The 55,418-nt window shown below is 73.1% G+C and carries 54 protein-coding genes and 1 pseudogene (1 of these 55 running past the window's edge); 30 read left to right on the forward strand and 25 right to left on the reverse strand.

Annotated elements, in window-relative coordinates:
* Positions 1-21: 21 nt before the first annotated feature.
* Positions 22-2,184 carry a HelD family protein gene (locus tag ACFQO7_RS26970; protein ID WP_376808990.1) on the reverse strand — a complete coding sequence of 721 codons (2,163 nt, stop codon included), beginning with the start codon at positions 2,182-2,184 and terminating at the stop codon, positions 22-24.
* Between the two features lie 117 nt (positions 2,185-2,301).
* Positions 2,302-3,006 (reverse strand): DedA family protein, encoded by a 705-nt coding sequence (locus tag ACFQO7_RS26975; protein ID WP_360540763.1) that lies wholly within the window; start codon positions 3,004-3,006, stop codon positions 2,302-2,304.
* A 314-nt stretch (positions 3,007-3,320) separates the two neighbouring features.
* Here ACFQO7_RS26975 and ACFQO7_RS26980 point away from each other — a divergent pair, with 314 nt between their 5' ends.
* Positions 3,321-3,956 (forward strand): carbonic anhydrase, encoded by a 636-nt coding sequence (locus tag ACFQO7_RS26980; RefSeq protein WP_376808991.1) that lies wholly within the window; start codon positions 3,321-3,323, stop codon positions 3,954-3,956.
* 132 nt (positions 3,957-4,088) lie between these two features.
* On the opposite strand, the gene ACFQO7_RS26985 is transcribed toward ACFQO7_RS26980, so the two are convergent.
* Positions 4,089-4,415 (reverse strand): hypothetical protein, encoded by a 327-nt coding sequence (locus ACFQO7_RS26985; protein ID WP_360537831.1) that lies wholly within the window; start codon positions 4,413-4,415, stop codon positions 4,089-4,091.
* A 235-nt stretch (positions 4,416-4,650) separates the two neighbouring features.
* Between ACFQO7_RS26985 and ACFQO7_RS26990 the strand changes: the two genes are divergently transcribed.
* Together ACFQO7_RS26990 and ACFQO7_RS26995 are read left to right on the forward strand one after the other, a co-directional pair.
* Entirely contained in the window at positions 4,651-5,145 is a 495-nt protein-coding gene (locus ACFQO7_RS26990; RefSeq protein ID WP_203687791.1) for a DUF3145 domain-containing protein, read from the forward strand.
* Between the two features lie 35 nt (positions 5,146-5,180).
* On the forward strand, positions 5,181-6,932 hold the full coding sequence (locus ACFQO7_RS26995) for a glycoside hydrolase family 3 protein (RefSeq protein WP_376808992.1): 1,752 nt from the start codon (positions 5,181-5,183) through the stop codon (positions 6,930-6,932).
* A 77-nt stretch (positions 6,933-7,009) separates the two neighbouring features.
* Here ACFQO7_RS26995 and ACFQO7_RS27000 read toward each other — a convergent pair whose 3' ends face one another.
* From ACFQO7_RS27000 to ACFQO7_RS27020, 5 genes are all read right to left on the reverse strand, one after another.
* Positions 7,010-8,284 (reverse strand): RNA polymerase sigma factor, encoded by a 1,275-nt coding sequence (locus ACFQO7_RS27000; RefSeq protein ID WP_376808993.1) that lies wholly within the window; start codon positions 8,282-8,284, stop codon positions 7,010-7,012.
* A complete protein-coding gene (locus ACFQO7_RS27005) occupies positions 8,281-8,619 on the reverse strand; it encodes a YciI family protein (protein WP_376808994.1) in 339 nt (112 codons plus the stop codon). Before ACFQO7_RS27005 ends, ACFQO7_RS27000 begins: the two co-directional genes overlap by 4 nt.
* A gap of 368 nt (positions 8,620-8,987) precedes the next feature.
* Positions 8,988-9,518, reverse strand: a complete 531-nt coding sequence (locus ACFQO7_RS27010) for an XdhC family protein (RefSeq protein WP_376808995.1) — start codon at positions 9,516-9,518, stop codon at positions 8,988-8,990.
* A gap of 184 nt (positions 9,519-9,702) precedes the next feature.
* Positions 9,703-12,108, reverse strand: coding sequence for an acyltransferase family protein (locus tag ACFQO7_RS27015; protein ID WP_376808996.1), 2,406 nt, complete (start codon positions 12,106-12,108; stop codon positions 9,703-9,705).
* Complete coding sequence (locus ACFQO7_RS27020) at positions 12,098-12,325, reverse strand: hypothetical protein (RefSeq protein WP_376808997.1); 228 nt, start codon at positions 12,323-12,325, stop codon at positions 12,098-12,100. Before ACFQO7_RS27020 ends, ACFQO7_RS27015 begins: the two co-directional genes overlap by 11 nt.
* Before the next feature lie 432 nt (positions 12,326-12,757).
* On the opposite strand from ACFQO7_RS27020, the gene ACFQO7_RS27025 reads away from it, so the two are divergent.
* The 6 genes from ACFQO7_RS27025 (at position 12,758) to ACFQO7_RS27050 (ending at position 20,765) form a co-directional block, all read left to right on the forward strand.
* Positions 12,758-14,866, forward strand: a complete 2,109-nt coding sequence (locus ACFQO7_RS27025) for an acyltransferase family protein (protein WP_376808998.1) — start codon at positions 12,758-12,760, stop codon at positions 14,864-14,866.
* Positions 14,867-15,237: 371 nt separating this feature from the next.
* Positions 15,238-15,963, forward strand: coding sequence for a hypothetical protein (locus ACFQO7_RS27030; RefSeq protein WP_376808999.1), 726 nt, complete (start codon positions 15,238-15,240; stop codon positions 15,961-15,963).
* A gap of 31 nt (positions 15,964-15,994) precedes the next feature.
* A complete protein-coding gene (locus tag ACFQO7_RS27035) occupies positions 15,995-16,948 on the forward strand; it encodes an ADP-ribosylglycohydrolase family protein (RefSeq protein WP_376809000.1) in 954 nt (317 codons plus the stop codon).
* 111 nt (positions 16,949-17,059) lie between these two features.
* On the forward strand, positions 17,060-17,935 hold the full coding sequence (locus ACFQO7_RS27040; RefSeq protein WP_376809001.1) for an aldo/keto reductase: 876 nt from the start codon (positions 17,060-17,062) through the stop codon (positions 17,933-17,935).
* 55 nt (positions 17,936-17,990) lie between these two features.
* Positions 17,991-19,259, forward strand: a complete 1,269-nt coding sequence (locus ACFQO7_RS27045; protein WP_376809002.1) for an MFS transporter — start codon at positions 17,991-17,993, stop codon at positions 19,257-19,259.
* A 198-nt stretch (positions 19,260-19,457) separates the two neighbouring features.
* On the forward strand, positions 19,458-20,765 hold the full coding sequence (locus ACFQO7_RS27050; protein ID WP_376809054.1) for a carbohydrate-binding protein: 1,308 nt from the start codon (positions 19,458-19,460) through the stop codon (positions 20,763-20,765).
* A 2-nt stretch (positions 20,766-20,767) separates the two neighbouring features.
* On the opposite strand, the gene ACFQO7_RS27055 is transcribed toward ACFQO7_RS27050, so the two are convergent.
* The 3 genes from ACFQO7_RS27055 to ACFQO7_RS27065 all read right to left on the reverse strand — a co-directional run bounded on the left by ACFQO7_RS27055 (position 20,768) and on the right by ACFQO7_RS27065 (position 23,175).
* Positions 20,768-21,235, reverse strand: coding sequence for a GNAT family N-acetyltransferase (locus ACFQO7_RS27055; RefSeq protein WP_376809003.1), 468 nt, complete (start codon positions 21,233-21,235; stop codon positions 20,768-20,770).
* Positions 21,236-21,337: 102 nt separating this feature from the next.
* Positions 21,338-21,994, reverse strand: a complete 657-nt coding sequence (locus tag ACFQO7_RS27060) for a response regulator (RefSeq protein WP_376809004.1) — start codon at positions 21,992-21,994, stop codon at positions 21,338-21,340.
* Entirely contained in the window at positions 21,991-23,175 is a 1,185-nt protein-coding gene (locus tag ACFQO7_RS27065; RefSeq protein ID WP_376809005.1) for a sensor histidine kinase, read from the reverse strand. Before ACFQO7_RS27065 ends, ACFQO7_RS27060 begins: the two co-directional genes overlap by 4 nt.
* A 131-nt stretch (positions 23,176-23,306) precedes the next feature.
* Here ACFQO7_RS27065 and ACFQO7_RS27070 point away from each other — a divergent pair.
* The 3 genes and pseudogenes from ACFQO7_RS27070 to ACFQO7_RS27080 form a co-directional block, all read left to right on the forward strand.
* Positions 23,307-23,871: pseudogene (locus ACFQO7_RS27070) on the forward strand (hypothetical protein); the annotation flags it as partial.
* A gap of 135 nt (positions 23,872-24,006) precedes the next feature.
* Positions 24,007-25,470 carry a serine/threonine-protein kinase gene (locus ACFQO7_RS27075; RefSeq protein ID WP_376809006.1) on the forward strand — a complete coding sequence of 488 codons (1,464 nt, stop codon included), beginning with the start codon at positions 24,007-24,009 and terminating at the stop codon, positions 25,468-25,470.
* Positions 25,471-25,488: 18 nt separating this feature from the next.
* The gene (locus ACFQO7_RS27080; protein WP_376809007.1) at positions 25,489-26,157 is read left to right on the forward strand and encodes a hypothetical protein; all 669 of its coding nucleotides are present in this window, start codon (positions 25,489-25,491) and stop codon (positions 26,155-26,157) included.
* 128 nt (positions 26,158-26,285) lie between these two features.
* Here ACFQO7_RS27080 and ACFQO7_RS27085 read toward each other — a convergent pair whose 3' ends face one another.
* Positions 26,286-26,837 (reverse strand): TetR/AcrR family transcriptional regulator, encoded by a 552-nt coding sequence (locus ACFQO7_RS27085; RefSeq protein WP_376809008.1) that lies wholly within the window; start codon positions 26,835-26,837, stop codon positions 26,286-26,288.
* 105 nt (positions 26,838-26,942) lie between these two features.
* On the opposite strand from ACFQO7_RS27085, the gene ACFQO7_RS27090 reads away from it, so the two are divergent.
* Positions 26,943-27,461, forward strand: coding sequence for a DoxX family protein (locus ACFQO7_RS27090; protein WP_376809009.1), 519 nt, complete (start codon positions 26,943-26,945; stop codon positions 27,459-27,461).
* Between the two features lie 30 nt (positions 27,462-27,491).
* On the opposite strand, the gene ACFQO7_RS27095 is transcribed toward ACFQO7_RS27090, so the two are convergent.
* A complete protein-coding gene (locus ACFQO7_RS27095; RefSeq protein ID WP_376809010.1) occupies positions 27,492-28,031 on the reverse strand; it encodes a hypothetical protein in 540 nt (179 codons plus the stop codon).
* 313 nt (positions 28,032-28,344) lie between these two features.
* On the opposite strand from ACFQO7_RS27095, the gene ACFQO7_RS27100 reads away from it, so the two are divergent.
* Entirely contained in the window at positions 28,345-28,932 is a 588-nt protein-coding gene (locus tag ACFQO7_RS27100) for a TMEM165/GDT1 family protein (RefSeq protein ID WP_376809011.1), read from the forward strand.
* 51 nt (positions 28,933-28,983) lie between these two features.
* Here the strand turns inward: ACFQO7_RS27100 and ACFQO7_RS27105 are convergent, their stop codons facing one another.
* Genes ACFQO7_RS27105 through ACFQO7_RS27115 form a run of 3 tightly spaced genes read right to left on the reverse strand, consistent with a single transcriptional unit; the run spans position 28,984 to position 30,251 of the window.
* Positions 28,984-29,346: a hypothetical protein gene (locus tag ACFQO7_RS27105; protein ID WP_376809012.1), complete on the reverse strand. Its 363-nt coding sequence runs from the start codon at positions 29,344-29,346 to the stop codon at positions 28,984-28,986.
* A gap of 31 nt (positions 29,347-29,377) precedes the next feature.
* Positions 29,378-29,857: an SRPBCC family protein gene (locus ACFQO7_RS27110; protein ID WP_376809013.1), complete on the reverse strand. Its 480-nt coding sequence runs from the start codon at positions 29,855-29,857 to the stop codon at positions 29,378-29,380.
* Positions 29,858-29,876: 19 nt separating this feature from the next.
* Positions 29,877-30,251 carry a winged helix-turn-helix transcriptional regulator gene (locus ACFQO7_RS27115; protein WP_376809014.1) on the reverse strand — a complete coding sequence of 125 codons (375 nt, stop codon included), beginning with the start codon at positions 30,249-30,251 and terminating at the stop codon, positions 29,877-29,879.
* Positions 30,252-30,380: 129 nt separating this feature from the next.
* Here ACFQO7_RS27115 and ACFQO7_RS27120 point away from each other — a divergent pair, with 129 nt between their 5' ends.
* Complete coding sequence (locus ACFQO7_RS27120) at positions 30,381-30,746, forward strand: DoxX family protein (RefSeq protein ID WP_376809015.1); 366 nt, start codon at positions 30,381-30,383, stop codon at positions 30,744-30,746.
* Between the two features lie 29 nt (positions 30,747-30,775).
* Here ACFQO7_RS27120 and ACFQO7_RS27125 read toward each other — a convergent pair whose 3' ends face one another.
* The 5 genes from ACFQO7_RS27125 to ACFQO7_RS27145 all read right to left on the reverse strand — a co-directional run bounded on the left by ACFQO7_RS27125 (position 30,776) and on the right by ACFQO7_RS27145 (position 36,270).
* On the reverse strand, positions 30,776-31,396 hold the full coding sequence (locus ACFQO7_RS27125; RefSeq protein ID WP_376809016.1) for a hypothetical protein: 621 nt from the start codon (positions 31,394-31,396) through the stop codon (positions 30,776-30,778).
* Between the two features lie 185 nt (positions 31,397-31,581).
* Positions 31,582-33,864: an exo-beta-d-1,3/1,6-glucosidase gene (locus ACFQO7_RS27130; protein WP_376809017.1), complete on the reverse strand. Its 2,283-nt coding sequence runs from the start codon at positions 33,862-33,864 to the stop codon at positions 31,582-31,584.
* A 66-nt stretch (positions 33,865-33,930) separates the two neighbouring features.
* Entirely contained in the window at positions 33,931-34,992 is a 1,062-nt protein-coding gene (locus tag ACFQO7_RS27135; RefSeq protein WP_376809018.1) for a LacI family DNA-binding transcriptional regulator, read from the reverse strand.
* A 147-nt stretch (positions 34,993-35,139) separates the two neighbouring features.
* Complete coding sequence (locus ACFQO7_RS27140; protein WP_376809019.1) at positions 35,140-35,664, reverse strand: hypothetical protein; 525 nt, start codon at positions 35,662-35,664, stop codon at positions 35,140-35,142.
* An 18-nt stretch (positions 35,665-35,682) separates the two neighbouring features.
* Complete coding sequence (locus ACFQO7_RS27145) at positions 35,683-36,270, reverse strand: DUF998 domain-containing protein (RefSeq protein ID WP_376809020.1); 588 nt, start codon at positions 36,268-36,270, stop codon at positions 35,683-35,685.
* A gap of 166 nt (positions 36,271-36,436) precedes the next feature.
* Between ACFQO7_RS27145 and ACFQO7_RS27150 the strand changes: the two genes are divergently transcribed.
* From ACFQO7_RS27150 to ACFQO7_RS27160, 3 genes are read left to right on the forward strand one after another with little or no spacing between them, the layout of a single operon-like run.
* The gene (locus tag ACFQO7_RS27150) at positions 36,437-37,270 is read left to right on the forward strand and encodes a GNAT family N-acetyltransferase (protein ID WP_376809021.1); all 834 of its coding nucleotides are present in this window, start codon (positions 36,437-36,439) and stop codon (positions 37,268-37,270) included.
* A 7-nt stretch (positions 37,271-37,277) separates the two neighbouring features.
* Positions 37,278-37,802 (forward strand): DinB family protein, encoded by a 525-nt coding sequence (locus ACFQO7_RS27155; RefSeq protein ID WP_376809022.1) that lies wholly within the window; start codon positions 37,278-37,280, stop codon positions 37,800-37,802.
* Positions 37,803-37,816: 14 nt separating this feature from the next.
* Positions 37,817-38,623, forward strand: coding sequence for a hypothetical protein (locus tag ACFQO7_RS27160; RefSeq protein ID WP_376809023.1), 807 nt, complete (start codon positions 37,817-37,819; stop codon positions 38,621-38,623).
* A 6-nt stretch (positions 38,624-38,629) separates the two neighbouring features.
* Here the strand turns inward: ACFQO7_RS27160 and ACFQO7_RS27165 are convergent, their stop codons facing one another.
* On the reverse strand, positions 38,630-39,301 hold the full coding sequence (locus ACFQO7_RS27165) for a hypothetical protein (protein ID WP_376809024.1): 672 nt from the start codon (positions 39,299-39,301) through the stop codon (positions 38,630-38,632).
* Positions 39,298-39,654, reverse strand: coding sequence for a MerR family transcriptional regulator (locus ACFQO7_RS27170; RefSeq protein ID WP_376809025.1), 357 nt, complete (start codon positions 39,652-39,654; stop codon positions 39,298-39,300). The genes ACFQO7_RS27165 and ACFQO7_RS27170 overlap by 4 nt, the downstream gene beginning before the upstream one ends.
* A gap of 60 nt (positions 39,655-39,714) precedes the next feature.
* On the opposite strand from ACFQO7_RS27170, the gene ACFQO7_RS27175 reads away from it, so the two are divergent.
* Together ACFQO7_RS27175 and ACFQO7_RS27180 are read left to right on the forward strand one after the other, a co-directional pair.
* Positions 39,715-40,821 carry an oxidoreductase gene (locus ACFQO7_RS27175; protein ID WP_376809026.1) on the forward strand — a complete coding sequence of 369 codons (1,107 nt, stop codon included), beginning with the start codon at positions 39,715-39,717 and terminating at the stop codon, positions 40,819-40,821.
* A 46-nt stretch (positions 40,822-40,867) separates the two neighbouring features.
* The gene (locus ACFQO7_RS27180) at positions 40,868-41,266 is read left to right on the forward strand and encodes a hypothetical protein (RefSeq protein ID WP_376809027.1); all 399 of its coding nucleotides are present in this window, start codon (positions 40,868-40,870) and stop codon (positions 41,264-41,266) included.
* Between the two features lie 100 nt (positions 41,267-41,366).
* Here ACFQO7_RS27180 and ACFQO7_RS27185 read toward each other — a convergent pair whose 3' ends face one another.
* A complete protein-coding gene (locus ACFQO7_RS27185; protein WP_376809028.1) occupies positions 41,367-41,996 on the reverse strand; it encodes a TetR/AcrR family transcriptional regulator in 630 nt (209 codons plus the stop codon).
* 136 nt (positions 41,997-42,132) lie between these two features.
* Between ACFQO7_RS27185 and ACFQO7_RS27190 the strand changes: the two genes are divergently transcribed.
* From ACFQO7_RS27190 to ACFQO7_RS27205, 4 genes are all read left to right on the forward strand, one after another.
* Positions 42,133-43,041 (forward strand): C40 family peptidase, encoded by a 909-nt coding sequence (locus ACFQO7_RS27190; RefSeq protein WP_376809029.1) that lies wholly within the window; start codon positions 42,133-42,135, stop codon positions 43,039-43,041.
* 664 nt (positions 43,042-43,705) lie between these two features.
* The gene (locus ACFQO7_RS27195; RefSeq protein WP_376809030.1) at positions 43,706-44,290 is read left to right on the forward strand and encodes a hypothetical protein; all 585 of its coding nucleotides are present in this window, start codon (positions 43,706-43,708) and stop codon (positions 44,288-44,290) included.
* Positions 44,291-44,323: 33 nt separating this feature from the next.
* Entirely contained in the window at positions 44,324-46,096 is a 1,773-nt protein-coding gene (locus ACFQO7_RS27200) for a M48 family metalloprotease (protein WP_376809031.1), read from the forward strand.
* Positions 46,093-47,712, forward strand: a complete 1,620-nt coding sequence (locus tag ACFQO7_RS27205; protein ID WP_376809032.1) for an NHL repeat-containing protein — start codon at positions 46,093-46,095, stop codon at positions 47,710-47,712. Before ACFQO7_RS27200 ends, ACFQO7_RS27205 begins: the two co-directional genes overlap by 4 nt.
* Before the next feature lie 38 nt (positions 47,713-47,750).
* Here the strand turns inward: ACFQO7_RS27205 and ACFQO7_RS27210 are convergent, their stop codons facing one another.
* Complete coding sequence (locus ACFQO7_RS27210) at positions 47,751-48,956, reverse strand: RNA-guided endonuclease InsQ/TnpB family protein (protein ID WP_376809033.1); 1,206 nt, start codon at positions 48,954-48,956, stop codon at positions 47,751-47,753.
* Positions 48,957-49,111: 155 nt separating this feature from the next.
* On the opposite strand from ACFQO7_RS27210, the gene ACFQO7_RS27215 reads away from it, so the two are divergent.
* From ACFQO7_RS27215 to ACFQO7_RS27240, 6 genes are all read left to right on the forward strand, one after another.
* The gene (locus tag ACFQO7_RS27215; protein WP_376809034.1) at positions 49,112-50,122 is read left to right on the forward strand and encodes an AAA family ATPase; all 1,011 of its coding nucleotides are present in this window, start codon (positions 49,112-49,114) and stop codon (positions 50,120-50,122) included.
* On the forward strand, positions 50,119-51,234 hold the full coding sequence (locus ACFQO7_RS27220; RefSeq protein WP_376809035.1) for a DUF58 domain-containing protein: 1,116 nt from the start codon (positions 50,119-50,121) through the stop codon (positions 51,232-51,234). Before ACFQO7_RS27215 ends, ACFQO7_RS27220 begins: the two co-directional genes overlap by 4 nt.
* Positions 51,235-51,311: 77 nt before the next feature.
* Positions 51,312-53,480 carry a transglutaminaseTgpA domain-containing protein gene (locus ACFQO7_RS27225; protein ID WP_376809036.1) on the forward strand — a complete coding sequence of 723 codons (2,169 nt, stop codon included), beginning with the start codon at positions 51,312-51,314 and terminating at the stop codon, positions 53,478-53,480.
* 72 nt (positions 53,481-53,552) lie between these two features.
* Entirely contained in the window at positions 53,553-54,296 is a 744-nt protein-coding gene (locus ACFQO7_RS27230) for a hypothetical protein (RefSeq protein WP_376809037.1), read from the forward strand.
* 182 nt (positions 54,297-54,478) lie between these two features.
* Complete coding sequence (locus ACFQO7_RS27235) at positions 54,479-55,324, forward strand: S1C family serine protease (RefSeq protein ID WP_376809038.1); 846 nt, start codon at positions 54,479-54,481, stop codon at positions 55,322-55,324.
* Between the two features lie 50 nt (positions 55,325-55,374).
* Positions 55,375-55,418, forward strand: the start of a protein-coding gene (locus tag ACFQO7_RS27240; protein ID WP_376809039.1) for an AAA family ATPase. Its footprint extends 991 nt past the window's final position; only the first 44 of its 1,035 coding nucleotides appear in the window; the start codon lies at positions 55,375-55,377; its stop codon lies beyond the right edge, outside the window.

Consider the following 55,418-nt stretch of genomic DNA (forward strand, 5'->3'; position numbering starts at 1 on the left):
GTTGTGAAGGTGCCCTTCCTTTCAGCGCCAGGGGCGGGTGGCGAGGGTGGTGAGGCGCTGGGTGGCGCGGGAGAGGGCCACGTAGAGGGTGCGGCGACCCGCGTCGGTACCGGCGTCGATGAGGCCGGGTTCGACCAGGACGACGGCGTCGTACTCCATGCCCTTGGCGGCCAGGGCGGTGACCACGCGCAGGCGCTCGGTGTCCCACTCGGACAGGCGGGCGATGACGCGGTCGCGGATGCGGGCGTCGGGGGTGATCACGCCGACGGTGCCCTCGACCTCGGTGAGCAGCGCTGCGACCGCGTCGCGGACCGCGTCGTCCAGGGCGGAACGCTCGACGATCCGGTGCACGGGGTCGATGCCGGTGGTGCGCACGGCCTTGGGCAGCGGCAGGTCCGGGGACACCCTGCGGATGACCTCGGCGGCGACCTCGAAGATCTCGGTCGAGTTGCGGTAGTTGGTGGTGAGCTGGTGCGGGTGGCGCTTGCGGCCGCCCAGCGCCTCGTCCCGCGCGCGGGCCACCTCGCCCGCGCTGCCGATCCACGCCGACTGCGCGGGGTCGCCGACCACGGTCCAGCTCGCCGCGTGGCCGCGCCGGCCGATCATGCGCCACTGCATGGGCGTGACGTCCTGCGCCTCGTCGACGACGACGTGCGCGTAGTCGCGGTAGTCGTTCTCCCGGGGGGCGGCGGCCGACGCGGCGCGCGAGCGCTCGTACGCCGTCGCCACCTCGCGGACCCCGCCCACCGTGTACGCCTCGCGGCGGCGTACCCGCGGCTTGGGCTTCTCGCCGATCAGCTCCCGCAGCTCGTCGAGCAGCGGCACGTCGTCGATGCTGGGGCCCTGCTCACGCAGCGGGGCCAGCGCCCGCACCAGGGTCCGCTGCTCCTCGTTCGACAGCGTGCTCTCGGCGTAGCGGCGCAGCCGCTGCGGGTCGGCCAGCCAGCCCAGCACCTGCTCCGGACGCACCAGCGGCCACCACGCCTTGAGGAAGTCGCGGAAGCCCTCGTGCTCGGTCAGCTCCTCGTCGAAGCGGGCCTGCTCCAGCCGCGGCTGCTTGGCCTTCATCTGCTCCCAGAGCAGGTCCAACACCGCGCCGAACGCCTTCGCGCGGATCTCGTTGCGCCGGTTGCCGCGCCCGATCCGCCGCCGGATGTCCTCGCCCTGCCGCCAGCTCAGCTCCAGCCACTCGCCGCGGTAGCGCAGCCGCAGGCCGTCGGGGCAGCCGGGCGGGGCGTCCTCGGCGGCGCGGCGCAGCACCCGCCGCATCCGCGTCGAACCCTTGATCGCGCGGACCGCGGCGGTCTCCTCACGGGTGGCGCTGAACCCGGGCACGAGCTGCCCGAGCGACTTCAGCGTCGCGGTGTCCTCGCCGAGCGAGGGCAGCACGGTCTCGATGTACTCGACGAACACCGGGGACGGGCCGACGATCAGCACGCCGCCGCCGGCGAACCGGGCCCGGTCGGAGTAGAGCAGGTACGCCGCGCGGTGCAGGGCCACCGCGGTCTTGCCGGTGCCGGGGCCGCCCTCGACGACGGTCACCCCGGACGCGGGGGAGCGGATCGCCAGGTCCTGCTCGTGCTGGATGGTCGCCACGATGTCGCGCATGCCGGTGCCCTTGGCCCGGCTCAGCGCCGCCAGCAGCGCGCCGTCGCCGACCACCCGCATACCCTCGGGCGCGGCCGACGGGTCGAGCAGGTCGTCCTCCAGGCCGGTCACCTTCTCGCCGAATGACGAGATCATCCGGCGGCGGATCACACCCAGCGGCTGCGCTGCGGTCGCGCGGTAGAAGGCCGCCGCGGCCGGCGCGCGCCAGTCGATGAGCAGCGGCTCCGCTTCCTCGGTACGCACGCCGAGCCGGCCGATGTAGCGGGGGCGCTCGTCCCAGCCCGCCGCCTCCGGGTCGGCCGCGGCCTCGTCCGGCTCGACGCCGCTGGGGTGCAGGTCCAGGCGGCCGAAGACCAGGCCCTCGTGCTCGGCGTCGAACGCGTGCCGCCGCCGCGCCGCGTGGAACACCATCGCGTCGCGCTCGACCAGGGACCCGAACGTGCCGACCCGTGCGAGTTGATAGCCGTCGGCCTCGGCCTTCGCGGCGTCGGCGCGCAGTCGGGCCAGCCGCGCGTAGACACGGTCCACGTGCTGCTGCTCGATGGCGATCTCGTCGTGCAGGGTGTTGTCAGACATGCGTCTCCTGGGCCGGATATGGCGGCGATGGTGCCCCGATAGGGTACGGGCTGCCTCCGACCGGAAGATCGATCACCGGGCCGATGTGACGCGCGGCCCCACCGGATAGGCTGGAAGTCAGCCGACCCGCTCCTTCGCGGCGGCCCCCGCGTCGGTGGGGTGGTCGATCTCGTGGTCGCCCAGCAGCTCGACCGTCTCGTCTGCGGCCGCTTCGACCAGGGACTTCTTGGCCCGGTGCTTGAACCACCAGGTGGTGCCCAGCCCGAAGACCACGGCCAGGGCCAGCGCCGCCCACGAGAAGCGCTTCAGCCACGCCTCCGCCACCGCGCCCAGCGCGTAGATCGCGAACGTGGTCCCGAACGCCCAGACCAGCCCGCCACCCGCGTTGGCCAGCAGGAACTTGCGGTACGGCACCTTCAGTGCTCCGGCCATCGGGCCCGCCAGGATGCGCAGCAGCGCGATGAAACGGCCGAAGAACACCGCCCAGGTGCCCCAGCGCCCGAACATCGCCTCGGCCCGCACGATCTGCTCCGGGCCCAGGTGCTTCGGGAAACGGCGGCCCAGGCGCTCCAGCAGCGGGCGTCCGCCGCGCTTGCCGATCGCGTACCCGATGGAGTCGCCGACGATCGCGCCGATCGCGGCACCGGCGGCCACGCCCCACGGCGAGATGTGATCCGTGGTCGCGGCGAGCAGGGAGGCGCTGACCAGCACGATCTCGCCGGGTAGCGGGATGCCCATGCTCTCGGTCCCGATGACCAGACCGACGATGAGGTAGATGGCGACCGCCGGCAGCGTCTCCAGCCATGCTCCGACGAACTCCACCGGCCACCCCTTCTCCGAGCGTCATCGCCCGTAGTGACCTGACGGGACGCTCGAAAGATACCCGACGGGGGACCCCGTCGCACCCGGCTGAACTCCCTAAGGGGCCACCGGAGGTGTCGGATCACGGCCTCGCCCCACCCGCCATGGCGGAAGACCGCGGTGGGATCGGGCGTCCTGCGGTTTCCGGGAAACTGTAGGAATCGGGCAGCGAAATTCGCGCGGTTTCCCCGAAACCGCCGGATCGGTCGTGAGAAGCGTCGCACTACTTCCGAGTAACCTTTTGGCGGCGTGCGTTCGCCAGCGACGCTTGACTCATGACGCTGTCGAGGACCGCGCCGCCGGACCGTGATGCGACGATGCCCGGCGAGCGCCGGGGGCCGGCAGAGGCGCTGGCCGACCTGATGACGGGCAACCGCCGCTTCGCGGCCGGACGCCCCCGGTACGGCCACCATGTCGGTGAGGCGGCCGCCCAGTCCAGTGGCCAGGAGCCGTACGCGGTGGTGCTCGGCTGCATCGACTCGCGGGTGCCGCTGGAAGCCGTGTTCGACCAGAACTTCGGCGACATGTGCGTGGTCCGTTCCGGCGCGCACGTGCTGGACCGCTCGGTGGTGGGCTCGGTCGAGTTCGCCGTCTCCGAGCTGCACGCCTCGCTGGTGATGGTGCTCGGGCACGAGCGCTGCGGCGCCGTGGCCGCGACCGTCGACGCGCTGCGCACCGGCAGCCGGCCCGACGGGTTCATGGGTTACCTGGTGGACCAGATCGCGCCCGCGGTCACCGAGGTCGGCCTCAACGACCCGCAGGTGAACCAGAAGGCGCTGCGCCGCCACGTCAGCCGCACCGTCGAGCAGCTCAGCCTCGCCGAGCGGCTCGCCACCGCCACCGCCGCCGGCCGCGCCCGGATCGTCGGCGCCGTCTACGACCTCGACACCGGCGTCGTCGAACTCCTCTGACCCACCGCCCCCCACCACCACCTGCCGCCCGGGTCAGCGGGCCGGCCGGGGCGCGGGTCGGCGTGGCGTGGCGGGCATGGTTGAGGCCCCGGCCGCGGGGCGGACGGGGCCTCAACGTGAGACAGAGGGGGCTCAGCCCTCGAAGATGCCGGCCTCGGCCAGGCGCTTCTCGGTGGCGTCCCAGCCGTGGCCCGGGTGGGAGCTGTTGAGAGCGACCAGCTCAGCGCGGATCTTGGTGGCGTGGCCGGCGCCCGCGAGCACGCGGATCTCCTCGACGAAGGCGTCCGAAGAGGTGCTCAGGTGCACGGTCTTGCCGTTGGTGAGGTTCCGCACGTAGGCGTGCTTGCCGTTGTTCAGCGGAATGATGTACTTGAACTCACCGAGCACGCTCAGCGCGCCACCCTTGGCCTCACCGGCCCGGACAGACGCGCGCGCGGTCTTGGAGGTGTTGCTCGCCACGACGTACTCCTTGAAAGTCTGGTTGACTTAAGAACTCTACACGACCCCCGAGCAGACCCTGACCGGCGTCGCCTTCCGGTGTGACGGACACGTCGCCGCGGGCCGGTCGGACAATTCATCCGGCGAGTTTGGCGATTCTCTGGCGCCACATCCGCCCCAGCCGTCATCATGGGTGAGATCGCCGGAGTCGCCAGGCCGTAGGGGAAGACGCGCCTGTCCGTCTCGGGAGGTCACCGTGCCCACGCGTGGCGTCGTACACGTCCACTCGAGCCCGCTTGCCGTGTGTCCTCACGTCGAGTGGGCGATTTCGCGCGCCCTGAAAAGCGGCGCGGTCAACCTGCACTGGACCGTGCAGCCGCTCGAACCCAGCGCCCGCCGCGCCGAGTGCGGCTGGTCCGGTCGTCCCGGCACCGCCGCGGAGATAGCGGCTGAGCTGCGTCAGTGGCCGATGCTGCGGTTCGAGATCACCGAGGAGCCGAGCGCCGGTGTCGACGGCGAGCGGTTCATGCACGTGCCCGGCCGGGGCCTGTTCCGGGCCGCGATGGGCGCGGCCGGTGACATCCAGCTCGGTGAGGACCGGCTGCGTTCCCTCATCGCGGGCAGCCGCAGCCCGGAGGCGCTGGCGCATGCTCTCGACATGGCGATGGGCACCCCCTGGGACGCCGAACTCGAGCCGTATCGCTACGCCGCCGAGGGGGCGCCGGTGACGCTGCTGACCAGGGCGGGTTAGTCCAGGCGTGGGTGGCGGGCTCGGCCGTAAGGAGGATGTGGTCGCGTGTAACGGTTGACCCCGTCCCGTACTGCTGGTGGGATACCCGCGTGACCTTGTCAACGCAGAAGTGGTTCCGCCGGCTCGGTGCCGTCGTGTCCGGCCTGTGCACCGTGGCGGTCGTGGCAAGCGCGTGCGGCACGGCGCCCGACAACGGGGGAACTCTGCCGATGCAGGACCCGGCCGACGTCTCCGCCAAGGTCGCGGGGATCATCAAGAAGATGTCCGACGCGGACCTCGCCGGCCAGGTGCTGATGCCGTTCGCCTACGGGCGCTCGGCCACCGACGTCTCCGCGGGCACCGCGGCGGGCAACAAGGCACTCGCGGGTGTGGACAGCCCCGCGCAGATGGTGGAGAAGTACCGGCTCGGCGGCATGATCCTGATCGGGTTCGGCGGCAACGACCCGACCGCCGCCAACCAGCCGGTCAACAACGTGCAGTCGCCGGAGCAGGTGCGGGCGCTGACCGGAGGCCTGCAGGCGGCCGCCGCCCGGCTGCCCGCCGACGTGCCGCTGCTGATCGGCATGGACCAGGAGTTCGGCGTGGTCACCCGGCTCACCACCGGGATGACGGTGCTGCCCAGCGCGATGACGTTCGGGGCGGCCGCCGATCCGGGCCTGACCGAGGTGGCCTGGCGTGCGGCGGGCCTGGAGCTGGCCGCGGTGGGCGTGAACGTGAACTTCGCGCCGGTCGCCGACGTGCTCGGCCCGGCGGGCAGCTCCGTGATCGGTTCCCGGTCGTACGGGTCGGACCCGCGCGCGGCCGGTGATCAGGTCGTCGCCGCGGTCAAGGGCATGCGGGCGGGCGGCGTGGCCGCGACGCTGAAGCACTTCCCCGGGCACGGCCACACCAGCGCGGACAGCCACACCGAACTGCCCGTCGTGAAGCAGTCCCGGCAGCTGCTGGACACCGACGACCTGGCCACTTTCAAGGCGGGCATCAAGGCCGGGGCGCCGATCATCATGTCGGGCCACCTGGACGTGCAGGCGGTCGACCCGGGCGTGGCGGCGACGTTCTCCAAGAAGGTGCTGACCGATCTGCTCCGCAAGGAGCTGGGTTTCCAGGGCGTCGTGGTGACCGACGGCATGAACATGGCTCCGGCGATGAAGGCGCCGCCGGGCGAGGCCGCCGTGAAGGCGCTGCTGGCCGGCAACGACCTGATCCTCATGCCGCCGCACGTGGGCCAGGCGCACCAGGGCATCGTCGACGCGGTGAAGGCGGGCACCCTGCCCCGGGCCCGGCTCGTCGAGGCCGTCGGCCGGATCCTGCACCTCAAGCTCGGCTTCGGCCAGGCCGCGGCGCCGGCCCTGTCCACCGTGGGCACCCACCAGCAGGACGTGGCCCCGCTGGCCGCGGCCGCGGTCACGGTGCTGCGCGGCACCTGCGGCAAGCCGCTGGTGACCGGCCCGGTGCGGGTGACCGCCTCCCCGGGCCGCGACAAGGCCCGCAACCGCCTGATCGAGGCGCTCAAGAAGTCCGGGGCCACCGTGGTCGAGTCCGGCGGCAGCGTCGTGCACCTCGTCGGGTACGGCGACACCGCCGACGACCTGGCCGCGGGCGCAGCGGTCACCGTCCACATGGACGTGCCGACGCTGCTCGCCAAGTCGACCTCGAAGGTGCTGGTGGCGACGTACTCGTCCAGCGACCTGTCCATGGACGGGCTGGCCGCGGTGCTCACCGGCAAGGCGAAGCCGATCGGCCGCTCGCCGATCGAGGTGGCCGGCCTGCCCCGGACGACCTGCGCCTGATCTGCCGAGACGCCCGTTGCGTGCCCCCGTGGCCGCAGCGGGCGTCTCGCTGTCCGCAGGGCTGCGTCCAGGTCGGTTCAGTACCCAGGCCCATCGGATTCCTCGCGGAGCTCGTCGGCGCGGTCGAGCAGGGCGCGCCGCTCGACCTCGCTGTGGGCGTGCGCGGCGGCGGTGCGGAACAGGTCCGCGGCGCGCGCCCGGTCACCGGCCCGCGCGGTGAAGTCGGCCTCCGCGGCGATCGCCAGCGGGTATCCGTCGAGTGCCCCGCCCGTTCGGGCTCGGGCCAGCAGGTCCAGCCCGGCCGCCGGCCCGTGGGCGTAGCCGTGCGCGACCGCGCGGTTCAGCTCGATCACGGGGCCGGGCTGCAGCTCGGCGAGCCGGTCGTAGCAGTCGGCGATGCGCCGCCAGTCGGTGTCCGGGACCGACGCCGCCGTGGCGTGGCAGGCCGCGATCCGGGCCTGCAGCGCGTAGGGCCCGGGTTCGTGGGGTCCAGGCTCGCCGGGCCCGGGTTCGTCGAGGCCGGACAGGATGCCGACGGCTTCGTCGATCGCGGTGCGGTCCCAGCGGGACCGGTCCTGCCGGTCGAGCGGGACCAGGTCGCCGGCCGCGTCGCGGCGCGTGTGCCGCCGCGAGTGCTGCAGCAGGAACAGCGCGAGCAGGGCGTGGGCCTCGGCCTGGGCGGGCATGAGCCGGGCGAGCAGGCGGGCCAGCCGGATCGCCTCGTCGGCGAAGGCGGGCTCCCCGTCGGGGTTGTAGCCGTGGGTGAACAGCAGGTAGAGCACGGCCAGCACGCCGGGCAGGCGCTCTTGCAGGGCGGGGCCGGTCGGCACGCGATACGGGATGCGGGCTTCTGAGATCTTGGTTTTGGCCCTGGTCAGACGCCGGGTCATGGTGGATTCGCCGACCAGGAACGCCCGCGCGATGTCCGGGGTCGGCACGGCGCAGATGGTGCGCAGGGTCAGCGCCACCCGGCCTTCGAGCGGCAGCGCGGGATGGCAGCAGGTGAAGATCAGCCGCAGCCGGTCGTCCACGATCTCCTCCCGCTCGGGTTCGCCGGTGGCCGCGGTCAGCGCCAGCACGGCCAGTTCACGCAGCTTGCGGCGTTCGACGGTGCCGCGCCGCAGCACGTCGAGGGCACGGTTGCGGGCCACCGTCATCAGCCAGCCGCCCGGGTTGTCCGGCACGCCGTCGGCCGGCCAGTGGTCGAGCGCGAGCGCGAGCGCCTCCTGGGCGCAGTCCTCGGCCAGCGTCCAGTCACCGGTGATGCGGATCAAGGCTGCCACGATGCGCTGGTACGCCTCGGTGGCCGCGGCCGCGGCGGCCTGCGCCGCCGCGGCCCGTGCGTCGGTCAAGACCGGTCCCAGTCGGCCTGCGGCCGGATCTCGATGCGGCCCCCGCGGGCCATCGGGTGACCCTTCGCGACCTCGATCGCCTCGTCCAGGTCGGCGCACTCCAGCAGGTCGAAGCCGACGATCAGCTCCTTGGTCTCGGCGAACGGCCCGTCGGAGACCAGGGTCTGCCCGTTGCGCACCCGTACGGTCGTCGCCGTCGACTTCGGCGCGAGCCCCATGCCCATCAGGCGCTGCCCGCTGGCGTCGTGCTGGTTGACCCAGACGTCGACGTCGGGCTCCGGCGTGGGATCGGTGTCCGGCTCGGTGTCGGTGCAGACGAACATCAGATACTTCATCTCTTTGCTCCCTTGTTCGAGTTCACCCTGGTGACGAACAGCCGACCGCGTTCCGGACACTCCCCGCCAAGATTTTTCAGAAGGAAGGGCACCTTCTTATCGCTCCGCGTATAAGAAGGTGCCCTTGTTAACGCGGCATGCCCCGTGAGCAGGGAATCGGCGAGCGGCAGGCACCAGCAGGGGCTCAAGTCGGCCCACCGGAACTCCGGCGGCGCGGCGGCTGCGGCCTTCGGCCCGCGGGCCGAGAACACGACGTCGCGCTGCGGCTTACATCTTTTTTGATGTGCCCACATCAAAAAAGATGTAAGCGACGACAGACATGTCCACGCGCACACGCCGTCCCACTCTGGCTGAGCCACCAGGACGAGTCAGAAGGCGAAGCCGCCGGGGCGGCCGTTGCGGTCGGCGATGAGGCCGGCCAGCGTCGCCACGGCGATCTCGGCGGGCGTACGCGACCCGATGTTCAACCCGATCGGCCGGCGCACCCGCGCGACCGCGCTCTCGTCGACCCCGCGCTCACGCAACGCCGCCACGTGCGGGGCGGTGTGCCGAGGGCTGCCCATCACGCCGATCCAACGGGCCCGGGTCTGCAGGGCCGCGTCGAGGATCGCGCCGAGTTCCGCCCGGTCGTGGTCGGTGACCACCACGTCGGCGTCGCGGTCGGCGAACGAAGGGTCGACGGTGCTGGCCAGGTGCAGGTGTTCCGGCCGGGACGCGGATTCGATCAGGTGCAGGTCGGGTTCGACCAGCACGGTGCGGTATCCGAGGTCGTGGCCGAAGTGCAGCAGGTGCTCGGCGACCGGGGACGCGAAGACGGCGACCAGGGTACGTGCGCCGTGGGACGCGGGCAGGTCGCCGTGTGCCGCCGCGCAGGCCGGATCCGTGTGCCGATGTGCCATTCGCCCAGCGTAGTACCGTGCCGTCGCTGCGCAGGCCGACAGCGGTCGGCGAGGCCCCTGCGGCGGCGATCGCGCCGACACGATCCGGCCGGGAAGCCGCAGGTCAGCCGCGTGCCGTGTGGGGAAGGGCACCTTCTGCAACGCGGAGCGTTAAGAAGGTGCCCTTCCTTCGCCCCCCGCCGGGTCAGGGGACGGGGGCGGTGGCGCGGATGGTGCGGGCGGTGATGGTGGACATGACCATGGTCTGGTCGGGTTCGGGCGGCGGGGCGATGACGGCGACGACCTCGGGATGGTGGCGGCCGACCCGGGCGTGGGCCCGGCGACGGCGGCGAGGCAGGTCCTCGACCCAGCCGAGCAGCCAGCACGCGCCCGCGACGAAGACGCACGACAGGGCGAGCTTGATCGCGATGAGCAGGGGTTCGTTGTCCAGCGCCCAGATCCTGGCCTTGCCCAGGATGAAGATGGTCGTCAGCACCGCGAGCTGGTGCCACAGGAACATGGTCAGCGAGCGGCTGCTGATCCACTCGACCACCCGGCGGAACCGCTTGCGGGCCGACAGCCAGGTCAGCTCCGGGTCCCAGTGCAGCAGCGGCACCACGAACGCGGCACACCACAGCACCTGACCGACCGGGCTGGCCTGGAGCAGCCCGCCCGCCGGCGGGAAGAAGTGCAGCCAGCCGAGCGCCCCGCCGACCATGACGGCCGACAGTGCCAGGACCAGCTTGCGGTTGGCCCGCTGCAGGCGCCCGGTGGCGTGCCAGTAGCCGAGCACCCAGCACGGCGCGTAGATGCCGAGCATCTGGGTGACGTCGGCCAGCCACGAGCTGAACCCGATGAGCGGCGACACGGCCAGCAGCGCCAGCGGGGCCAGCGCGGTCAGCAGCGGGCGGCGGCGGTAGCAGGCCCACAGCAGCGGGGCCAGCAGCGTCAGCCACAGGTAGGTGCGGATGTACCAGAGCACACCCGTGATCGGCACGGCCCAGTCGTTGCCGGGCGGGTCCGACAGCGGGAAGACCCAGGCCAGCACCGCGGTCTCGTTGAACGGTCGCGCGTCAGTGCCGTCCCAGCCCATCACCCACATCAGCGGTACGAGGATCAGCCCCGCCGCCCACACCGCGGGCATGACCCGGCGGAACCGGCTCCACACCGCGATCTCGGGCCGGTCCTTGGCCTTCATCATGGACCGCGCCATCAGCGACCCGGCCAGCGCGAACATGACGCCCATCGAGGGCAGCGCGAAGCCGAGCCAGACGAAGCCGGTGGCGTGGAACGCGATGACCCGGGCCATCGCCAGCGCGCGCAGCAGGTCGAGGAAGAAGGACCGGCCCTGGCGCGGCTGCGGAGGCGGTTCGGCGGCCTTCGGCTTGGCCGCCTCCTTGGCCTCGTTGCGGGTCTGCCAGGACTTGTGGCGCAGGTTCGCCAGGCCGGCGAGCACGGCCGGGCCGACCACGACGAGCTGGAAGACGTACAGCGCCGGGGTGAGCAGCAGCCAGGTGCTGAGCCGTTCGGCCAGCGGCACGCCGCGCCGGTCGAACAGGTACACGGTGGTCTGCGCGTACAGGAAGGCCACCCACAGGCCGACGCCGACCCACGGGACCCGCCACTGCGCGAACGGGAACACCATCAGCGCGCCGAGGATGAAGATCGGGGCCAGGCACATCAGTGCGAAGTCGAACGTGCGCAGCCAGAACGACCAGCCGGTCAGGTAGCGGATGTCCAGCGCGGTGACCCGGTAGTAGTCCCGCGCCCAGCGGATGCGCTGCCGGAACAGGTCGGGCGCGTTGTCCGGCACGGCGGTGTGCACGATCGCGTCGGCGACGGCCGCGGTGGTGCCGCGCCGCTGCGCGAAGTGGGTCAGGTGCCGGTCGTCGGCGACGCCGCGGCGCAGGTACTCGGTGAGGTTGTCCATGACCACCGCCGAGCGCCACACCGCCAGCGCGCCGGAGGCGGTGAAGATGTCGCCGGTGGCCGACAGCCCGTCCCGGATCACCAGGCAGCTGTGCAGGTAGTGCAGGTCGGTGACCTTGGTGATCAGGTTCTCGGCCCGGTTCATGGCGTACACCACGCCGGTCACGCCCTGGATCTTCGGGTCGGCGAAGCGGCGCAGGCAGCGCTCCACGGCGTGCCGGTCGACCACGGAGTCGCTGTCCACGGTGACCACGAAGTCGAAGTCGGCCAGCTCGGCGACCAGCGCGGTGGCCTGCGCGTGGTGCTTGCCGCCGTTCTCGCGCTTGTGCCAGATCACCCGGGCGTGCTGGAACGGCGGCAGCTCGGAGGCGGAGCCGTCGTCGACGACGTGGATGACGTCCGGCACCACCGTGCCGTTGAGCAGGCTGCGCACGGTGTCGTGCAGCATCTCCGGGTCCTCGTTGTACGCCGGCACCACCGCGATGATCCGGCCCTCGGGCAGCGGCAGCTCCCGGTGCCGGCGCAGCAGCCCGGCCAGCAGGATGCCCAGCGAGTACAGCAGCACCACCAGCGACAGCACGCGCTCGGCGGAGTCGGTCCCGACGAACTCGACGTACGCCACGATGACGGCGACGCAGACCAGCGCGGCGACCAGCCGCGCCCAGCGGTTGTCAGCGCGCATCGGAGCGCCACCCGCCGTCCGGGCGGGCCCGGTGCCGGCCGCGCGGACGCGGGATGCGGCCCGCGAACCGCTCCTGCCGACCGGACATACGCAGCAGCACGATGCCGACGAGCACGGCGGTCAGCGCCGCCGAGATGACTTTGAGGACCACGCCGGGCGCGAGCAGCATGCTCACTCCCGTCACGGGCAGGATGTGCTGGCTTGAGCCGAAGGCCATCGAGGGCTCCCCTGTGATCGCGCCGGGGGATGGCGCGCAGCGAATGTCGTTCCAGATCGGATGGAGACGATCGGGAGTGGACGGAAACTAACGGCCCCAACGGGCCTGCTCGGCCGGCGGCAACGCCGTGTCGGCAGGACCAGCCGCGCGGATTAGTCCGCGAAACGGTGAATGAGCGCGTGAGGTGCCGCCGCGCCATGGCCCGGTCGGCGGAGTGTCAAAGTTGCGCTGACCTCGATTTTCATACCCTGCGGATGAACGTCCGGCAGCCGCCGCCGCGCGGCCGGGACCCGCTGTCCTGTCGGCCTACCCGGTTCGAGCGGATCTTCGGCGGGATGGGGCGGCAGGCGTTTCCGGTGCGGCCCGCGGCCCGATGCACTCGTGAGCCCGCCGACCCCAGCCGCCGCGCTGGCACCGCGAACAGGAATCCGCATGAGCGTCTCGCACACCCCCGTGCCCGCCCCGCCCGCCGCCCCGCCGCCCCGCTCCGCCCGCAGGCAGCCCCAGGCCGGCTTCCGGCCCGACGTGGAAGGCCTGCGGGCGCTCGCGGTCACCGTGGTGGTGCTGTTCCACGCGGGCGTGGGCGTGCTCAGCGGCGGTTACGTCGGGGTGGACGTCTTCTTCGTCATCTCGGGCTTCCTCATCACCGGCCACCTGCTGCGCGAGGTCGACAAGACGGGCACCATCTCGATCGGCTCGTTCTACGCCCGGCGGGCGATCCGGCTGCTGCCCGCGGCGACCTTCGTCACCGCGGTCACCGTCGGCGTCGCCTGGCTGTGGCTGCCGCCGGTGCGCTTCGCGGCCATCGCCGGCGACGCGCTGGCGACCACCTTCTACGGCATGAACTACCGGCTCGCGGTGCAGGGCACCGACTACCTCGGCTCGGCGCAGACGCCGTCACCGCTGCAGCACTTCTGGAGCCTCGCCGTCGAGGAGCAGTTCTACTTCGTATGGCCGCTGCTGCTCATCGGGGCGGTGCTGCTGACCCGCCGCCGCCCGCACCGCCGCCACCGCGCCGTGCTCGCCCTGTTCTCGGCGATCGTGGCAGTCTCGTTCGGCCTGTCGGTGTGGCAGACGGGCGTGTCCGCGCCGTGGGCGTACTTCGGCATGCAGACGCGGGCCTGGGAACTGGCCGTCGGCGGCCTGATCGCGGCGACGGCGGTGCACTGGGAGCGGCTGCCGGGGCGGCTGGCCGTGGCGCTGCGCTGGGTCGGCCTGGCCGGCATCCTGCTGGCCGCGTTCACCTTCACCGAGCACACCGCCTTCCCCGGGTATGCCGCCGCACTGCCCGTGCTGGCGACCGCGCTCGTGCTCGGGGCGGGCTGCGCGCGTCCCGACTCCCGGGTGCTCGGGCTGGCCCCGGTGCAGCTGACCGGGCGGCTGTCGTACGGCTGGTACCTGTGGCACTGGCCGGTGCTGGTCGTCGGGCCGTACGTGTTCGGGGAGCTGACCACCGGCCGGCTCGTCGTGCTGGCCGGGCTGTCGTACCTGCTGGCCGCCACGACCCTGGTCAAGGTCGAGGACCCGGTGCGCTCCGCGCCCCGGCTGCGCCGCCGCCCCTGGCACGGCATCGCGCTCGGCCTGGCCCTGTCCACCTCGCTGGCCGCCGTCGCCGTCGCCGCCCCGGTGTACGTGCCGCCGCCCACCGCCGGCTCCGGGCAGGCCCTCGACGTCGCGTCCGCGCTGGCCAACGCCACCGGCGCGGAACGTGAGCTGATCAACCTGGTGGCCGCGGGCGCGGCGTCGAGCACGGTGCCCGCCAACCTCACCCCGGCCGTGGACAAGGCCAAGGTCGACGTGCCCAGGCTCTACCTCGACGGCTGCGACCCCGCGTTCAGCGAGTCCGAGGTGCGCAAACCCTGCATGTACGGCGACACGGACAGCAAGACCACGATCGTGCTGTTCGGCGACTCGCACGCCGGGCACTGGTTCCCGCCCCTGGACGCCGTCGCCAAGCAGCGCGGCTGGCGGCTGGCCGTGGTCACCAAGTCGGCCTGCTCCGCCGCCAGCACCCTGATCTACATGAGCAACCTCAAGCGGCCGTACGAGGAGTGCGTGCGCTGGCGCGACGCCGCCGTGGAGTACATCCGCTCGCTGAACCCGGCGATGGTGGTGATGTCGTCCAACGGCAACGGCGACGCCCTCGACGTCGGCCCCGACCAGGCGACGGGTTGGGCGTCCGCGTGGCGCAAGACGTTCGGGAGGCTCGCCCAGCCCGGCATGAAGCAGGTGCTGATCAGCGACACGGCCTGGCCCGCGGGCGACGCCCCCGAGTGCGTGTCGAGCCACCTGACCAAGCTGGAGGCCTGCCACCGCCCCACCCAGGCCGCGATCGGCGACGGCCGCCGCCGCGCCCTGGTCGCCGAGGCCGCGACCCTGGACGGCGTCACCGTCATCGACCCGCTCCCGTGGATGTGCACAGCCGCCAGGTGCCCCGTCGTCATCGGCAACGTCCTCGTCTACAAGGACAACAGCCACCTGAGCGCCACCTTCGCGGCCCTCCTCGCCACCGTCCTCGCCGACCGCCTCCCCACCCTCTGACCCGCCCGCCCACCGCCCTACCTGCCGCCCCACCTGCCGCCCCCACCTGCCGCAACTCTTAAAGACTTGCGGGCTCCGGGCTGCCCTGAGACCGCAAGTCTTTAAGAGTTGCGACCGGGTCCGGGTGGCCCCGCGCCGCGGGGGCGGGGGGCGGCGGGAGGTGACGGCCTTCGGGTGTCGGGATGTGCGCACATAGACGCAGGTGCAGGCCGCGCGTCTCGCGGTTCGGCGGAACGGATGACGCGCCTTCCCCGCCAGCGGCGGGGCGACTACCATCGGCGCTGTTCTCGACGGTGCAAGCTGCGCGGGAACGTCGACCCGGGCCGGCGGGAGTCGCGGCGTTGAGAACACTGGGGTGAGGAGAACCTGCGATGACCGACAACCGGTTGAAGGGTCGGGTCAAGGGCCTGTTCAGCGGCCCGGCCGAGAACGAGCCGATCGAGCAGCAGCAGGCCAGTGTGCTCGCGGACCCGGACGCCGAGCGCCAGGCGCTGCAGGTGCTGGTGCTGGCCCGGCGCACCGCCGACGAGCACGTCGCCACCGCGCAGGCCGAAGCCGACCGGATCAAGGGCGACGCCCGCGCCAAGGCCGACGACCTGGCCCGCGACGCGCGCGGCATCGTGGAGAGCGCCCGGCAGGATGCGGCGCAGATCCAGGCCGCCGCCCAGGCGAAGTCGGTCGAGATCAACCGCGAGGCGCAGGCGAACGCCGACGCCGCCCGCCGGGAGACCGAGCAGCTGATCGCCGAGGCGCGCTCCACCGCGACGAAGATCGTCGAAGCCGCCCAGGCCAAGGCCGACGAGCTGGAACGCGACGCCCTGCAGCAGTACGAGGACGTGGTCGGCAGCCTGGAAGGCAAGCGCTCGGTGCTGCAGCGGCGCATCGAGGCGCTGCAGAACTTCGACCGCGACTACCGGGCCCGGCTGCGCAAGTTCATGAACAGCCAGCTCGACGCCCTCGACCTGGACGAGCACCCCGCGCCGGAGGACGACGACGAACTCGCCGAGGTCGCGTCGGCACCGGAGCACCGGCAACCCGCGGTGGTGCGCCGCCAGCCGGCCGCCGTCGTGGTGCCGCAGGAGCGCCGACGCCCCTGAGCGGCGGCACGCCGGTGGCATCATCACCGGTATGACGACCGACAGATCCGACCGGGTGGCCGGTGCGCTGCTCGGCGTGCACGCCGGTGACGCGCTCGGTGCCACCGTCGAGTTCGACTCCTGGGAGTACATCCGGTTCCGGTATCCCGACGGCGTCCGCGAGATCGTCGGCGGTGGCGTGTTCGAGTGGCCGCCGGGCCACGCCACCGACGACACCGACCTGACCCGTGCCGTCGCACTGGCCTATCTGGATCCGGGCGACGATGTCGTGCTCGCCGCCGCCCGGCTGATGCTGAGCTGGTACGAGGGCGACTGGCCGGGTCGGGTGCCCGGCCGCCCGCCGGTGGACGTCGGCGGAGCCACCGAGGACGGGCTGCGCGCGTTCGCCCGCACCGGCGACCCGGACGGCTCCGGCGCGGGACCGGGCCGGGCGGGGAACGGCTCGCTGATGCGCTGCATCCCGACCGCCCTGGCGGTGCGCGACCGCGCGCGGCGGATCCGGGAGTCGGTACGGATCTCCGCGGTCACCCACTCCGACGTACGGTGCACGGTCGCCTGCGCGGCGTACAACGAGATCGTCGCGGCGCTGGTCGACGGCGGCTCGGCGGCCGAGGCCGTGGCCGCCGGGGCGGCCGCCGCGCAGGAGCTGGGCGAGCGGTCCGTGGTGGCCGCCATCGAGCTGGGCGAGCGGCTGGAACTGGCCGAACTGGCCCGGACCGGAGTGACCGGCCTGCCCGACGACGGCAACGGATACGTGCTCGACTCGCTGGCGCTGGCGGTCGCCGCCGTGCTCGACTTCCGCGACCTGAGCGCCGTGCTGATCGACATCGTGGCCCTGGGCAACGACAGCGACACCAACGCGGCGATCGCGGGCGGGCTGCTGGGTGCGCGGAACGGGGCGTCGTCCATTCCGGACGGCTGGCTGTCGGTGCTGCAGTTCCGCGCCGAGTTCACCGGCATCGCCGCGGAGCTGGCCCGGCGCTGAACGCCGGCCGCAGGTCCCCTCCGACATTAATAACCTAACAAGGATCATGGCGTTGCGCCATCGGGCAGTCGAGGGACTGCGCAGCTCAATGACGCTGGCTATGGTCGGCCGATGCCTACTCCACTGATCAACGCGAACGCGGCGGGCACCTGGACGCTCGGTGACCTGACCGTCAACCGGATCGGATTCGGCGCGATGCGCCTGCCCGGAGGCGCCAACTACGGCTACGGCGCGGCCAGCGACCGCGACCGGGTCATCGGTGTGCTGCGGCGGGCCGTCGAGCTCGGCGTGAACCACATCGACACCGCGGCGTTCTACTTCTCGCCGCTGCGCTCGGCCAACGAGCTGATCAACCGGGCGCTCGCACCGTACGCCGACGTGGTCATCGCGGTGAAGGTCGGGCCGGGCCGTGACCCGTCCGGTGAGTGGCTGCCGCTGGCCCGGCCCGACCAGCTGCGCGGCCAGGTCGAGGAGAACCTGCGCCAGCTCGGCCGCGACCACCTGGACGTCGTGTACCTGCGCCAGCACGGCCTGGACTCGGTCGCCGAGCACTTCGGGGCGCTGGCCGAGCTGCGCGACGCGGGGCTGATCCGGCACCTGGCCCTGTCCAACATCCGGCCGCAGCACCTGGCGCAGGCGCAGGCGATCGCCCCCGTGGTGAGCGTGCAGAACCCGTACGGCGTCGACACCCGGCGTATGCACGACGAGTTCGTGCGGGTCTGCGGCGAGCAGGGGGTGGCGTTCGTGCCGTTCTTCGCGATCGCCGGTGAGGGCAAGGAGTCGGGCGGCGTCGCCCGCAACGACGCGGTGCTGGCCGTGGCGCAGGCCCGCGGCGTGACGGCCGCGCAGGTGCGGATCGCGTGGACGCTCAGCCGCGGGCCCCATCTGCTGGCGATCCCGGGCACCGGCAACCCGGACCACCTGGTGGAGAACATCGCCGCCGGGGCGCTGCGCCTGTCCGCCGAGGAGCTGGCCGCTCTGGAGTAGCGCGAGCGTCCGGACACGACCAGTTCATTCCACGGGGGAAGGAACCGCACCGCCGATGACCGCCACGAGTACGCCCACCGTCCCGTCGCCGCACCGTTCCTGGCCGGTCCGCCGGGGGCTCATCCCGGAACGCGGCCCGCAGCGCGTGATCGCGCTGGCGACCTTCGTCAACATGGTCGGCACCGGTGTCTTCATGACCAGTGCCGCGCTCTTCTTCACCCGCTCGGTCGGCCTGCCGCTGGCGAAGGTGGCCCTGGGCATGGGCATCGCCGCCCTGGTCGGCATGCTCGCCGGGATGCCGGTCGGCCAGGTGCCCGACCGGCGCGGGCCGCGCGAGATCTACCTGCTCACCCTCATCGTGCGAGCCGTGTCGATGGCGTCGCTGGTGCTCGTGCACACGTTCTGGCTGTTCGTGGTCGTGGTGTGCGTGACCCAGCTGGCCAACTCAGCCGGTGGCGCGGCCCGCGGGCCGCTGGTGCGGGGTTTCGGCGGCACGAACCTGACCGAGTTCCGCTCGTACCTGCGTTCGGTGGCGAACCTCGCCGGGTGCTGCGGGGCGCTGGCGGCGGGCACGGCGGTGCAGCTGGACACGCGCGCCGCTTACCTGGCGCTGGTGCTCGGCAACGCGCTGAGTTTCGTGGCGTGCGCGGCGGTCATCACCCGGCTGCCCTCGCTGCCGCCGGTGCCCGTGCCGGCGGAGTCCGCCGGGCGCTGGGTCGTCCTGAAGGACCGGCCCTATCTCGTGGTCACCGTGCTCGACGCGGTCATGTCGATCCAGGGTCAGGTGCTGGTCTTCGCGCTGCCGCTGTGGATCACGCTGCGCACCGACGCGCCACGCTGGTTCATCGGGGTGGCCGTCGCCGTCAACACCGCTCTGGTCGCGGCGCTGCAGGTCGGGGCGAGCCGGGGCATCGACACGGGTCCGGCCGCCGGGCGGGCCTTGCGCCGCTGCGGGGTGGCGTTCCTGGTCGGCATGGCGTTGATGGCCGCGGCCGCGGGCACCCCCGCCTGGCTGGCCGTGGCCCTGATGGCCGTCGGGATCGCCACGCACACCGTCGGCGAGCTGTGGCACGCGGCGGCTTCGCTGGAACTGCAGTTCCGGCTGGCGCCGGCGCACGCGCAGGGCCAGTACACCGGCGTGTCCGGCTTCGGCACGGGCGCGGCGAACGTGGTCGCCCCCTCGGTGCTCGGTCTGCTCTGCATCGCCTGGGGAGCGCCCGGCTGGCTGCTGATGGGCGCGGTGTTCGTCGCGGTGGGACTGATCGCGCCGCTGGTCGTCCGCTGGGCCGAGCGGACGCGCCTGCACGTGACGCAGGCGGCTTGACTTCCACCGACAGAGGTCCGCACGATCCACATTCGACGCGATGAGATATTGGCATCCGTCCACCCATGGACATTGACAGTAAAGCTTCCTAATAATGACGCCATGCCGAACTCCTCTCGAACGCTGCGCCGCTCGGCCCGCTGGGTGATCGCCGTCGCCACCAGCGCGGCGGCCACCCTCGCGGTCGCGGTCGTCTCCATGCCGAGCGGCCAGGCCGCGCCGACCCCGGTCGCCGCCCTCGTCGCCTGCTCCGCCCCGGCCTGGGCCGAGGGCAACACCTACACCGCCGGCACCCAGGTCACCTACAACGGCCGGCTCTACCGCGCCCTGGTGACGCACACCGCCCACGTGGGCGCGGGCTGGAACCCCGCCGCGACCCCGTCGCTGTGGACCGACCTCGGCGCCTGTGACGGCACCCCGCCGTCGCCGACCCCGTCGGCCTCGCCGTCGCGGCCCCCGTCGCCGTCGGCCTCCCCCTCGCGCCCGCCGTCGCCGTCCCCGTCGGTGTCGCCGCCGTCGTCCCCGTCGCCGTCCACCTCCCCCGGCGGCACCACCTGCGCCGTGAAGTCCCGCCCGACCGGCAAGGTCCTGCACGGGTACTGGGAGAACTGGGACGGTTCGGCCAACGGCGTGCACCCGCCGTTCGGCTGGACGCCGATCACCGACTCCCGCATCCGCCAGCACGGCTACAACGTCATCAACGCGGCGTTCCCGGTCATCCGCTCCGACGGCACGGTGCTGTGGGAGGACGGCATGGACGCGGGCGTGAAGGTCGCCACCCCGGCCGAGATGTGCGCCGCCAAGGCCGCCGGCCTGACGATCCTGATGTCGATCGGCGGGGCCACCGCGGGCATCGACCTCAGCTCGTCGACCGTCGCCGACCGGTTCGTCGCCACCGTCGTGCCGCTGCTCAAGAAGTACAACTTCGACGGCATCGACATCGACATCGAGACGGGCCTCACCGGCAGCGGCAACATCAACACGCTGTCGACCTCGCAGGCCAACCTGATCCGCATCATCGACGGCGTGCTGGCGCAGATGCCGTCCAACTTCGGCCTGACCATGGCCCCGGAGACCGCGTACGTCACCGGCGGCAGCGTCGTCTACGGCTCGATCTGGGGCTCCTACCTGCCGATCATCAAGAAGTACGCCGACAACGGGCGACTGTGGTGGTTGAACATGCAGTACTACAACGGCAGCATGTACGGCTGCTCCGGCGACTCCTACTCGGCCGGCACGGTGCAGGGCTTCGTCGCGCAGACCACCTGCCTCAACACCGGCCTGGTCATCCAGGGCGTCACCATCCGCGTGCCGTACGACAAGCAGGTCCCGGGCCTGCCGGCGCAGGTCGGCGCGGGCGGCGGCTACATGACGCCGTCGCTGGTGTCGCAGTCGTGGAACAGCTTCAACGGCCAGCTCAAGGGCCTGATGACCTGGTCCATCAACTGGGACGGCTCGAAGAACTGGACCTTCGGCGACAACGTCAAGGCGCTCCAGGGCCGCTGACGTCAGCCAGGGCTCCGTCCCGCCCCACCGCGGCGGGACGGAGCCTTCGCCTTCGGGCTCTGGTACGGCCCGACCCGGAAGACCCCGGTCATGTCCTCGTGCCGGCGGTAGCCGAACGTCGAGTACAGGCGCATCGAGTCGCCCGCGGCGAACAGCGCGACGAACGAGCGCGGCCCCGCCTGCGTCGCGATCCAGCGCTCCAGCGCCGTGACGATCGCCCGGCCCACCCCGCGCCCCTGGTGCTCCGGCAGCACGGCGATGTCGTGCAGGTAGAAGTAGATCGCGCCGTCGCCGATCACCCGCCCGACGCCGACGACCTCGCCCTCGTGCACCGCGACGACCGCGTGCAGGGACCGGGCCAGCGACACCGGCAGGGCCTCCACGTCGTACGCGTGCTGCCAGCCCACCGCGCCGGTGACGGCGGTGAACTCGTCGAGCGTGGGCAGCCGGTCGATCACGTCATAAGACACGGGCGGCGACTCTAGCCGACGTTCGCGCCCGCTTCCGGCCGCCACACCGCGGCGACGTCGCAGGTCAAGTGCCATTCGGGGGTACGAGCGCGGCCAGGCGCGTCAGTCCGGCGGGCGCAGGCCCCGCTCGCGGGCCAGGATCGCGGCCTGCACCCGGCTGCGCAGGCCGAGTTTGGCGAGGATCCGGCTGACGTGCGTCTTCACGGTCGCCTCGGCCATCGCCAGCGCGCTCGCCGCCTCGACGTTGGACATGCCCGCGCCGAGGCAGCCGAGCACCTCCCGCTCCCGGCCGGTCAGGGTGTCCAGGTCGGGCGCGGCGGCCGGGTCGGTCCACTGCGGCGCGGCCAGGAACCGGTCCAGCAGCCGACGGGTCGCGGCCGGGGCGATGATCGCGTCGCCGCGGGCCACGGTGCGCACCGCGTCGGCCAGCGCCCCGGCCTCGATGTCCTTGAGCAGGAACCCGGCGGCCCCGGCCCGCAGCCCGCCGAAGACGTACTCGTCGAGGTCGAACGTGGTCAGGATGAGCACCTGGGCCAGCCGTTGCGCGACGATCTCGCGGGTCGCGGCGATGCCGTCGAGCACGGGCATGCGCACGTCGAGCAGGGCGACGTCGGGGCGCTCCCGGCGGCACAGCTCGACCGCCCCCGCGCCGTCGGCCGCCTCCCCGACGACCTCGATGTCGGGATAGGCGTCCAGGATCAGCACGATGCCCGACCGCACTGCGGGCTGGTCGTCGGCGACCACCACCCGGATCGTCATACCGCCGCCTCCTCGGTGTGGCGCACCGGCAGCGACGCGCGCAGCCGCCAGCGCCCGTCCTCGGCTCCGGCGGTCAGCGTGCCGCCCAGCAGTGCCGCGCGTTCGCGCATACCGATCAGGCCGTGGCCGCTGCCCGGGGACGGACCGTCCGGGCGCAGCGCGTTTTCCGTCTCGATCACGACCCGGTCGGCGTCGACGGCCACCCGCAACACCGCGGCACCCGTCCCGTGCTTCCACGCGTTCGTCAGGCTCTCGCGCACGATGCGGTGCGCGGCGAAGTCGACGCTGACCGGCAGCGCCCGGTCGAGCCCGCCGGTGTGCAGGTCGACGGCGAGCCCGTCGGCCTGCGCCTGCGCGACGAGCTGCGGCAGCGAGGCCAGCCCGGGGCGGGTGGCCGGGTCGACCGCGGCGCTGTCGCCGTCCTCGCGCAGCAGGCCGATCATCTGGCGCATCTCGGCCAGCCCGGAGACGCTGCTCTCCCGGATCTGCTCGACGGCCCGGCGCACCAGCTGCGGGCTCGGGTCCGGCGCGGACAGCACCGCCGTGGCGTGGATGGCGATGGCGCTGAGCTGGTTGGCGACCACGTCGTGCAGCTCCCGGGCCATCCGAGCGCGCTCGTCGGCGACGGCCTGGCGGCGTTCCCAGGCGGCCAGCCGCGCGGTCTCCTCGGCCCGCAGCCGCTGGACCCGAGCCTGGTCCCGGTACTGCCGCACGCTGATGCCGGTGACCGTCGGCAGCACCGCGACCAGTGCCACGACCAGGCCGAGCACCACGCCGCGCCAGTCACCCGAGGCGATCACCCCCGCCGCGGCGGCCAGCACGGAGGCGGCGACCGAGCCGATCAGGTTGGCCCGCCACAGCCACGGCCTGCCATACACACACGCGTCGTAGACGACCTGCGTGAAGATCAGCGCCGTGCCGAGCGAGCCGCCGAGCAGCGTGTCCGCGGCCAGCGCGACCAGGCCGACCGCCTCGCCGGTGCCCGGGGCGAGCCGCCGCAGCAGGCAGCAGGCGGCCATCACGGTCATCGGCGCCAGCAGCACCCAGTGCGGGGCGTGCGCCCACGGTCCGCCGCCGAGGAACATGCGCCAGCCGCCGGCCGCGTACAGGACCAGGCCGCCGAGGAACGAGACCAGGCTGATGGCCAGGTCGGTGCGCCAGGAGGGCCAGCGTGCGGTCACCTGTCGATCACAGCACACGGCGCGGGCCGCGACGACCGGCCGGGGGCCGAGGCGGGCTACATCCTTCGGTGTACGCCGGCTTCGTGCCGCGCGCCGAGGCGAACCGCAGCGGGGCCGGACAGGATCGAGTCATGTTGCTCGTCGTCATCGCCGCCTGCGAGGTCGGTTTCTGGGTCATCCTCGGCGCCGGGCTGGCCGCCCGCTACCTGCTGCGCTGGCAGCGGGTGTCGACCATCCTGCTGGTCGGAGTGCCGGTCACCGACGTGGTGCTGCTGGCCGCGACCGCCGTGGACCTGTCGCGCGGGGCCACCGCCACCTTCGCGCACGGGCTCGCCGCGGCGTACCTGGGCTTCTCGGTGGCGTTCGGCCCGTCGATGGTGCGCTGGGCCGACGTGCGCTTCGCGCACCGCTTCGCGGGCGGGCCCGCCCCGGTGCCCCCGCCCCGGTACGGCGCGGCCCGCACCCGCCACGAGTGGCGCGAGTGGGTCAAGGCGCTGGTCGCGTGGGCGATCGCGGTGGCCCTGCTCGGCGCGGCGATCCTGCTGGTCGGCGACGCCGCCCGGACGGCGGAGCTGCAGGGCTGGATCGGGCGGCTCAGCCTCGTCCTCGGCATCTGGCTGCTCGGCTGGCCGGTCTACTACACGGTCTTCCCCAAACGCGACCCGGCGCTGCGCAACGGCAGCGCCGCCTCCTAGCGGGGCCGTGCGAGTCGCACCTTCCCGATCCGCTCACATCTTTTTTGATGTGCCCACATCAAAAAGATGTGAACCCTGATAGGACAGTCCCTTACTGGCGACGGCACGCCCGGCGGGCTTCGGTTTAATGGCGGACATGACCACGACCCAGCCCGTCCGGCTCAACGGCCGCTACCGCCTCGACCAGCGCATCGGCGCGGGCGGCATGGGCGAGGTCTGGCGGGCCACCGACGAGCTGCTCGGCCGCACCGTGGCGGTGAAGACGGTGCTGCCCGCGCTCGCCGACGACGCCGACTTCGCCCGCCGCTTCCTCGCCGAGGCGCGGGCCATGGCCGGCGTGCACCACCGCGGCGTGGTCGCCATCCACGACCTCTACCACGGGCCGGAGGGCGCGTTCCTGGTCATGGAGTTCGTCGACGGCGAACCCCTGTCGCAGGTGCTGACCCGCTACGGCCGGCTCGCCCCGCCGCCCGCGCTGCACCTGGTCGGGCAGGCCGCCGACGCGCTGCACGCCGTGCACGACCGCGGCATCGTGCACCGCGACGTCAAACCCGGCAACATGCTGGTACGCCCCGACGGCACGCTGCTGCTCACCGATTTCGGCATCGCCCGCCGCGACGGCGCGACCGCCCTGACCGCGACCGGCGCGGTCATCGGCACCCTGTCCTATCTCGCCCCGGAGCAGGTGCTCGGCCACCCCGCCACGCCCCGCAGCGACGTGTACGCCCTCGGTGTCGTCGCTTACGAGTGCCTGAGCGGACGGCGGCCGTTCACCGCCGAGAACCCGTTCGCGGCCGCCATGATGCGCCTCAGCCAGGCTCCCCCGCCGCTCGGCCCACACGTGCCCGCACCCGTGGCGGCGCTGGTGGAACGGGCGCTGGCCGTCGAACCGGGCGACCGCTGGGCCGACGCCGCCACGTTCGGCGCGGCGATCGCCCAGGTCGCCGCCGCCCTGCGCACCGGCGTCGCGCCCACGACGGCCCCGGACCCCGCCGAGCCGACCGTGGTGCACCAGCGGACTCCGCTGACTCCGACGCTCGTCGAACCCGGCCTGGCCGCCACCGCGCTCGCCACACCGCACCCTGGCACCATCCCGCTCACCACGCCCCCATCCCGCACCGCCCCGCCCGGCACCGCCCCGCCCAGCACCGCCCCGGCCGTGCCGTACGCCGGGGCGACCGTCCTCACCCCGCGGCCGGACGCCGCTCCGCTCGCCCCGGCCGTGCCGACCGGATTCCGGCCCCGGGATGGCTACTACGTGCCCGTCGAGCCGATGTGCTGGGGCGGCCTGGTCATCCCCGGCGGCCTGGGCCGCACGCCGCGGCGTTACCCACCGCACGAGGAGCACTACTGGGAGACCTTCGCCGCCGCGGAGCTGCCCGAGGAGGCGGTCTACCTGCGACAGGAGGAGCTGCTCGGGCATCCGGCGGTGGCCGCGGTCTGCACGGCTCGGGTGCTCGCCGCGTGCAGCCGCGACCCCGCCCGAACGGTCGGCTGGGAGCTGGAGCCGTGGCCGGTGCAGATCGGCCGGGACCGCTGGATCTTCCACTGTCTGGCCGGGCCCGGCACGGGCGAATGGCTGGGCAGCGTGTTCGCCTGAGGCGGCATACTCATCGACATGGGTCCCCTCGCACGCCGCGGCGCGATCTTCGCCGGATTCGCCGCGGCCACCGCGCTCGCCGCGTACGCCCTGCACGACATCAATCTCGACGCGTGGACCTGGTTCAACTCCGACCCGCAGGGTTTCGAGCAGGAGCTGTGGGCCTGGCTGACGGCGGGGGCGTTCACGGCGACGTCCGGCACGCTGGTCGCCCAGGTCGGCGCGCTCCTGTTCGGACGGTACGCCGCACGCACCGGCGCGAACCTGGCTTCGGCCCTGGCCGGAGGGCTCGGCCTGGCCGTGGCGCAGCTGGCGGTCGCCGTGCCGATGGCGGTGGACCGGCTCAACGGCAAGGGCATGGCCATCGAGATGGCCCGGCACGGCCACCCGTTCGACCCGGCACTGTGGCGGCAGCCGGCGGTGGTGGCGGCAGTGCTGGCGACCACACTGAGCTGCCTGGCGTGGGCGGCCGTCGGCCACGGCATCGGCCGACGCACCGGGCGCGCGGCGTGGGCGGTGCTCGGCAGTGCCGTCGTGGTGCTCTACGTGGCGGTCCAGGCCATGTTCCTGGGCACCGGGCCGTGGTGGGCCCCGACCGTGCCCCTGCTGGTTCCGTGCGTCGCGGCGGCGTTCCTGGCCCTGCGCGGCCCCGCCGAACACCCCACCCCGACCCCGACCCCGGCCTGACGCCCGGCAACCAAAGCGACGATCTTGCGCGAACCGTGGGTACGACACGCCCCTTCCGGGCATATCGCCAACAGGTCACGCAAGATCGTCGCGATCTTGGTGTTGTCACGACGACGTGAGAGCCGCGCTCAGCGATCGAGGAGTCTGCGCAGCACGGGGCGGGCCGCGTCGACGGGGTCGGTGTCCGGGGGCACGGTCAGCGCCCCGGCCAGCCACAGGCTGGCGAAGCCGTGGGCGATCGACCAGCCCGCGCGGGCAGTGTTCTCGCTGCCCTCGGCGGTGGCGACCGTGCCGGCCCCCTGTGCGAGCAGGGCTCCTGCCCGGTCGCGGGCGTGCCGCACGGCGTCGTCGTCGGCGCGGTAGAGCTTCGGCTGGAACATCACACCGAAGTGGACCGGGTGCTCGGTGGCGAAGCGCACGTAGGCGAGCCCGGCCTCCAGGAAGTCCGGGCCCGCCTCGCGCAGCGTGTCGGCGAGCAGGTCGAAGCCTTCTGCGGCCAATGCGGTCAGCAACCCGGCCTTGTCCCCGAAGTGGTGTGCGGGGGCGGCGTGCGAGACCCCGGCGCGGCGGGCCAGCTCGCGCAGGCTCCAGCCGTCGAGCCCGGATTCGCCGATGGCGTCGACCGCCGCGTCGAGCACCGTACGCCGCAGGTCTCCGTGGTGGTATCCGATCGTCCTCACGCCCTTCCGCCGTGACCGAGGTCTCCATCTTTCCATTGACAAGTTCGTGGTGTCCAGATTACCGTCAGTTCTGAACTTGTCAACGACTAGATCAGGAGTGTCGCCATGACCACCCCCGTACTGATCATCGCTTTGCTGGTTCTCCGCGGCCTCGGCGCGCTCGGCGTGCGCAGGTTCGCGACCTGGGCCGCGAGTGGCGCGCACGCGCTCGCCGTGATGCTGGTGATGACCGCGAGCGCGCACTTCGTCCCCGCCGGCGTGACGGTGATGCCGACCCACGCCGACCTGGTGGCGATGGTGCCGCCGTTCGTGCCGGCCCCCGGCCTCATGGTGTACGCCACCGGCGTGCTGGAACTGCTCGGCGCGATCGGACTCGTGCTCACCCGGACCCGCCGCGCCGCCGGACTCGGCCTGGCGGTGCTGTTCCTGCTGCTCCTACCCGCCAACGTGTACGCCGCGGTCGCCGACGTGCCCTTCCACGGCGAAGCCGCCTCGCCGCTCTGGCAGCGCATCCCCGAGCAGGTGCTCTACATCGGCGTCGCGCTTGCCGCGGCGCTGTCGGCATCGGCCCGCGAGTCCGCCGCGACCCGGCAAACCGAGCCGGTCACCGCCGCCCTGCCGTGACCCGCAGGGCGGCGCCGCCGCCGGTTCGCGTCAGCCGACCGCCTCGACCTGCGGTCGGGCCTGCAGCGAACCGGCGGCGCTGAAGCCCAGCAGTGCGACGCCGGCCAGCACGCCGGTCCAGGCTGACGCGGCCTGCGTGACGGTCAGGGCGAGCACTCCCCCGGCGACCGCCAGACCGATCATGGTCCAGCCCAGGCGGGCGAAGACCGGGGCGTCGAAGGCGCTCGCGAACGGCAGGAAGTGTGCGCCGACGACCAGGACCACCCACGGCACCGTCAGCAGTGGCTGGTCCAGGACGTTGTTGATGAGATTCGCGCCGATCGGGATGCCCAGCGCCATCGCCGTCACCGAGAATCCGTAGACGCGGATCGCCTGCCGCGACGGCGGTTCGGCCGGGCCCTGCGCGCCCGACGGGCGGATCACGGCGAACCACACCACAGCAGCGAAAGCCAGCACTCCCACGACCCGCGCCAACGTGCTCACGGGCGCGGACAGCTCTCCCGCGTTGACGAGGATGAAGACAAGGCCGCCGATGGAGCCGATCATCGCTCCGATACGTTCTCCGCGCATCGCCCCATCCAACCATGATCACTCACGGTGAGACACGGCGGCACGAATCCGGCGGTCGCGCAGAACGCCGACGCCGCAAGGCATGTGTCCCCCGCCACTCGACCCGGCGCGGCCGGGCGGCCTGCGGTAGCGTCAGCGGCGCGAAGGGGAGTAGCTCCCGAACGTGGTGGTCGACATACTGGCCCGCTCCGGCGGGCCCGGCCACCCGACCTGGCTGCGGCCAGGTGAGCGAGACCTTCGACCAGGCAGTCCATGCCGGGTCGAGGTCGTCGCGCGCGTCTTCCACCCGGTGAACACGTCCCGGGAGGACACAGTGGAAGGTTTCCTCGCCGCTCTGGCGATCAGTTTCGGCGTCGTCTTCGTGGCCGAGCTGGGCGACAAGTCGCAGCTGATGGCGATGACGTTCGCCACCCGCTACCGCACCGGCATCGTGCTGGCCGGCATCACCATCGCCACCGCCGTGGTGCACCTGGTGTCGGTCGGGGTCGGCGTCGGGCTCGGCAGCGCGCTGCCGACCGGCTGGATCGCGCTGGCGGCGGGCCTGGCGTTCCTGGCGTTCGCCGCCTGGACGCTGCGCGGCGACAGCCTCACCGAGGAGGAGAAGTCGAAGGCCCAGCGCGGCGGCAGGTCGGCGCTGTGGGCCGTGGGCGGGGCGTTCTTCCTCGCCGAACTCGGCGACAAGACGATGCTGGCCACCATCACCCTGGCCACCCAGCACGGCTGGTTCGGCACCTGGATCGGCTCGACGGTGGGCATGGTGGCCGCGGATGCGCTGGCCATCCTGGTCGGCCGCTGGCTCGGCCGCAGCCTGCCGGAACGGGCCGTGAAGTACGGCGCGGCCGCGCTGTTCGTCCTGTTCGGGCTGTGGCTGCTGATCGACGCGTACGGCCAGCTCACCTGAGCAGGCCCGGGGCGGCGTGCGGGTGCGCGCCGCCCCGGCTCACGAGTCGGGTCAGCTCAGGCTGCGGCCGAGCTTCACCAGGAACTCGGTGTCGTTGTGGTGGCCCTCGAAATCGGCGAACTCGCCGGCCATGAAGGTCCAGCCGCCCTCGGCGATGAGCGCCCGAAGCTTGTCCATCGGCAGCCGCACCGCCTCCACGGGCATCTCCCACTCGCCGACGACGACCTCCTCGGCGCGCTCGCGCAGCTCGTCGAACGTGGCGAACTCGTCCGGCTCGTCGTCGACGACCTCCAGCCACTCCCCCTCGGCGGCGCGCCGCAGCAGCTCGGCCTCCATCGCCTCAACGCCTTCGATGGACTCGTCCCAGCTGTGTTCGTAGAACGAAGAACGCAGCAGCACACTGTGGTCGGTCATCGGCGGATCGTACGCCGATCAGGCGACAGCCTCAGCCAGCGTCGACCGCCGCCAGCACCGCCGGGTCCTGGCAGCCGCGCGCGAAGCCCGCGATCCGGCGGCGGATGTCACGGCCCAGCAGCCACACCCCGATCCGGTCGGCGATCGGGCGGATCAGCGCCGGCCGGGTGCGGAAGTGGTAGCGCCACGTGGCGACCGTGTGCCCCGGTTCCGGCGCGGGGGCGAAGCGCCAGCCGCCGGCCATCATCTCGAAGAACCACGGCCCGCGGACCATCTTCATGCCGACGTTGGTCGGCGGGGCGTAGGAGACGTACTCGCTGACCATGGTCAGGCCGTGCCGCGAGCGGGTGAACGTGCGCACCCCTTTGCCGGGGCGGGCCGCGCCGTCGAGCAGGTGCTGCTCGCGTACGAACGGATCCCAGCGGTAGCGGGTCTCGCCCATGGTCTGCGACACCGCGAACGCGACCGCGGGCGGGACGGGGACGATCGCGACGGCCTCCACGACGGGCATCGGGCCATCCTGCCACGGCTCACCCGTGGCGCGCCTGGTACGCGGCCCGGCTGGCCTCGATGTGCGGGACGTTTTCGATGGCCCAGCCGGCCAGGGCCAGCGCGGGCGGGATGAGGCTCTTGCCGTGGGCGGTCAAGGTGTACTCCACCCGGGGCGGCACCTCCGCGTACACGGTCCGGGCCACCAGGCCGTCACGCTCCAGGTTGCGCAGGGTCAGTGTCAGCATGCGCTGCGAGATGCCCGGGATCTGCTGGTGCAGGTCGGAGAAGCGCAGCGTGCCCTGGTCGAGGGTCGCCACGACGAGCAGCGTCCACTTGTTACAGATACGGTCGAGGATCGCCCGGATCGTCTGGCCGCCGTCGCCCCGGATCAGGCACGTGTGCTCGTACTCCATGACAACTCCCTGTGCCTCACGCACACCCGTGTGCCTTTTGCAAGCCATCGCTCACCGGCGCATGATGTGGCGACTTCCGGATGGTAACCGTCATGGTCACCGCCGCATATCGCCACCGAGGGAGCCCTCATGGAACTCGCCTACTGGATCGTCGCGGCGCTGCTCGCGCTGTTCTACCTGTACGCCGGCGGCAAGAAGGTCGCGCAGAGCCGGGAGCAGCTGCAGCCGATGATGGGCTGGGTCGACCGGGTCCCGATGCCGCTGGTGCGGACCATCGGGGCGCTGGAGATCCTCGGCGCGGCCGGACTGATCCTGCCGCCGCTCACCGGCATCGCGACCTGGCTCGCCGTCGCGGCCGCGATCGGGCTCGTGCTGATCCAGGTCGGCGGCATCGCCGTCCACCTGTCCCGCGGCGAGGCCCGCCTCATCGGCCTCAACATCACCCTGCTCGTGACCGCCGCCGCCACCGCCTGGCTCGCCACCACCTGGCTCTGAGCAACGCACCCAACCGACGTCCGCCTCGGTCAGGCGGGCAGGTGCGAGCCTGAGGACAGGTTGAGCGTGGCGGCGAAGGTCAGGTAGACCAGCCACAGCCCGACCAGGATGTGCAGCAGGCCGAGGACCTTCTGGCCCGGGTTGCTCGCCGGCCGGCCGTCGTGCGCGGGCTTGCCGCCGATGTTGAAGCTGGCGAAGAACTCCGCGACGTACACCAGCGTCAGGCCGGTGAACAGCAGCCCGAGCGGCCAGTCCCCGGCCTTGAAGAAGACGATCATGCCGAGGATGCCGAGCAGCACGAACGGGATCGACATGTATCCGTTTGGCCGGGCGTCGGAGCCCTGCAGCCGGATCCAGCCCAGGGCGAACCAGTGGATGCCGTACGCGCTGAACGCCAGCGCGGCCATGTACAGCGTCTTGTTGGTGGTGAAGACCTCGAACCAGGTCAGCCCCACGAACAGGTAGAGCCCGACCAGGAACTGGCAGAAACCGGGCATCAGGATGCCCCACACCCCGTTGCTCCGGTCGACCTGGCGGTCCCGGGGCGGGTAGCCGAACAGCTCCTGCGGGCCGTAGATCAGGTAGCCGGTCGCGAGCCCGAAGAAGCCCAGCGCCACCGGCACGAACATCGAGGCCGGAAGGATTTCCATGGCAGCATCCCCTCGTGCGCCGACGCCGCCGTCTCCGGGCCGCACGGCCCGGCCGGGGTGGAACTGCCAGCGGCCACGATCATTTTACTGCCGCGCCACCTGCCTCGATCCGGTTTCGGAAAGGAAACGGACGACGGCGGCCCCCGAAGGGAACCGTCGTCGTCCGACGAACCTCGCGACCGTCCTCAGGCGACGACCGTGAACGATGCCCGGCGCAGGTCCTCGGCCCGCGAGGACGGGCCCACCCGCAGCTCGAACTCGCCCGGCTCGACCACCCGGGCGCCCTTCGCGTCCACGATGGAGCAGGCGGCCACCGGCAGCTCCAGTTCGACCACGCGGGTCTCCCCCGGCGCCACCGGCACCTGCCGGTAGGCCTTCAGCTCCTGCTCGGCCCAGGTCACCGAGGTCACCGTGTCGCTGACGTACATCTGGACGGTCTCCAGCGCCGGCCGCGAGCCGGTGTTGCGCAGCTCCACCTGCGCCCGCACCGTGCCGCCGAGGTCCACGGTCGGCGTCAGCACCCGCAGGCCGGAGTACTCCACCGTGGTGTAGCTCAGCCCCTGCCCGAACGCGAACGCCGGGGCCTGCGTCAGATCGGCGTAGCGGTGGCCGTGCTGGCCGCGCACCTGGTTGTAGTAGGTCGGCTGCTGCCCGGCGTGCCGGGCGAACGAGATCGGCAGCCGGCCGCTCGGCTCGATCAGCCCGAGCAGCAGCTCGGCGACGGCCCGGCCGCCGCGCATGCCGGGGTTGGCGGCGTACACGATCGCGGCCGCGTCGGCCACCGACGGCGGCAGCACCAGCGGCTTCGAGCTGAGCAGCACCACGACCAGCGGCTTGCCCGTCGCGGCCAGCGCGTCGAGCAGCGCCACCTGGCCGCCGATCAGCTCCAGCGTCGCCGTCGAGCGGTACTCGCCGACCAGCTCGATCCGGTCGCCGACGACGGCGACCACGTAGTCGGCCCGGCTCGCCTCGCCCACCGCCGCCGCGATCATCGCCTCGTCGACCGGAGCGGGCAGGGCCACGTCGGGGCGCGGCTGGCCGTCGGGGAAGAACTCGCCCTCCGGGTCGGGCCCGGTCACGACGATGTCCGCGCCGCGGGCGTGGGTGACCGTCCACCCGGCCGGGGCGACCTCGCGGAAGCCGTCGAGCACCGTGGTGATCATCTCGCGCGGGTGACCGTCGGGCAGCCACTCGGCCTGACCGGACGAGCCCGCCCAGTCGCCGAGCTGGGTGTGCGGGTCGTCGGCGTTGGGGCCGACGATCGCGATGGTGCGGGCCGGGCCGTCCGAGGCGGCGCGGCCGTCCGGCCCGGCGGTCAGGCCGCCGGCCAGCGGCAGCGTGCCGTCGTTGCGCAGCAGCACCAGCGAGCGCCGGGCGACCTCCAGGTTCAGCTCGGCGTGCGCGGCCGTGCCGATGACCTCGGCCTGGCGGGCGGCGTCGGGGTGCCGCGGGTTCTCGAACAGGCCCAGCTCGAACTTCAGCGTCAGGATGCGGGCGACCGCCGCATCGAGGTCCGACTCCTCCAGCAGGCCCTTGGCCACCGCGTCCTGGGCGCCGTCGAAGAAGTCGGGCGTGGTCATCACCATGTCGTTGCCCGCCTGCACCGCGGCCGCCGACGCGGCGGTGAAGTCGGGGAAGATGTGCTGCTCCCAGACCATGCGCCCGACGTTGTCCCAGTCGGTGACCAGGGTGCCCCGGTAGCCCCACTCGCCGCGCAGGACCTCGTTGAGCAGCCAGTCGTTCACGGTGACCGGCACGCCATCCATCGACTGGTAGCCGAGCATGAAGGTGCGGCAGCCCTCGCGGGCGACCCGCTCGAACGGCGGCAGGAACCACGAGCGCAGCTTGCGCCGGGAGATGTCGGCCTCGCTGGCGTCTCGGCCGCCCTGCGTCTCGGAGTAGCCGGCGAAGTGCTTCGCGCAGGCCAGGATCGCCGTCGGGTCGGCCAGGCCGTCGCCCTGGTAGCCGCGCACCATCGCCGAGGCGAACTCGCCGATGAGGAACGGGTCCTCGCCGAACGTCTCGCTCACCCGCCCCCAGCGCAGGTCGCGGGCGATGCACAGCACCGGCGAGAAGGTCCAGTGCACGCCGGTGGCGGCGACCTCCACGGCGGTGCTCCGGGCGACCTTCTCGACCAGCGCCGGGTCCCAGGTCGCGGCCATGCCGAGCTGGGTCGGGAAGATGGTCGCGCCCTCCCAGAACGAGTGGCCGTGGATGCAGTCCTCGGCGATCAGCAGCGGGATGCCCAGGCGGCTGCGCCCGGCCAGCTCCGCCGCCTCGCGCACCCGCTCGGGCGAGGCGTGCAGGATCGAGCCGACGTGGAACTCCTCGACCAGATGGCGTACGCCGTCGCGGGCGGTGAGCTGGAGCATCTGCCCGACCTTCTCGGGCAGGGTCATCCGCCCGACGAGGTCGGCGACGCGCTGCTCGGTCGGCAGCGTGGGGTCGAGGTACGGCAGGGAGGACACAGGTTTCCTTTCACGGACACCGGCGGTGTCCTGACTGGCGGGGGTGGGAAGGCGCGGGCGGCCCGATCAGCGGCGTCCGGTGAGCGCCGCCGACCGGTCCAACGAGCGGGCGGGCGGGATCAGCAGGGCGGCGTCGGGTCCGGTGCTGCTCCGCACGACGAGGTCGATGGCGAAGAAGCGCCGCCAGTGCGGCGCGGCCGCACCCTCCAGCAGCGCCCTGGTCGCGGCGGCGGCCATGTCCTCGACCGGCAGCCGCATGCTCGTCAGCGGCGGGCTCATGCAGGCGGCGACGACACTGTCGTCGAAGCCGACGACGGCGATGTCGGCGGGCACGCGCCGGCCCGCGTCGGTGATCGCCTGGACCGCGCCCGCCGCCATCTGGTCGCAGGCCGCGAAGATCCCGTCGACGTCGGGGTGCTCGGCCAGCAGCCGGGCGGTCGCCGCGTAGCCGCACTCGCGGCTGAAGCCGCCGTCGACGGCGAGGTCGGCCAGCCCCAGCTCCCGGACCGCCTCCAGGTGGCCGGCGCGGCGGCCCGCCGCGCAGGTGTTGGTCTCCGGCCCGTGGATCGCGGCGATGCGGCGGCAGCCGATGCGGTGCAGGAAGGCGACGGCGTCGTACGCCCCGCGGCTGTTCTCGGGTTCGACGGCGGGCACCTGCGGCGCGGTCGCGCCGAGCGACACCACGCGCCGGCACCGGGCATGGAAGCGGGCTGCCAGCTCCGGCGGCACGTTGACCAGCAGCGCGCCGGCCGTGGCCGACTGCGCGACCCGGTCGATCAGCTCCGCCGCGCCGGCCGGTTCGGTCACGTTGACGCGCAGCTGCACGTCGCCGCCGGCCAGCGCGGCCATCACCCCCGCGATGACGCGGCTGTAGTACGGGACCGCGCCGAACATGTGCGCGTCCGTGCGGCACGCGATCACGACCAGGTCGAGCACGTCGCGGCGGCCGGAGGCCAGGGCGCGGGCGGCGGCGTTGGGCCGGTAGCCGAGGTCGGCGACGACCCGGTTGACCCGGTCGCGCAGCTCCTCGGAGACGCCCCGGGCGTTGTTGAGCACCCGCGAGGCGGTGGCGCGCGACACCCCGGCCTCGTGGGCCACGTCCTCGATGGTCAGCTTCCGGTACGGCATGGGCACTCGCAATCTCGGCACGGCGGGACGTCCCCGTTGCACGTCCCGTCGGCACCATAGTTTGGAGAGCGCTCTCAACGGAACCCGGTATGACGATGCTCCACCTGCCGGGATCGCGCTCTCCAGACGGAGCGGCGCGGGCCTGCCCTAGCTGCGGCTCCACCGGGCCAGCGAGCCCCACTCGCCGAAGCCCGGCACCGGCTCCCACTGCGTGCTGACGTCCACGCCCACCCGGTCCTCGACGGTGCGCTGCTGGGCGGTGTCGTCGCTGATGACACGGCGGGCGCTGCCGTCCTCGCGGAACTCGAACCAGGTCACGCAGGTCGCCCCGGACAGGGTCGCCGCGTCGGCGTCCGGGTAGTCCCACTGCGTCATGCCGCCGAGGAAGAGCAGGTCGCCGCTGCGCCGGAAGGAGTAGTGCAGGCACTGGCGGCCGTAGGCGTCGAAGAACCAGACCCCGGCGTGCCCGTTGTCCCAGGCGATCTCGATGACCACGTCCGGCACCCCGTCGGTCGGCGCGGCCGGGATCACGGCGTACGGCTCACCGGCGGAGTCCCTGGCCTGGGCCTCGTCCGCGGACAGCGGATCGACCGGCTCGTGGCGGCGGAAGTTCCACCGTCTGCAGTAGACCGGCGGCAGCGCCGGGTCGTGCCCTGCGATGTGGACGGTCACGCCGAATCCTCCCCGTGGTCAGGCGTGACTCACGGTAGACCGAATGGGCCGCGCCGGGCAATCTCGGCGGACCCGCGCAGCGAGCAGAGCGAGCAGCACCGCCTCGGCGAGCAGCAGATACCGCTCGGCGGCCCCGATCAGGAAACGGTCGGCGAGGGTCGCGCTGGCCAGCATGAGCCCCGCGAATCCGGCGGCCGTGGCGGCGGCCCAGCGGACGGCCCGGCTCACCGGGCGCAGCGTCACCGCCGCCAGCGGCAGCGCGACGAACGCCAGCATCGAGGCGTAGCGGTGCACGTAACCGGTCGTGCTCAGCGGCCCGAGATCCGTCGGAGCGATCGCCGCCGCCGTCATGGCCGCCCCGAACAGGGCAAGCAGGACGCGGGGCGCGGTCTGTCGCAGCGCGGGCAGCAGGCACAAGGCCGACAGCCCGAACACCACCATCGCGGTGTCGGTGGCCCCGCCGCGGTCGTGCACGGCGAAGTCGCTGACCGTCAGCGAGACGTGGCTGAGCTGCGGGTCCGGGTCCACCTGGCCGACCGCGGCGAGCAGCGCGGTCAGCGCGCTGCCCGCGAGGCCCGCACCGGCGAGGACGCGTCTGTCGATCATGCGTCGACGCTATGCCCGGCCGTGCCGCCGAGGGCTCCGGTGTTCACCCTGCCCCGACCCCGAGTTGTCCGGCCGCTCGCTGCGGGTGATCCCTGAGCGGGGCATCCCTGACCGTGCCGCGATGACTCGCGCGACGGCTCGCATCGACGTCGGTAGCGTGTCGCCCATGGGACTTCGGGGGTACGCGGGGCCGGACGACGACGAGCAGATCGAGCGCGTACGGCGGGCGGCCCTCGCGATCGACGGTGACGTCTGGCTGCCCGGCCCCGACGGCGACCTGCCCACCGAGGCCCGCGTGGTCGCGCAGGACGCCGGCGAGATCGTCGGGTTCGGCCGCCTGGACCGCTGGACCGAGGACGACGGCACGGAGATGTTCCTGGTCGCCGGCTTCGTCCAGCCGACGCACCGGGGGCGCGGACACGGCACCGCGATGCTGCGCCGCCTGGAGGCGTACGCGGGCACGCTCGGCTCGGGCGCACCGTTTCAGGTGCTCGGCGGCAACGCCGACGACAGCCAGCCGGGCTCGCGGCAGCTGCTGCTAAACCACGGCTACCGGGTCGCGTTCACCGTCGTCGACCTGAGCCGTCCCGTCGCCGCCGCCGACGAGCCCGCCGCGCCGACACCCGGCCTCGAGGTCCGCCCCGTGCTCGCCGAGCACCACCCGCGGATACACGCCGCGATCGCCGAGTGCTTCACCGACAGCAGGCTCGGCTTCGTCTCGGTGGACTACGACACCTACTTCGCGGGGGTCCGCGACACCGAGCTGTGGGCGGTCGCCTGGGACGGCGACGAGATCGCCGGGCTCGTCTTCAGCGAACGGGAGGGCGACGGCGTCGGCGTCGCGACGATACGCACGGTGGCCGAGAATCCGAACCGGACCGTGCAGCTCTACGAGCGGGCCGGCTACCAGGTCATTCGGCGGATGCCCCGCTACCGCAGACCACTGGCCCCGCCTCGACCTGATCGGACGGCACAAATTCGATTGCGCCGCTCGCGATGATGTCGACATGGCATGGATCGCACCCGACGTCGCGTGGTCCCGGACGGACATGGCCTGCGGCGAGCGGGAGATGTTGGAACACTGGTTGTGCCGTCGCCGGGCGTTTCTGCTGCGCAAGTGCTCCGGCCTGACCGCTGAGCAGCTCACGACGGCGTCCGTCGAACCGTCGAACCTGACCCTGCTCGGCCTGCTGCGGCACATGACCGACGTCGAGCGGTTCTGGTTCCGGACCAAGTACCTGCACGAGGATCTGCCCGCCCTGTACGGCACCGACGAGCACCCCGACGGCGATTTCGACCTGGTGGTCGCCGCCGACGCGGAGGCCGACCACGCCCGCTTCCTGGCCGAGACCGCCGCGTGCGACGCCGCCGTGGCCGGGCGCGACCTGGACGAGCCCGTCGACGACCCGAAGGCCCCGACCGGCAGGCTCAACCTGCGCTGGGTCTACATCCACGTGTTGGAGGAGTACGCCCAGCACACCGGGCATGCCGATCTCATCCGCGAACGGATCGACGGATCCACCGGGGCGTAGCTCCGGCGTCAGTCGTGCTACTCGACGTTCCGTTTGATCACACGTCGGCAGCCGTCGTCGCCGAGGCGCTCAGCGCAGGCACACGTGTCGGGCATGATTGCTCGATGCGGGAGTGGGCTTATGGAGACCTTCACAGGGAGTTCGAGCAGCGGCTCGACGACCTGCTGGCTGAGTCGTGTCCCTCGTGGCGGCCCCAGGAGCTGCCCGAACCGTACCGCAGCAACGAAGCCTTCCGGGATTATGAACGCCGGAACGCCAAGCGGATGCAGGTCGGCGAGCAGCTGAAGGACCGGCCCGAGCTGGCGGCCGCGCTGGCCGATCGCGTGCTGGAGACGATCACCTGTGACGAGGATGTGTCCTTCAACAAGCAGCTGATCCACCCGTTGATGGACGCCGTCGGTCGACGCCGTGTTCAGCGTCATCTGATCTCCACGGTCGAGACCGGGCCGGTGGCCAAGAAGGTGTGCGCGACGTACGCCTGGTACTGGTCTCAGGTGAGCCTGGTCTACCGCTCGACGGACGACCTCCGGCAGGCCCGGCCCACCACGGCCAGCCGAGCGGCCGACGACGATGTCGCCGACCTGCGCGGCCAGTACCGGGCAGCGTGCCTGGCCGCCTTCGTCGGCTGCGATGAGGTGCCGATCCGGGAGATTCTGGCGCGCTGGTTCATTCTCAAGGACGAGTTCTACCCGCCGAATCTGCTCGCCCTGGTGGCCCGGGCTCGGTCGATCGCGGAGTCCGATCCCCTTCGGTTCAAGGATCTGCTGGCCAAGACCGAGGACGGAACGAACCTGGCACAGCTCACCTTCGGCGACTGGTAGCGCCGCCTAAGCGGTCCTGGAAGTCGACGTGACCCGTTCGCAGACGTCCTCGCCCCAGAGCCTCGTGTACGTGCCATCGGGCCACAGCCGGCGTTCCTCCAGGAGCGCGCAGGCGACCTCGACGAGCAGCCGCCCGTACCTGGTTCGCGGCCGGAACGACCTGCGGACCTGGTCGACCGCATCCTCAGGTGCCTCAGCCAGGAGCGGCAGCAGGAGCAGGAAGCGCGCCATCGGGAGGACCACGCCGGACCGGCGGGGAGGAGTCGTCGCGATCTCGACGAGTTCGTCCCAATCCAGCACCCCGACGGGCTGATCGCCTTCCATCGAAGCAAGGGTGACCGGCGCGCCGTCAGCCCCGACGCGCTCGAAGTCGACGCCCGCGTCCTCGGGAAAGTTGCGATAGATCACCGCGAGGTGGCCGCCCTCGCGCAACGGCACCCGGAAGTGCGGCCACCGCTCAGGATCGGTCAGTTTCACGCTGAGCGCGTCGACGTCGGCACCGTCCACATCCAGCATCGCCATCAGCTCGCTGATGTCGTATGCCCAGAACAGGTGGCCCGGCCAGAAGGCGGGATCCAGAACCAGCTCAGAGGTATCGAACAGCGGATAGTCGTCGCGGCTGGGAAAGGCATGCGCTGAGCCTGTCAGGTGCTGGCCCGTGCCGCGTTCGTCGGTCATGGGAGCTGTTCGGCGACGGCGTAGTGGTCCACCAGGCCCGCGAGGACCTCGCGGGTCCGCTGCATCTCGCGCAGCTGCTCGTCGACCCGGATCAGTTCGTCGCGTAGCCGCGCGGCCAGTGCGGGGGTGCGGATGGCCTGCTCGGTGATGCACGGCAGGACGTCGTAGATGGTGCTGCTGGACAATCCAGCGGCCAGCAGCGAACGGATCAGGGCGACCCGCTCGACCGCCGTCGGCGGGTAGTGCCGCTGGCCGCCGGTGCTGCGGCCGCTGCCGAGCAGCCCCTGCTCCTCGTAGTAGCGCAGCGATCGCGGGCTCGCCCCGGTCGCTTCCGCGAGTTCGCCGATTCGCATGCGGAGACCTGCCTCACAACACTTGACCCTGACATCAATGTCAGGTTCTACCTTAACCCCATGACCGACCGCATCGCACCCGCCATCGCCGGCGGTGCCCTGCTCGCACCGCTGCTTGAGCCTGTCACCATGGCCGGTCTGCGACTGTCCACACGCTTCGTGATGGCCCCGATGACCCGCGCCCAGTCGCCCGGCGGGATCCCGACGGCCGCGGTCGCGGCGTACTACCGCCGCCGCGCCGAACACGGCGTCGGGCTCATCATCACCGAAGGCGTGCTGGTGGACCACCCCAGCGCCGGACACGAGGACGCCGTGCCACGGATGGCGGCGGGAGCGGCAGAGGACGGCTGGCGGCACGTCGTGGACGAGGTCCACGCGGTCGGCGGCCGGATCGCGGCGCAGCTGTGGCACCTGGGCAGCCTGCGCGAGCCGGTCGACGGTCTGGTGGCCTGGTCGCCGTCTGCGGTGCCGGAGCCGGGGCGTCCCGTCGCCCACCCGATGTCACTCACCGACGCCGACACGATCCTGACGGCGTACGCCGAAGCGGCCCGGGTCGCGGCACGCGCCGGATTCGACGCGATCGAGATCCACGCCGCGCACGGCTACCTGCTCGACGAGTTCCTGTGGCCGCGCACGAATCGGCGCACGGACCGGTATGGCGGGTCGGCAGCCGGCCGGGCCCGGTTCCCCGCCGAGGTCGTGCGCGCCGTGCGCGCGGCCGTCCCCGCGGACATGCCGGTGATCGTGCGGTTCTCCCAGTTCAAGGAACGCGACTTCAACGCCCGCATCGCCGACTCCCCGGCCGAGCTCACGACGATCCTGGAAGCCCTCACCGGGGCGGGAGCCACCGTCCTGCACGCCTCCCAGCGCAGATTCTGGCAACCGGTGTTCCCCGGCTCGCCGCTCAACCTCGCGGGCTGGGCCAAGCGGATCACCGGCCTGCCGGCCATCACCGTCGGCGGGGTGGGCCTGACCCGCGACTTTCTCGAACCTGGTCGGGAGTCCTCGCTGACCGGACTGGTGCAGCGCCTCACCGACGGGGAGTTCGACCTGGTCGCCCTCGGCCGCATCCTGCTCGGCAATCCCCACTGGGTGACCCTCGCTGCCGGGGGCCGGATCGACGGCATCGAGGACTACCGCAAGGAGCACGAGCACACGTTCGCCTGAGGTACCCGGTTGGCAGTTGTTGTCTCCCACTGACACCATGCCGATCATGCGATGGGCACCGAATCAAGATCAGAATGTTTATGTGATGGTCGGGCCGTCCGGGGGTCGACCCGACTTCGAGCAGGTCCCGCGCATGTCATCGACTATCTTCGCTCAGCCTGGCCAAGACGTGACTCCGCCTGGCGGCATTGTGCATCTGGTGGGCGACCTGGTCTTCTATCCGCATATCGCACGCATGGCCCTGCTCAGTGCCATCGGCCGCTGGATTGCCCATTGGGTGGTGTTCCGAGGTGGCTGGACCGTATATATCGATGCGCCGGACCGAGACCCGATCAAAGTCAGATGTGCCGGTCGCGCGGAAGCCCGCCTCCGCGCAGATCAGCTCGCCATCGAGATACAAGCCCATGGCGTGGCGGCAGTGGACCGGATCGCCCGACAACGGTAGTCGGCCACCGCCCCGGTGGATGCAGGGTGCGCCGATCTGACGCACAGTCAAACGCGGCGCGGAACTCCACGAAGTTCTGACAGGCGGTCCGGCCAGGATGTCAGGAGCGGGGCGGCGTGGGCGCGGCGGCGTGCAGCGCGGTCAGGGCCGCGTCGAGCGCCGCCGACAGCGGCTCGATCGAGCGGGTGGCCTGGGTCAGCAGGAGCCCGCCCTGCACCGAGGCGAAAACGGCCAGGGCCAGGCGGTCGGGGTCGGCGTCGCGGCGCAGCAGGCCGCTGTCGCGCATCCGCCGCAACCCGTCGCGCAGGTAGCCGCACCAGCTGTCCAGGTGCCCGGCGACCTGCGCGGCCGCCACGGGGTCGGTGCCGGTCAGCTCGCCGACCAGGGTGCCGACGGGGCAGCCCCAGTGCGGCTGGGTGCCGTAGTGGGCGAGCAGCGCGTCGCGCCAGCCGTCCCAGTCCGCCCAGGTGTCGAGCGTCTCCAGGTAGGGCCGCTGCGCCTGGAGCACCCGCTCGAACTGGTACGTCGCGATGGCCATGACGAGTTCGGTCTTGCCCCCGGGGAAGTAGTGGAACAGCTGGCTCTTGCTGGTCAGCGTGCCCGCACGGACGTCGTCGAGGCTGGTGCCACCCACCCCGCGCGCCAGCACCAGGTCCGCCGCCGCGGCGACGATCCGGGCGCGGGTGGCGGCACCCTTGGCGGTGAGCCGGGGTGCGGTGGCGGTCGTCATCAGCACATTCTAGCGATACTGGACCATCAGGTCCAATTCTTGGCCGAGTCTCCCACGCCGTGGGCGGCCCTGACCCGATGAAGAAAACTTTTGTAGGCTCCCCGGTGACATAGCTATTTCCTACAGGGGTGAGCGCATGAACGAGCCGACGCGGACCATGGCGGTGGCGGTCTCCGCCGCCGGACTCTGGATCTCCCCCGACGTCGTACGCCCCCTGGACGTCCCTGCCCTGAGCACGCCCGCGGGGTTGCGCGCCTGGGCTGCGGCGCAGGGCCCCGACGAACGACGTGACCTGTGGGGCCGGCTCGACAGCCAGCTGCTGCTGGGCGAGACCGTGCTCGTCACGGAGGTCCGTGACGGCTGGGCCCGGGTCAACGCCCCGCTGCAGCCCTCCCGCAAGGACCCCCGCGGCTACCCGGGCTGGCTGCCGCTGTCGCAGCTCGCCGCCCCCGCCGAGCCCACCGGCGCGCAGGTGGTGGTCACCGAGCAGGTCACCGAGCTCCGAGACGCTCCCGACGGCAGGGTGCTCGCCGACGACGTCAGTTATGCCACGGTGCTGCCCGCCCGCCGGCGGCAGGACGCGTTCACCGAGGTCGTGCTGCCCGGCGGGGGCACCGGCTGGCTCGCCGACAAGCACCTGGACACCTATCGCGCCCGCGGCCCGCTGCCGACGACCGAGCAGCTGGTCGCCGCGGGACGGCTGTTCCTCGGCCTGATGTACCTGGCCGGCGGCACCCACGGGCTGATGCTCGACTGCTCCGGGCTGCCCCACCTCATCTACCGCCGGTTCGGGCACAGCGTCCCGCGCGACGCCGGCGACCTGGCCCTGCTGGGCGAGCACGTCGAGGTGGCCGAGCTGGCCCCCGGCGACCTCGCGGTGTTCCAGAACGACGAGACCGGCGACGTGTACCACACCGGCATCTGCACGGGCGGCGAGCAGCAGGTGCTGCACGTCTCCCAGCCCGACTGGGCCTGCCTGGAGGGCGCGCTCGGCGAGCGCCGCCGCCGCCACCTCGTCTCGGGTCGGCGCCTGCGGTCGGAGTAGCGCGCCCGCTCCCGCGCGGGCAGGCGGCGGCCCGCGCGGGAGTGGTCGGCGTCAGCCGCCGTTGACCGGCTGGAACGGGGTCAGGTCGACGGTCGGCCGGGTGGTGCGGGCCGTGGCCGCGGCGACCGGGGCGCAGGTGGCCCGGGCCGGTGCCGCGCTCGTCCTCGGCGGCCGACGCCGGCGCGGCGACCCCGAACGTCGCGGCGGCAGCGCCGAGGCCGAGGCCGCCGATGGCGGCCCGGCGGGAGAGAGGTGTGGACACAGGGGTTCCCCGTTCGTCGTCAAAGGATGGTCCGGTCGATCCTAGGCACGCCCACGTCCGGTTGCCGACCTGTCGCCGCCGCGGCCTGCGCAGACATCCATCAGGGCGCATGCGGTCGGCGATCGGTCCCTCCACTCTCGACTGTCGGGCGGCCACGTGAGCAGCGCCGATCGCCGGACGTGCGAACCCGATCGGGTGACTGTCACCAAAGCGACACGCCCGCCACGGTATGCGAGCTGCCCTCATGACCCCGGCAGCCTGGCCATACGCATGATCCATCTGGCGTGAGATCGATCCCTGCCGCTCATTCAGGTTTGCGGGCAACTCGGCCGGTGTCGGGCGCTTCGCCGGGAGTGCTACCTAGGGACTCTTCCCAGGATTCGGCAGAGGAGACGGACCGGCGTGCTCGCGGACGATGAGACCAGGCAGTGGGCGCAACGCCTCGCGGCGGCGACCGCACCGCAGGAGACCGGCATAGCCGACGGCGTCGTCGAGGCGTACCTCGCCGGCGGAGCCCAGCGCGAGGCGATCCTGCGCCCCGGCCGCTCCGGCTCCGGTGCGGCGGGCGTCGAGCTGGTCACCGCGCTCGCCGCGGTGCTGCAGGCCGTCGACGTCGCCGGCGTGCACCTGAAGGCGCTGCTGGACGCCGAGGCCACCGGCAACGCCCTGAACCTGCTCGCGCTCATCGTCGGGATCAAGGCGTACCGCACCTCGAAGGCGAGCCGGCCGCCGCAGAACCCGCCCGTCGACCCCGAGCTGGCCGCGCGGGCCAGGGCCGCGGTGGACCGGATGCAGACCTCGCTGGAGAAGTCGGGGCTGCCCGCCGACGAGGCGCACGAGCGCGCCGTCCTGATCATCAAGGAGCTGCTGGCGGCCCCCGCCTCCGCCGCCGCGTTCGTCCGCCGGGTCAGCGCCGAGGCCGCCGCGGAGCCCCGCTCCGGGCCGCCGAACAGTTCGCGCCGCTGGTTCCGCCGCGGCGGCAACTGAGATGGGCCCGCACCGGCCGCGGCGACCGGCCCGATGACCGCCACCGCACCCGCGCCGGCCGTCGCGCCCGCGCTGCCGCGCCCGCTCGCGCCGCCCTGGCTGTGGCTGTTCTTCGCGCTGTGCCTGCTCAGCACAGCATGGAACCTGCCGAGCCTGCTCACCGACCCGGTGGCGGCGACTCGGGCCGTGTTCGACCGCGGCTCGCACGCCGACCCGACGGTGACCGCCATGCTCGCCGTGCTGGCCGTCTGCTCGGCACTGCCCACCCTGCTGATCGGCCTGGCGCTGGTCGCGGTGCTGCTGCCGCGGCAACGCGGGCGGCTGGTGGAGCGGCGGCTCGTGCCCCCCGGCGCGCTGCCGGTGCGCGCAGCGTCGGCCGTCGCGCAGATGCAGTCCTTCGTGGACACCGTCCATCACGGGGTGGTCGTCCGGCTGTCGGCCGCGCCCGGCAACGGCGGCGCGCAGGTGTACGCCGCCGGCTGGCGCGCGCCGCGCATCCTGGCGTACCCGCCGCTGGTCGCGCTCTGGGAGCAGGACCCCGCCGCCGCCCGCGCGATCCTGGTGCACGAGCTGGGCCACATCCGCAACGGCGAGCACCTGCTGGTCGGCCGGCTCGGGCCGTTCGCGCTGCTGGCCCGCGCCTGGGCGCCGGTCTACCTGGCGCTGCTCGCCGCGCCGCCGCTGCTGCTGCCGATCGCCGACGAGCAGGCGTTCGAGGTGGCGGGTTCGCTGCTCGGCGGCGCGGTGACCGCCGCGCCGTCCGGGCTGATCGCGCCCGTGCTCGCGCTGTGGGTGGCCGAGCTGACCGCCGACCGGGTCGCCGCCGAGGACGGCCGCGCGCAGCCGCTGGCCGGGACGCTGTCGCGGGGCCGCCGCGCCTTCGGCCGCCTGCTCACCCACCCGCCGCGCTGGCTGCGCCGGGCGCTGCTGCGCCGCCCCGACCCGGCGACCGTGGCGGTGCTCGCGGCCTGGCCGCTGACCTTCCTCGGCGAACTGGCGCTGCTCGGTACGGCGGCGCTGCTGGCGTCGGCCAGTGAGCGGTGGACGCTGGCGCAGGCCTGGCACCACTACACCGGCGCGGGCTACGGGTTCGCCTCCGCCGGGCTGCGCACCTGCCTGGTCGCGGGCCTGCTGCTGCTGTGCTGGCCGTGGCTGAGCGGCGGGTGGCCCGCGCTGTGGACCCGCGGGCGGGCGCCCGTACGGCCGCGCACCGGCACCGCGCTGCACGTGGCCGCGGCGCTGATCCCGCTCGCCGTCGCCGGGGCCGTGTTCGCCGTCCGGCCGGTGCCGCCGGCGCAGCTGTGGAGCCTGGACTACCCGGCCCGGCTGACCGCCGAGCTGAGCGGCGTCGGCCCGGCCACGACGCCGCGGCCCGGACCCGACCTGCCCGACGGCGCGGGACCCGGCTGGACGGGCGGCCCGCTGACCTACCCCGTGCGGCTGCGGACCGTCGCCGTGGTGTCGCTGGCCCGCGTGGGCGGCAGCGACGGCCGCACCGCCGAGGCGAACGCGATCCTGCTCGGCAGCGTCTGGGAGTTCACCGCGGACGGCCGGGTCGTGTGCCGGCCCTCCGGCGGCCGCAAACCCGTGGGCGGCACGTTCACCGCGGACGGGCCGTGGCACCTGTCGGTGGGCGCGTTCCCGGCCGACTTCACCGACCCCGTCGCCGACAGCATCGTCGGCCGGTTCGACCTCGCCGTCAGCCCGCCGCGGGCCGAGCTGCAGTGGTCCGCCGGCTGGTCCGCCACCGGCGACAGCAGCCAGTACCGGACCGTCGTCACGCTGATCCCGCAGGACACGCCATGACACCACTGCCGTCCCTCGCCCGCTTCTACCGCCGGCACCTGCGGGTCAGCGGCACCGTGAGCACCCTGCTGCTGGTCGCCGGGCTGACCACCGCCGCGCTGCTGCCCGCCCCGCCCGCCGCCCGGCCCGCGCTGGACATGACCCGGGCGAGCGCGTGGCTGGAGAGCACCGCCATCGGTGCGGTGTCGCTGGTCAGCGCCACGGCCGGCCGTGTCGTGACGGTCACCGCCGTGCCCGGCGCGGCCGGCCACCGGATGTCGGTGCAGCAGGACGGGCCCGATCCGTACGTGTCCGATCTCGACGCGAACACGATCACCCGGATTGACGGCGCACGCCTGGCCGCCGACCCGGCGGTGGCGTACCCCGCCCCGGTGGACCTCGTCACCGCGGGCGGCGACCTGTACGCGGTCTCGATGACCGCGGGCTCGGTCACCGCCGTCGACCCGGTGACCCTGACCGAGACCGGGGTCCCGCTCGGCCTGCCGCATCCGCCGCTGGGCGCGGTGCTCGCCGGGCCCGACGGCATCCTGTGGGCGCACATGACCCTCAACGGCACGCTGGTCGGCGTCCGCGACGGCGCCGTCCGGACCAGCGCGCCGTCGGCGTTCTTCGCCGAGCAGGTCGCCCTGGCCGAGGTCGACGGCACGGTGGTGCTGGCCAACCTCGCCAAGGGCATCGTCGTCGCGCTGGACGAGCGCGGCGTGCCCGCGCAGCGCTGGGCGGCGCTGCCCGCCACCGGGCCGACCGCGCTCGTCGCCGCCCGCGGCGCGGACGGCGTCCTGCCGGTCGTCCTGCCCGGCCGGGGCGAACTCGTGCTCAGCCGCCCCGGCCGGGCCCCGGCCGACATCGTCGACCTGCGCGCCGGATCCGCGGCACGCCTGGGCAGGCCGGTGCTGGCGGGCGGCGTGGTGTACGTGCCCGACGACGCCACCGGCCGGGTGCTGCGCTACGCGCCGGGACGGGGACTGCTGGCACCGCTGTGGGTCACGGCGGGCCAGGCGAGCCTGCGGGTCATCGCCCGCGACGGCCTGGTCTGGGCGCACGACGCGGACGGCCCGCAAGCGGTCGTGGTCGACGGCGACACGGTGCGCAGCCTGCTCAAGTACACGGTGCCGAGCCCGAGCGCCGTCCCGTCGGCCGCACCGCCGAGCGCCGCCGCGCCGCCCTCGCCCGGCCCGTCACCCATGCCGCGCCGCGACCCGGTGCTGCGCCTGCCGATCACCTACCGGGCCGTGTCCATCACGTCGTTCACGCAGCTGCAGGGCCAGGCCGCGTGGGTGCCCGCGATCAGAAACCGCCTGCTGTCCGGGACCTGGCGGCTGACCAAGTCGGGCTCGATCTCGTACACCGCGCAAGGCATGGCCGCCAACATGCAGCCGGTGGGCGGCACGTTCTCGGTGTCGGGCAGCCGTGTCGGCTTCCGCGGCACCAAGACCTACCGGGACTCGGTCGCGAACAACTCGCTGACCATGTCCGGCACCATCACCGCCGGTCCGCGGCCGGTCATGACGGTCACCTTCGACTCCCGCACCGAGACCGTCGCGATCGTCAACGGGCAGACGTTCCGGACCGTCGTCGTCTCCCGCTACCGCGCCACGCTCCGGCTCACCGCCTGATGAACCCCTCGGAAAGGACCCATTTGACATCCCCCGCCCTAAAGGACGGGGACTCCCTTGGTCGCCCTCGGGTTTTCCTGTTTCGCCGACGACTGCCCCGTCCGAGAGGTTCCTCGTTGAGGTCTTACATCGTCTCCGCAGGCTGTCACCGCCAGTCCGGCGGCCAGGATGTTGCGTGCAGCGTTCACGTCACGGTCGTGGACGGCCCCGCACGGGCACGTCCACTCCCGCACGTCCAGCGGCATCTTCTGCACGAGTGCACCGCAGGCCGAGCAGAGCCGGGTCGAGGGGAACCAGCGGTCCACCACGATCAGGTCCCGGCCGTGCCAGGCGGCCTTGTACTCCAGCATGGTGCGAAACTGCCGCCACGCCGCATCACTGATCGCACGCGCGAGACGGTGGTTCTTGACCATGTTCGCCACGGCCAGGTCCTCGATCACGATCGCTTGGGTCTCACGAACGAGCCGAGTCGTCAGTTGGCGCAGGTGGTCGCGCCGCCGGTCGGAGATCCGGGCATGGATGCGAGCGACCTTGATCCGGGCTTTGGCCCGGTTGGCCGAGCCCTTCTGGTTGCGGGCCAGGTTGCGTTGCGCACGGGCCAGCCGCTGCCGGTTGACGCGTTCATGGCGCGGGTTGGTGATCTTCTCGCCGGTGGACAGGGTGAGCAGGCTGTCCAGGCCGGCGTCGATCCCGACCATTCCCGTGGCCGGGGTTTGGGCGATGGCGTCGTCGCAGAGCAGGGACACGAACCAGCGCCCGGCGGCATCCTGCGACAGGGTCACCGTCGATGGCGACACCCCGTCCGGCAGCGGCCGCGACCACACGATGTCCAAAGGCTGGCTCATCTTGGCCAGGGTCAGCATGCCGTCGCGCCACCGGAACGTGCTGGCCGTGTACTCCGCCGAGCGGCGCGAACGTCTCTTGGACTTGTACGTGGGGTGCTTGGCGCGTCGGGCCCAGAAGTTGGTGTAGGCGGTCTGCAGGTGCCGCAGCGCCTGCTGCAACGGCACGCAGGAGACCTCGTTGAGGAACGCGAGGTCGTCGGTCTTCTTCCACGCGGTGAGCATGGCCGAGGTGGCGTTGTAGTTGATCCGCTCCTGCCGCCGGGTCCAGGCTTCGGTCCGGGCTTGCAGGGCCATGTTGTAGACCAGCCGGACGCATCCGAACGTCCGCGACAGCTGGGCTGCCTGCACGTCGGTCGGGTAGAAGCGGTACTTGAACGCGCGCTTCACCGCCCTGGCCACGACATGAATCCTAACAGGACGATCGCAGGGTTTCGTACTGGCGTACGAGTAGACGCCGGTCCGCCTCGGCGGCGGATCGGCTGTGCGTGTCCTGCTGCGCAGGAGTCCCGTTTCCTCCCCGGCCTGAAGGCCGGAGTATCCACGGAAGGAATCTGATGACCGACCTTCGCAACGGCACCGTCCTGGCCCAGCAGCCTCCGCCGCCGCCGGACGTGGCGGCGTTCGCCCGCAGCTTCCGCGGCCTCACCGGCGTCGTCGAGCAGACCGTGCACGGCCAGGCCGAACACGTCGCGCTCGCGGCGACCTGCCTGCTCGCCGAGGGCCACCTGCTCATCGAGGACGTGCCCGGGGTCGGCAAGACGTCGCTGGCCACCGCGCTGGCAGCGGCGTTCGGCGGGCGGTTCCGCCGCATCCAGTTCACCGCCGACCTGCTCCCCGGCGACATCACCGGCGTCACCGTGTACGACCAGCGGCGCAACGAGTTCACCCTGCACAAGGGCCCGGTCTTCGCGAACGTGGTGCTCGCCGACGAGATCAACCGGGCGTCGCCGAAGACCCAGTCGGCGCTGCTGGAGGTGATGAGCGAGCAGCAGGTCACCATCGACGGCACCCGCCACCAGCTGGAGTCGCCGTTCCTGGTCGTCGCCACGCAGAACCCGGTCGACCACGACGGCACGTACCCGCTGCCCGAGGCACAGCTCGACCGCTTCCTGATGCGGTTGGAGCTGGGCTATCCCGACCACGGCGCGGAGCGGCAGATCCTCGCCGGACACCGGGGCGGGGCCGCGACCAGGCCGCGCCCGGTCACCGCGCTCACCCCCGAGCAGGTGCGCGACATGGCCGCGACGGCCCGCTCGGTGCACGTCGATGACCAGGTCGCCGACTACATGATCCGGATCGCCGCGGCGACCCGGGCGGCGGAGCAGACCCGGCTGGGCGTCAGCCCCCGCGGCACGGTAGCGCTGCAGCGCGCGGCGCAGGTGTGGGCGGCCGCGTTCGGGCGGGAGTTCGTCACCCCCGACGACGTCGTCGCGCTGGCCCCGTGGGTGCTCACGCACCGGATCCTGCTGACCGCCGACGCCGAGTTCGCCGGAGCCACCGCGTCCGGTGTGGTGCGGGCGGCGCTGGACGCGGTCCCGGTGCCCCGCCAGCCGGTGCGGCCGTGACGGCGTCCGGGCTCACCCGCCCCGGCTGGGCGGTGGCGGCCGTCGCGGTCGCGGCACCGGCCGGCGGATACCTGCTCGGGTACGCAGAACTGCTGCTCATCGGCGTCGCGGCGGTGGTCGCGCTGGCCGTGGCAGGGATCTCGGTGTACGGCGCGCTGCCCGCCGCGGCAGACCTCGACCAACTCCCCGCCCGCGCGCAGCGTGGCACGCGGACCTCCGGTCGGCTGGTGGTACGCGCGCCCTCGCGCCGCCGCAGCCGCGCGTGCACGGTCCACCTCCAGGTCGGCGACGCCCTGGTGGCCGTGACCGTGCCCGCGCTGACGGCGGGACGGGACTGGAGCGGCCCGGTGCCGCTGCCCACCGGCCGCCGCGGCGTCGTCACCGTGTCCGCGCCACGGCTGTCCCTGGTGGACGCGCTCGGCCTGTGCCGCCGCGAACGCACCGGGCAGGGCGGCGGCAGCATGTGCGTGCACCCGGTGGTGGCCGCCGGCCTGCCCGCCGGACGGTCGCCCGCCGGGGACGGGCACCCCGCCGGCCAGCCGTCACCGGCCGGCCTGACCCACTGGGGGCTGCGCGACTACCAGCCCGGCGACGACCTGCGCCGGGTGCACTGGCCGTCCAGCGCGCACACCGGCCGCCTGCTGGTGCGCCAGTTCGAGCAGGACCTCCAACCCGGGCTGACCCTGCTGATCGACAACCGGCCGGACGCCGACCCCGACGGATTCGAGCTGGCCCTCGACGTGGCCGCGACCCTCGCCGTCGCCTGCCTGGCGGCGGGAGCGGGCTGCGAGGTGCGGTTCACGGCCGCACCCGGCTGGCGGCCCGCGAACCCCGCGACCGCCCGCTCGGGCCTGCTCGACCTGCTCAGCCGCACCGCCGTCGCCACGTCCGGGCAGCTCACCCCCGCCCGGCGCCGCAGCGCGGCGGCGCTGGCCGTCGCCGTCACCGCCCGGCCCGAAGGAGCCGACCCGGCGCTGCTGGCCCACCTGTCAGGGCTGGGCCGACCGGTCCTGGTGCACACCGGCCCCGCGGCGGCGGTCACGTCGCTGGCCGGGTTCACCGCCGCCTGGCCCCGGCTCGCCGCGACAGCCCGCTCCCGGGCACGCCGATGACGGCCCCGGTCACGGCATCGCGGGGTGGTGTCCCGGCACCGGCGACCGCCGCGCGAAGACCGCCGGGCGGAGCGTCCGTGTCCACCTGGCTCGCCGCGGCCGTCGCCGGGATAGGCGCGGCGGCCGGCTGGCTGCGCGTCCTGCCCGGCACCCGGATGGCGCTGCTGCTGGCCATGGCCGCCACCGCGCCACTCCTGCTCGCCGCGACAGCCCGGCTGCTGCGGCGCACGGCGTCCACACACGACACGGGACAGGACGGCGACCGACGTCCGACCACCGCCCCGCCGCCGGTGTCCGCGCCCGGGCCTGCGCCTGCGTCCATGCCCGTGCCGGTGCCGGTGACGTTGGGGCTGTCGCTGGCGGTCGCGGTCACCATCGCGGCGGCGACGTTCTGGGGGTCACCGGCGCGGGTCGCGCAGGCCGCGGCGGCCGCCGTCGACGGCTGGGCGCACCTGCTGGCGACCACGGTGCCGGCCAGCCCGGCTCCGCTCCTGGCGACCGGGCCGTTCCTGCTGGTGTGGCTGGCGGCCGCGGTCACCGGTGAGCTGCTGGCCCGCACCACACGCACCGCCTGGGCCGTGGCACCCACCGCCGTCGTCTTCGGAGCCTCGTCCGCGCTGGCCGGGGGCACGGCCTTCGCGGTCGCCGCGGCTGCCGGGTTCGCCCTCGGCGGCGTGCTGCTGCTCCGCGCGCGGGCCCGTGACCTGCGTGGCCCCGCACTGGCGCGGCGGTCGGCGCGGGTGGCTCAGATGGCGCGGGCCGCGGTGGCGGTCGTCGCGGCCGTGGCGGTCGCCGTCGTGGCCGTCCCGCACCTGCCCGCACGGCCCCGGGTGGACCCCCGTGATCACGTGACCGTGCCCGACACGGCGCTGACCGGGGTCAACCCGCTGGACCGGGTGACACCGTGGCTGTCCGCGCCGGACACCGAGCTGTTCCGGGTCACCGGAGACGGGCCGCTGCCGCAGCGCCTGGCGCTGGTCGCGCTCGACGCGTACGACGGCCGCACCTGGACCTCGACGGCGCGCTACCGGCCCGCCGGGTCGGCTGTGCCCGCTGCCCCGTCCGGTGGGCGGCGGCTGAGCGTCGAGGTCGCCGTCACGGGGCTGGGCGGCGTCGCGCTGCCCAGCGTGGAGCGCCCGGTGCGGCTGGACGGCCCGGCCACGCTCGCCGTGGACCCGGACACCGGCCTGCTGCTGGACAGCGGCGGTCTCGCCCCCGGGCTGCGGTACGCGATGACGAGCCTGGTGCCCGCGCCTCCGCAGCCCGCCGACGTCGACGCCGCTCCGCGCGATCCGGCCCCGGCAGCGGCGCTGCCACCCGGCGTACCGGCCGAGATCGACGCGCTGGCCCGCGCCGCGGTCGGCGGCGAGACGCGACCCGGGGCGCAGGCCCGGCTGCTGGCCGCGTACCTGTGGGCCAGGGTCCGCAACGACCCGGGCAGCGCCCCCGGCCACGGCTACGGCCGGCTGGCGGTCGTGGCGGCGACCGGCGTCGGCGGCGCCGAGCAGATCGCCGCCCTGTACGCCGTCGCCGCGCGCGGCCTCGGCCTGCCGGTACGGCTGATCGTCGGGTTCACCGTGCCGGATGGCACGAACGGGCTGGTGCGCTCCGGTGACGTCGCCGTATGGCCGCAGGTGCGCCTCGGCGGGCTGGGCTGGGTCTCGTTCGGCCCCACCGCGCAGGCCGCGCCCGGCTGGCAGCCGGCTGGCCCGCCCACGGCGGCACCGCTGCCGTCGACCCCGCCCCGCCTCGTGCCGGGCGCGGGCGCACCGACACCGGGTGACCAGCTCGCGGCCGACGGGCCGCTGCCCGTACGCCGCCCGGACTGGCCGCTGATCGCGCTGATCGCTGCCGTGGTGCTGGCCACGGCGTGGCTGTCGCCGCAGGTGGCCCGCGCCCTGCGCCGCCGGCGACGGCGGACCCGCCGGGACCCCGCCGAGCGGGTCGCGGCCGCGTTCCAGGAGGTCGTGGACACCGCTGTGCGCGCCGGAACGCCCGTCGCGCACAGTGCCACCGTGCAGCAGGCGCTCGACCGGGTCGACACCGCCATCGACCGCCGCCGGCCGCCCGACACCGACTTCGCTCCCCGCCAGGTCGACCTGGACGTGCTGCGGGAGCTGACCGAACGCGCCGTCTACGGCGCGCGGCCGCTCACCACCGCCGAGGCCGACGACGCCTGGGCCCGCGCGGACCGGCTGCGGCGCAGGCTGCGCCGGCCTGTCCCACGGCGGCGACGACGCCCCTGAACGCGGGCCCCGGCGCACCTCCGGGGCCCGTCCGGACCATCCATCCCTTCCCGACCGGAGGAACCACCCCCGATGCGAAACCTCTTTTCCCTACGCTCACTGACCGCATTGGCCGCAGGTCTGACCCTGGCTGTCACCGGCGGCCTGCCCGCGTCGGCCGCGCCCGCCGAGGAGCCGACCATCGTGCTCAGGCTCGACGACGCGTTCGCGGCCAAGACGGCCGCCCAGCAGAACCCGGCACTGCGCGGCTGCGCCGGGATTCCGGGCGGGTCCGCGCAGGGCGTCGACGGCTGGGTGTTCAACCAGCCCGTGCCGACCACCGCGAAGGCCGTCTACCTGATCAGCTACCAGAGCGCCGACCTGAGCGAGGCGTACCTGCTGGGCGTCAACGACGCCGGGGTCACCCGGCTCACCCCCGACGGCGAGCCGCCGGTGCCGGCCACCCCGCCGGCGGGGGTCGCGGGCGGGCTCATCGGGCCGAGCGGCGTCGGCGGCGTGTGGCTGCAGACGCCGTCCGGCTGGAACCTGGTCGAGGGCCTGATGCGGGCGTACGTCGCCGAAGCCGAGCGGACCACGTTCGACCTGGTGAAGGTGTGCCGGGTCGGTGAGGAGCAGCCCCCGGCCAGCCCGTCGGCGAGCGCGTCGCCGCGGCCCGGTTCCGCGTCGCCGGTGCCGGGCACGGGCGGCGGCCTGCCGGTCACCGGGCCGCAGGTGTGGCTGCTCGGCGGTGTGGGAGCCGCCCTGGTGGTGGCCGGTGGTCTGCTGCTGCTGATCCGCCGTCGCCGGGTGAACACGGACGACTCGCTCACCTCCTGATCGGTGCCGGGTCCCCGCGGGTCGGCACCCGCGGGGACCCGGGTGTCCAGGCAGGTCAGAGGACCGGGCGAGGTCCGCCGCCGCAGGCAGCCCCTGAGTCCGCGACGGGCGACCGGACCGCGCTGCCCGATCTCCGATGTCGCTCTGATTGAACATTCAGCTTTCGGCCCTAGGCTCAAAGGATGCTGAGTCGCGCCGGAAAACTCGACCGCCTCCCGGACGCGCCACTCGCCGCAGCGCCGGTGGAGGCCGAGCCCTCGCCGACGCCGCCCGCCCGGTGGCGGCTCGACCGGCGTGCGCTGGTCGCGGCCGGTGTCGCGATGGCGCTGGCGGTCACGGCGGTGGTCGCGTTCCGGTGGGGCGCCGCGGGATCCGACAGCCCCGCCGTCGTCACGCCGACACCGTCGCCGTCGGACGACGGCGTGCTCACCGTGGCCGAGGTCTACCAGGTCCTGCTCCCGTCGGTGGTGTCGATCCGGACCACGGGCGCGGGGCGCGACGCGGCGTCGGGCACCGGGGTGCTGGCCAACGCCGACGGCACCATCCTGACCGCGCTGCACGTGGTCAAGGGCGCGGCCGCGATCGAGATCACCTACGCCGACGGCAGCACGACCCCGGCGACCGTCGCGGCGTCCGACCCGGCCAAGGACATCGCCGCGCTGACCGCCAAGGACCTGCCCGCCGTACTGGTCCCGGCGGTGCTCGGCGGCACGCCCGGCATCGGCGAGCAGGTCGTCGCGATCGGCGACCAGCTCGGCCTGACCGGCTCGGCGACCACCGGCGTGGTGTCCGGCCTGGAGCGGTCGGTCACCGTCGCCGACGTGGGCAAACTCGAAGGCCTCATCCAGTTCGACGCCGCGGTCAACCCGGGCAGCTCCGGGGGTCCGCTGGTGAACATGCGCGGCGAGACGGTCGGCATCGTGGTCGCGCTGGCCAACCCGACCGACGCCGGCACGTTCATCGGCGTCGGGTTCGCCGTGCCGATCGTGACGGCCGCGGCCGCCGGCGGCCCACCGCCGCCCCTGTGACGTCCCCCGACCACACCCGCAACGACCCTCGATCCGAACAGGACGGTCCCATGAACACACCCGCTTCCGGCAACGGCCACCGGCAACCCTCCCG

The sequence above is a fragment of the Catellatospora aurea genome (assembly GCF_042663325.1).
Classification (GTDB): domain Bacteria; phylum Actinomycetota; class Actinomycetes; order Mycobacteriales; family Micromonosporaceae; genus Catellatospora; species Catellatospora aurea.

Bases quoted from the DNA above. Each gene is read 5' to 3' on its own strand.
- ACFQO7_RS26970 (WP_376808990.1), bottom strand. From the start codon at position 2,184: ATGTCTGACAACACCCTGCACGACGAGATCGCCATCGAGCAGCAGCAC.
- ACFQO7_RS26980 (WP_376808991.1), top strand. From the start codon at position 3,321: ATGACGCTGTCGAGGACCGCGCCGCCGGACCGTGATGCGACGATGCCC.
- ACFQO7_RS26995 (WP_376808992.1), top strand. From the start codon at position 5,181: ATGTGGTCGCGTGTAACGGTTGACCCCGTCCCGTACTGCTGGTGGGAT.
- ACFQO7_RS27005 (WP_376808994.1), bottom strand. From the start codon at position 8,619: ATGAAGTATCTGATGTTCGTCTGCACCGACACCGAGCCGGACACCGAT.
- ACFQO7_RS27010 (WP_376808995.1), bottom strand. From the start codon at position 9,518: ATGGCACATCGGCACACGGATCCGGCCTGCGCGGCGGCACACGGCGAC.
- ACFQO7_RS27015 (WP_376808996.1), bottom strand. From the start codon at position 12,108: ATGCGCGCTGACAACCGCTGGGCGCGGCTGGTCGCCGCGCTGGTCTGC.
- ACFQO7_RS27020 (WP_376808997.1), bottom strand. From the start codon at position 12,325: ATGGCCTTCGGCTCAAGCCAGCACATCCTGCCCGTGACGGGAGTGAGC.
- ACFQO7_RS27025 (WP_376808998.1), top strand. From the start codon at position 12,758: ATGAGCGTCTCGCACACCCCCGTGCCCGCCCCGCCCGCCGCCCCGCCG.
- ACFQO7_RS27030 (WP_376808999.1), top strand. From the start codon at position 15,238: ATGACCGACAACCGGTTGAAGGGTCGGGTCAAGGGCCTGTTCAGCGGC.
- ACFQO7_RS27035 (WP_376809000.1), top strand. From the start codon at position 15,995: ATGACGACCGACAGATCCGACCGGGTGGCCGGTGCGCTGCTCGGCGTG.
- ACFQO7_RS27040 (WP_376809001.1), top strand. From the start codon at position 17,060: ATGCCTACTCCACTGATCAACGCGAACGCGGCGGGCACCTGGACGCTC.
- ACFQO7_RS27045 (WP_376809002.1), top strand. From the start codon at position 17,991: ATGACCGCCACGAGTACGCCCACCGTCCCGTCGCCGCACCGTTCCTGG.
- ACFQO7_RS27050 (WP_376809054.1), top strand. From the start codon at position 19,458: ATGCCGAGCGGCCAGGCCGCGCCGACCCCGGTCGCCGCCCTCGTCGCC.
- ACFQO7_RS27060 (WP_376809004.1), bottom strand. From the start codon at position 21,994: ATGACGATCCGGGTGGTGGTCGCCGACGACCAGCCCGCAGTGCGGTCG.
- ACFQO7_RS27075 (WP_376809006.1), top strand. From the start codon at position 24,007: ATGACCACGACCCAGCCCGTCCGGCTCAACGGCCGCTACCGCCTCGAC.
- ACFQO7_RS27080 (WP_376809007.1), top strand. From the start codon at position 25,489: ATGGGTCCCCTCGCACGCCGCGGCGCGATCTTCGCCGGATTCGCCGCG.
- ACFQO7_RS27090 (WP_376809009.1), top strand. From the start codon at position 26,943: ATGACCACCCCCGTACTGATCATCGCTTTGCTGGTTCTCCGCGGCCTC.
- ACFQO7_RS27095 (WP_376809010.1), bottom strand. From the start codon at position 28,031: ATGCGCGGAGAACGTATCGGAGCGATGATCGGCTCCATCGGCGGCCTT.
- ACFQO7_RS27105 (WP_376809012.1), bottom strand. From the start codon at position 29,346: ATGACCGACCACAGTGTGCTGCTGCGTTCTTCGTTCTACGAACACAGC.
- ACFQO7_RS27110 (WP_376809013.1), bottom strand. From the start codon at position 29,857: ATGCCCGTCGTGGAGGCCGTCGCGATCGTCCCCGTCCCGCCCGCGGTC.
- ACFQO7_RS27115 (WP_376809014.1), bottom strand. From the start codon at position 30,251: ATGGAGTACGAGCACACGTGCCTGATCCGGGGCGACGGCGGCCAGACG.
- ACFQO7_RS27120 (WP_376809015.1), top strand. From the start codon at position 30,381: ATGGAACTCGCCTACTGGATCGTCGCGGCGCTGCTCGCGCTGTTCTAC.
- ACFQO7_RS27125 (WP_376809016.1), bottom strand. From the start codon at position 31,396: ATGGAAATCCTTCCGGCCTCGATGTTCGTGCCGGTGGCGCTGGGCTTC.
- ACFQO7_RS27135 (WP_376809018.1), bottom strand. From the start codon at position 34,992: ATGCCGTACCGGAAGCTGACCATCGAGGACGTGGCCCACGAGGCCGGG.
- ACFQO7_RS27145 (WP_376809020.1), bottom strand. From the start codon at position 36,270: ATGATCGACAGACGCGTCCTCGCCGGTGCGGGCCTCGCGGGCAGCGCG.
- ACFQO7_RS27150 (WP_376809021.1), top strand. From the start codon at position 36,437: ATGGGACTTCGGGGGTACGCGGGGCCGGACGACGACGAGCAGATCGAG.
- ACFQO7_RS27155 (WP_376809022.1), top strand. From the start codon at position 37,278: ATGGCATGGATCGCACCCGACGTCGCGTGGTCCCGGACGGACATGGCC.
- ACFQO7_RS27165 (WP_376809024.1), bottom strand. From the start codon at position 39,301: ATGACCGACGAACGCGGCACGGGCCAGCACCTGACAGGCTCAGCGCAT.
- ACFQO7_RS27170 (WP_376809025.1), bottom strand. From the start codon at position 39,654: ATGCGAATCGGCGAACTCGCGGAAGCGACCGGGGCGAGCCCGCGATCG.
- ACFQO7_RS27175 (WP_376809026.1), top strand. From the start codon at position 39,715: ATGACCGACCGCATCGCACCCGCCATCGCCGGCGGTGCCCTGCTCGCA.
- ACFQO7_RS27180 (WP_376809027.1), top strand. From the start codon at position 40,868: ATGCGATGGGCACCGAATCAAGATCAGAATGTTTATGTGATGGTCGGG.
- ACFQO7_RS27185 (WP_376809028.1), bottom strand. From the start codon at position 41,996: ATGACGACCGCCACCGCACCCCGGCTCACCGCCAAGGGTGCCGCCACC.
- ACFQO7_RS27190 (WP_376809029.1), top strand. From the start codon at position 42,133: ATGAACGAGCCGACGCGGACCATGGCGGTGGCGGTCTCCGCCGCCGGA.
- ACFQO7_RS27200 (WP_376809031.1), top strand. From the start codon at position 44,324: ATGACCGCCACCGCACCCGCGCCGGCCGTCGCGCCCGCGCTGCCGCGC.
- ACFQO7_RS27205 (WP_376809032.1), top strand. From the start codon at position 46,093: ATGACACCACTGCCGTCCCTCGCCCGCTTCTACCGCCGGCACCTGCGG.
- ACFQO7_RS27215 (WP_376809034.1), top strand. From the start codon at position 49,112: ATGACCGACCTTCGCAACGGCACCGTCCTGGCCCAGCAGCCTCCGCCG.
- ACFQO7_RS27230 (WP_376809037.1), top strand. From the start codon at position 53,553: ATGCGAAACCTCTTTTCCCTACGCTCACTGACCGCATTGGCCGCAGGT.
- ACFQO7_RS27235 (WP_376809038.1), top strand. From the start codon at position 54,479: ATGCTGAGTCGCGCCGGAAAACTCGACCGCCTCCCGGACGCGCCACTC.